At 60.5% G+C, this 57,671-nt stretch carries 43 protein-coding genes, 1 tRNA gene and 1 other RNA gene (1 of these 45 running past the window's edge); 14 read left to right on the top strand and 31 right to left on the bottom strand.

Translation table 11 applies throughout. The annotated features are described in order from the left end of the window. Positions 1-1,570 carry the 5' portion of a glutamine-hydrolyzing GMP synthase gene (guaA, locus tag DW151_RS06390; RefSeq protein ID WP_118334965.1) on the bottom strand. The gene continues 29 nt to the left of window position 1, outside the view, so only the first 1,570 of its 1,599 coding nucleotides appear in the window; its start codon is at positions 1,568-1,570; its stop codon lies beyond the left edge, outside the window. Positions 1,571-1,837: 267 nt separating this feature from the next. Here guaA and DW151_RS06385 point away from each other — a divergent pair, with 267 nt between their 5' ends. Further along, the gene (locus tag DW151_RS06385) at positions 1,838-2,851 is read left to right on the top strand and encodes an asparaginase (protein WP_118334963.1); all 1,014 of its coding nucleotides are present in this window, start codon (positions 1,838-1,840) and stop codon (positions 2,849-2,851) included. Between the two features lie 22 nt (positions 2,852-2,873). Here DW151_RS06385 and DW151_RS10915 read toward each other — a convergent pair whose 3' ends face one another. Further along, positions 2,874-3,092: a helix-turn-helix domain-containing protein gene (locus tag DW151_RS10915; protein ID WP_035136926.1), complete on the bottom strand. Its 219-nt coding sequence runs from the start codon at positions 3,090-3,092 to the stop codon at positions 2,874-2,876. Positions 3,093-3,168: 76 nt separating this feature from the next. Between DW151_RS10915 and DW151_RS06375 the strand changes: the two genes are divergently transcribed. Further along, the gene (locus tag DW151_RS06375) at positions 3,169-3,558 is read left to right on the top strand and encodes a hypothetical protein (RefSeq protein ID WP_117563606.1); all 390 of its coding nucleotides are present in this window, start codon (positions 3,169-3,171) and stop codon (positions 3,556-3,558) included. Positions 3,559-3,567: 9 nt separating this feature from the next. Here the strand turns inward: DW151_RS06375 and DW151_RS06370 are convergent, their stop codons facing one another. The 6 genes from DW151_RS06370 to DW151_RS06345 form a co-directional block, all read right to left on the bottom strand. After that, a complete protein-coding gene (locus tag DW151_RS06370) occupies positions 3,568-3,951 on the bottom strand; it encodes a DUF1648 domain-containing protein (RefSeq protein WP_117800541.1) in 384 nt (127 codons plus the stop codon). A gap of 11 nt (positions 3,952-3,962) precedes the next feature. Continuing rightward, positions 3,963-5,039, bottom strand: a complete 1,077-nt coding sequence (gene ychF, locus DW151_RS06365) for a redox-regulated ATPase YchF (RefSeq protein ID WP_035136922.1) — start codon at positions 5,037-5,039, stop codon at positions 3,963-3,965. A gap of 114 nt (positions 5,040-5,153) precedes the next feature. Beyond that, complete coding sequence (locus DW151_RS06360) at positions 5,154-6,407, bottom strand: 4Fe-4S binding protein (protein ID WP_118334962.1); 1,254 nt, start codon at positions 6,405-6,407, stop codon at positions 5,154-5,156. Positions 6,408-6,558: 151 nt separating this feature from the next. After that, positions 6,559-7,626, bottom strand: coding sequence for a glycerol dehydrogenase (locus DW151_RS06355; protein WP_118334960.1), 1,068 nt, complete (start codon positions 7,624-7,626; stop codon positions 6,559-6,561). A 113-nt stretch (positions 7,627-7,739) separates the two neighbouring features. Continuing rightward, entirely contained in the window at positions 7,740-8,840 is a 1,101-nt protein-coding gene (locus tag DW151_RS06350; protein WP_117563611.1) for a glycerol dehydrogenase, read from the bottom strand. Between the two features lie 83 nt (positions 8,841-8,923). Beyond that, complete coding sequence (locus DW151_RS06345) at positions 8,924-10,147, bottom strand: iron-containing alcohol dehydrogenase (RefSeq protein ID WP_089572776.1); 1,224 nt, start codon at positions 10,145-10,147, stop codon at positions 8,924-8,926. Between the two features lie 500 nt (positions 10,148-10,647). On the opposite strand from DW151_RS06345, the gene DW151_RS06340 reads away from it, so the two are divergent. The 4 genes from DW151_RS06340 (at position 10,648) to DW151_RS06320 (ending at position 15,167) form a co-directional block, all read left to right on the top strand. Then, on the top strand, positions 10,648-11,724 hold the full coding sequence (locus DW151_RS06340) for a hypothetical protein (RefSeq protein ID WP_117640114.1): 1,077 nt from the start codon (positions 10,648-10,650) through the stop codon (positions 11,722-11,724). Beyond that, positions 11,724-12,767: a hypothetical protein gene (locus DW151_RS06335; protein WP_117765281.1), complete on the top strand. Its 1,044-nt coding sequence runs from the start codon at positions 11,724-11,726 to the stop codon at positions 12,765-12,767. The genes DW151_RS06340 and DW151_RS06335 overlap by 1 nt, the downstream gene beginning before the upstream one ends. A gap of 45 nt (positions 12,768-12,812) precedes the next feature. Beyond that, positions 12,813-14,990 carry a MurT ligase domain-containing protein gene (locus DW151_RS10660; protein ID WP_199577654.1) on the top strand — a complete coding sequence of 726 codons (2,178 nt, stop codon included), beginning with the start codon at positions 12,813-12,815 and terminating at the stop codon, positions 14,988-14,990. Positions 14,991-15,090: 100 nt separating this feature from the next. After that, positions 15,091-15,167: transfer RNA gene (locus tag DW151_RS06320), tRNA-Glu, on the top strand. A 447-nt stretch (positions 15,168-15,614) separates the two neighbouring features. On the opposite strand, the gene DW151_RS06315 is transcribed toward DW151_RS06320, so the two are convergent. Further along, positions 15,615-17,702 (bottom strand): glutamine synthetase III, encoded by a 2,088-nt coding sequence (locus tag DW151_RS06315; RefSeq protein WP_118334959.1) that lies wholly within the window; start codon positions 17,700-17,702, stop codon positions 15,615-15,617. A 424-nt stretch (positions 17,703-18,126) separates the two neighbouring features. On the opposite strand from DW151_RS06315, the gene DW151_RS06310 reads away from it, so the two are divergent. From DW151_RS06310 to DW151_RS06285, 6 genes are all read left to right on the top strand, one after another. Then, positions 18,127-18,999 carry a methylenetetrahydrofolate reductase gene (locus tag DW151_RS06310; RefSeq protein ID WP_118334957.1) on the top strand — a complete coding sequence of 291 codons (873 nt, stop codon included), beginning with the start codon at positions 18,127-18,129 and terminating at the stop codon, positions 18,997-18,999. Then, positions 18,999-19,787: a hypothetical protein gene (locus DW151_RS06305; protein WP_117773112.1), complete on the top strand. Its 789-nt coding sequence runs from the start codon at positions 18,999-19,001 to the stop codon at positions 19,785-19,787. The genes DW151_RS06310 and DW151_RS06305 overlap by 1 nt, the downstream gene beginning before the upstream one ends. Positions 19,788-19,797: 10 nt before the next feature. Then, positions 19,798-22,356: a homocysteine S-methyltransferase family protein gene (locus DW151_RS06300; RefSeq protein ID WP_197032123.1), complete on the top strand. Its 2,559-nt coding sequence runs from the start codon at positions 19,798-19,800 to the stop codon at positions 22,354-22,356. A gap of 108 nt (positions 22,357-22,464) precedes the next feature. Further along, the gene (locus tag DW151_RS06295) at positions 22,465-23,829 is read left to right on the top strand and encodes a PFL family protein (RefSeq protein ID WP_035136908.1); all 1,365 of its coding nucleotides are present in this window, start codon (positions 22,465-22,467) and stop codon (positions 23,827-23,829) included. A gap of 258 nt (positions 23,830-24,087) precedes the next feature. Further along, the gene (locus tag DW151_RS06290; RefSeq protein WP_370448022.1) at positions 24,088-25,035 is read left to right on the top strand and encodes a methyltransferase domain-containing protein; all 948 of its coding nucleotides are present in this window, start codon (positions 24,088-24,090) and stop codon (positions 25,033-25,035) included. Between the two features lie 158 nt (positions 25,036-25,193). After that, positions 25,194-25,493, top strand: coding sequence for a YhbY family RNA-binding protein (locus DW151_RS06285; protein WP_006234690.1), 300 nt, complete (start codon positions 25,194-25,196; stop codon positions 25,491-25,493). Between the two features lie 69 nt (positions 25,494-25,562). On the opposite strand, the gene DW151_RS06280 is transcribed toward DW151_RS06285, so the two are convergent. The 8 genes from DW151_RS06280 to ssrA form a co-directional block, all read right to left on the bottom strand. Further along, positions 25,563-28,562, bottom strand: a complete 3,000-nt coding sequence (locus DW151_RS06280; RefSeq protein ID WP_117716777.1) for a BTAD domain-containing putative transcriptional regulator — start codon at positions 28,560-28,562, stop codon at positions 25,563-25,565. A 448-nt stretch (positions 28,563-29,010) separates the two neighbouring features. Continuing rightward, positions 29,011-29,739, bottom strand: coding sequence for a glucosamine-6-phosphate deaminase (gene nagB / locus DW151_RS06275; RefSeq protein ID WP_117716776.1), 729 nt, complete (start codon positions 29,737-29,739; stop codon positions 29,011-29,013). Between the two features lie 271 nt (positions 29,740-30,010). Next, entirely contained in the window at positions 30,011-30,478 is a 468-nt protein-coding gene (locus DW151_RS06270) for a PTS glucose transporter subunit IIA (protein WP_306421699.1), read from the bottom strand. 101 nt (positions 30,479-30,579) lie between these two features. After that, positions 30,580-31,917, bottom strand: a complete 1,338-nt coding sequence (gene glmM / locus DW151_RS06265; protein ID WP_006234694.1) for a phosphoglucosamine mutase — start codon at positions 31,915-31,917, stop codon at positions 30,580-30,582. Between the two features lie 123 nt (positions 31,918-32,040). Next, the gene (gene rpsI, locus DW151_RS06260; protein ID WP_022094634.1) at positions 32,041-32,436 is read right to left on the bottom strand and encodes a 30S ribosomal protein S9; all 396 of its coding nucleotides are present in this window, start codon (positions 32,434-32,436) and stop codon (positions 32,041-32,043) included. 2 nt (positions 32,437-32,438) lie between these two features. Continuing rightward, positions 32,439-32,882, bottom strand: a complete 444-nt coding sequence (gene rplM, locus DW151_RS06255) for a 50S ribosomal protein L13 (protein WP_022094635.1) — start codon at positions 32,880-32,882, stop codon at positions 32,439-32,441. A 157-nt stretch (positions 32,883-33,039) separates the two neighbouring features. Continuing rightward, a complete protein-coding gene (locus DW151_RS06250) occupies positions 33,040-33,918 on the bottom strand; it encodes a patatin family protein (RefSeq protein WP_117655235.1) in 879 nt (292 codons plus the stop codon). Between the two features lie 617 nt (positions 33,919-34,535). Further along, positions 34,536-34,899: a transfer-messenger RNA gene (gene ssrA / locus DW151_RS06245) on the bottom strand. 239 nt (positions 34,900-35,138) lie between these two features. Here ssrA and DW151_RS06240 point away from each other — a divergent pair. Then, positions 35,139-35,573, top strand: coding sequence for a hypothetical protein (locus DW151_RS06240; protein WP_118260204.1), 435 nt, complete (start codon positions 35,139-35,141; stop codon positions 35,571-35,573). Between the two features lie 58 nt (positions 35,574-35,631). On the opposite strand, the gene DW151_RS06235 is transcribed toward DW151_RS06240, so the two are convergent. The 5 genes from DW151_RS06235 to DW151_RS06215 all read right to left on the bottom strand — a co-directional run bounded on the left by DW151_RS06235 (position 35,632) and on the right by DW151_RS06215 (position 42,314). After that, on the bottom strand, positions 35,632-36,120 hold the full coding sequence (locus tag DW151_RS06235; RefSeq protein ID WP_158571670.1) for a PIN domain-containing protein: 489 nt from the start codon (positions 36,118-36,120) through the stop codon (positions 35,632-35,634). 74 nt (positions 36,121-36,194) lie between these two features. Next, entirely contained in the window at positions 36,195-38,210 is a 2,016-nt protein-coding gene (locus DW151_RS06230) for a heavy metal translocating P-type ATPase (protein ID WP_233543362.1), read from the bottom strand. A 78-nt stretch (positions 38,211-38,288) separates the two neighbouring features. Then, positions 38,289-38,534 (bottom strand): DUF6110 family protein, encoded by a 246-nt coding sequence (locus tag DW151_RS06225; RefSeq protein ID WP_117876745.1) that lies wholly within the window; start codon positions 38,532-38,534, stop codon positions 38,289-38,291. 195 nt (positions 38,535-38,729) lie between these two features. After that, the gene (locus DW151_RS06220; protein ID WP_118238410.1) at positions 38,730-40,487 is read right to left on the bottom strand and encodes an ABC transporter ATP-binding protein; all 1,758 of its coding nucleotides are present in this window, start codon (positions 40,485-40,487) and stop codon (positions 38,730-38,732) included. Next, the gene (locus DW151_RS06215) at positions 40,488-42,314 is read right to left on the bottom strand and encodes an ABC transporter ATP-binding protein (RefSeq protein ID WP_199579908.1); all 1,827 of its coding nucleotides are present in this window, start codon (positions 42,312-42,314) and stop codon (positions 40,488-40,490) included. A gap of 114 nt (positions 42,315-42,428) precedes the next feature. On the opposite strand from DW151_RS06215, the gene DW151_RS06210 reads away from it, so the two are divergent. After that, entirely contained in the window at positions 42,429-43,433 is a 1,005-nt protein-coding gene (locus DW151_RS06210; RefSeq protein ID WP_118334952.1) for an AraC family transcriptional regulator, read from the top strand. 353 nt (positions 43,434-43,786) lie between these two features. Here the strand turns inward: DW151_RS06210 and gatB are convergent, their stop codons facing one another. From gatB to DW151_RS06160, 9 genes are all read right to left on the bottom strand, one after another. Further along, on the bottom strand, positions 43,787-45,463 hold the full coding sequence (gene gatB / locus DW151_RS06205; protein WP_118334951.1) for an Asp-tRNA(Asn)/Glu-tRNA(Gln) amidotransferase subunit GatB: 1,677 nt from the start codon (positions 45,461-45,463) through the stop codon (positions 43,787-43,789). Next, positions 45,463-46,977, bottom strand: coding sequence for an Asp-tRNA(Asn)/Glu-tRNA(Gln) amidotransferase subunit GatA (gene gatA / locus DW151_RS06200; protein ID WP_118334949.1), 1,515 nt, complete (start codon positions 46,975-46,977; stop codon positions 45,463-45,465). Before gatA ends, gatB begins: the two co-directional genes overlap by 1 nt. After that, a complete protein-coding gene (gatC, locus tag DW151_RS06195) occupies positions 46,977-47,288 on the bottom strand; it encodes an Asp-tRNA(Asn)/Glu-tRNA(Gln) amidotransferase subunit GatC (RefSeq protein WP_055250987.1) in 312 nt (103 codons plus the stop codon). The genes gatA and gatC overlap by 1 nt, the downstream gene beginning before the upstream one ends. A 324-nt stretch (positions 47,289-47,612) precedes the next feature. Further along, positions 47,613-48,530: a class C sortase gene (locus tag DW151_RS06190; RefSeq protein WP_158571669.1), complete on the bottom strand. Its 918-nt coding sequence runs from the start codon at positions 48,528-48,530 to the stop codon at positions 47,613-47,615. A gap of 143 nt (positions 48,531-48,673) precedes the next feature. Continuing rightward, complete coding sequence (locus DW151_RS06185; protein ID WP_118334946.1) at positions 48,674-49,660, bottom strand: hypothetical protein; 987 nt, start codon at positions 49,658-49,660, stop codon at positions 48,674-48,676. Positions 49,661-50,173: 513 nt separating this feature from the next. Continuing rightward, on the bottom strand, positions 50,174-51,961 hold the full coding sequence (locus DW151_RS06175; RefSeq protein ID WP_158571668.1) for a SpaA isopeptide-forming pilin-related protein: 1,788 nt from the start codon (positions 51,959-51,961) through the stop codon (positions 50,174-50,176). Positions 51,962-52,075: 114 nt separating this feature from the next. Further along, positions 52,076-53,746, bottom strand: a complete 1,671-nt coding sequence (locus DW151_RS06170) for a SpaA isopeptide-forming pilin-related protein (protein WP_158571667.1) — start codon at positions 53,744-53,746, stop codon at positions 52,076-52,078. Further along, complete coding sequence (locus DW151_RS06165; RefSeq protein ID WP_118334940.1) at positions 53,739-56,777, bottom strand: Spy0128 family protein; 3,039 nt, start codon at positions 56,775-56,777, stop codon at positions 53,739-53,741. The genes DW151_RS06170 and DW151_RS06165 overlap by 8 nt, the downstream gene beginning before the upstream one ends. Before the next feature lie 172 nt (positions 56,778-56,949). After that, entirely contained in the window at positions 56,950-57,144 is a 195-nt protein-coding gene (locus tag DW151_RS06160) for a hypothetical protein (protein WP_118334938.1), read from the bottom strand. Between the last annotated feature and the right edge of the window lie 527 nt (positions 57,145-57,671).

The raw sequence follows: 57,671 nt of genomic DNA, 5'->3' as shown, positions 1-57,671 counted from the left end.
TGGACGTAATGTCGTAGCAGACGCGGTTGGCGCCAGGGACCTCGGCAACGATGCGGCCGGAGATGCGAGCCAGGACGTCGTAGGGCAGCTTGGCCCAGTCGGCGGTCATGGCATCGCTGGACTCGACGGCACGCAGGATGATCGGGCGCTGGTAAGTGCGCTCGTCACCCATAACGCCGACGGACTTGATGTCGGGCAGGACCGCAAAGTACTGCCAGCAGCTGTGCTCGGAGTTGCGCTCGCCGGTCTGCTCAAACAGGCGCTGGTTGTAGGCGTCGAGCTCCTCGCGCACGATAGCGTCGGCATTCTTGAGGATCTCGAGCTTCTCCTTGTCGACCGCACCGATGATGCGGATGGCCAGACCCGGGCCCGGGAAAGGCTGGCGGAACACGATGTGACCCGGCAGGCCCAGCGCCAGACCAAGCGCGCGGACCTCGTCCTTAAAGAAGTGATCAAGCGGCTCAATGAGGTCGAAGTGTACACCCTCGGGGAACGGGATCAGGTTGTGATGGCTCTTGATGGTGGCCGTCTTGCCGCCTGTCTTGCGAGCGCCGGACTCGATGATGTCGGGGTAGATGGTGCCCTGAGCCAGGTACTTGACCGGCTTGCCGTCGCACTCGAGCTGCTGCGCCACGGCGAAGAACTCTTTCCAGAACTGCGTACCGATGATGCGGCGCTTCTCCTCGGGCTCGGTCACGCCGGCCAGAAGCTCGGCATAGCGATCCTCGGCGTGGACGTGGATAAAGTCGACGTCAAACTGCTTGGTGAAGACCTCCTCCACCTGCTCGGGCTCGCCCTTGCGCAGCAGGCCGTGGTTGATGAACACGCAGGTCATCTGCTTGCCCACGGCACGGGCGCCCAGCGCAGCCACGACGGAGGAGTCGACGCCGCCGGACAGGGCCAGAATCACGCGGTCGTCGCCGACCTTCTCGCGGAACTCAGCCGTCATGGTCTCGACCAGGTTGTCCATGCTCCAGTTGGGCTCCAGGCCGCAGATCTCAAACAGGAAGTTGCTCAGCAGCTGCTGACCGTACTCGGAGTGCTTGACCTCGGGGTGGAACTGCGTGGTAAAGATCTTGCGCTCGATGCACTCCATGGCGGCAACCGGGCATACGTCGGTGCTGGCGGTAACGGTAAAGCCCTCGGGCACCTCGGACACGGCGTCGCGGTGGCTCATCCACACGGTCTGCTCCATGGGCGTGGAGTTAAAGAGCTTGGCGCCGGCCGTGCGCGTGATGGTGGCGCGACCGTACTCGCCCACCTCGGAGTGGCCGACCTTGCCGCCGAGCGTCACGGCCGTGATCTGATGGCCGTAGCAGAAGCCCAGGACGGGAAGGCCCAGGTCAAAGATGGCGGGGTCGATGGACGGAGCGTCCTCGGCGTACACGGAGGCCGGGCCGCCGGAAAGGATGAGCGCAGAGGCGTTCATCTCGCGAATCTCGTCGGCCGAGATGTCGCAGGGGACAATCTCGGAATACACGTTGAGGTCGCGGACGCGACGGGCAATGAGCTGACCGTACTGCGCACCAAAGTCGAGTACGAGGACCTTTGCGGAAGCCTTTTGATCCATGGTTCCCCCTCTTGTTGGCGGGGAGCCGGTGCCCACCCGCGCGAATGAACGAAATTAACTTCCATAGTGTACACGTTATATGGGGTTTCTCGTCCCTCGCAGCCATCAGCGCACGGCAAACGCACGACCTGGGCCCCTGTTTGACGACAATTGAAGTGTTACCAAACGTTACGGATGATGTAATACGTTTGAACATTGGACGCCCTGTGCCACAATACTGCCGAACGACTCCGCCTTTGCGGCGGCAAATACGATAGGAATACCAGCATGAAGCGCATCCTTCTCATCGCCACGGGCGGCACCATCGCATCAACCGAGGACGGCAATGGCCTCTCCCCCGCCCTGACCGGTGAGGAGCTCGCCCAGAGCGTCCCCGAGATCTCGGGTCTCTGCGAGCTCGACGTGGTGCAGCCCATGAACATCGACAGCACCAATATGCGCCCCAGCGACTGGATGCGCATCCGCGACGTCATCGTCGAGGGTTATGCCGACCACGACGGTTTCGTGATTCTGCACGGCACCGACACCATGAGCTACACCGCGGCAGCGCTTTCCTACCTGATTCAGGACAGCCCCAAGCCCATCGTACTCACCGGCTCGCAAAAGCCCATGGGCAACCCCTTTACCGACGCCAAGCTCAACTTGTACCAGAGCCTGCTCTATGCGCTCGACGAGCACTCGCACGACGTCTCGATCGTGTTTGGTGGCGTCGCCATTGCCGGCACGCGTGCCCGCAAGCAGCGCACCATGAGCTTTAACGCGTTCATCAGCGTCAACTATCCGCCCATTGCCTACATCCGCAACGACCGCATCGTGCGCAACGGGCTTCACGGCACGCATCAGGGCGAAAACCCGGTGCGTTTCTACGACAGCATCGACCCGCGCGTATTTGTACTCAAGCTTACGCCCGGCGTAAACCCGGGCATCCTCGAAGCCCTTGCCGATAGCTACGATGCTGTAATCCTGGAGACCTTTGGCATTGGCGGTATTCCCGAGTTTGGTGAGTCGGGCGAGTCGTTCCAAGAGGCAATTTTCCGCTGGGTCGATTCGGGCCGCACCGTCGTTATGACTACGCAGGTCCCCGAAGAGGGCCTCGATCTGGGCGTTTATGAGGTCGGCCGTGCTTACGCCGATCATCCGGGCATTCTGCGCGGCGACGATATGACAACCGAGACGCTCGTGGCCAAAACCATGTGGGCACTCGGCCAGTCACGCGATGCCGCCGAAATCCAGCGCCTGTTCTACAGCCAAGTCAACCACGACCGCATCCCGATGGCGTAATTCAGTTGTCGACGGGTATCCCCTATTCGATACCCTCGAGAAGCTCTGACACCGTCATGCCGAGTGCGGGCGCGATCTTAAATAGAACCTTGAGCGTGAAATTTGCCGTCCCATCTTCGATTCGGTCGAGGTAGGGTCGGCTGATTCCTGTCGCCACACAAAAATCAACCTTGGAGATACCAAGGTCCCTGCGTGTCTCTTCGACCCGCCTGCCAAGAATCTGTTTAGCACGTTCGTCCATGCAGACGAGTTTGAAATGGAGCCGAACATAAACGTAAACTATAGTTTACGTTTTGCCGAATACACAGGAGTTTTCTATGTCGGGTTCTTCGGTCCGCACGTACCGAGCCACGCTTCGCACAAACAGCGCACCGCCCAAGCTCGTCGTCGTTGAAGCAGAATGTCTTTCGCCCGATGAGCGCACAGCATTTGCATTGCTATCAAGTCGCGTAGCCGCCGTTCTGGTCCCTTGCCCGGCGCAAGGCGAACTTGCCATCCAATGCCAAGCGCACAGCTGCTCGCTCAATCAGGCTGCCGTAATCGCAACCAGCCAACGCGGTCTGCCCCTTCTCCTGGAAGCCGGTACCGCGCTCACCCTTCGCGGCGCCGGATACGAAAACGAGGCCGCCGCCGACATGGTCTTTAAACCACGATCGAGCGGCGGCCTCGCAGCAGCCATCGAATATGCTTGCAGGCTCGTTGCCTAAAGGCGCAAGCTAAAAGCCCAGGCCAAAGCCCATACCGGTAATCGCCGAATACATAAAGTAGACGTTGATTACGTTGAGAAACACACCCGTGATGCAGCCGTTTCGCAGGTAGCGCTCGCACACGATGCGCGCCATGGCGGCGGATTCCTCATTGTTCTTTGCCTGGCGTCCCGCCGTAAAGTACGTCGCCACGCTCAGCAGCAAGTTGAGCACCGGCAGCGCCAGCAACTCGTAGCTCTTGCCCCAGCGCGTCGCCTCGCCGGCAGCATTAAACTTTGTTGCTACCTCGGGACCAATGTTGGGGATAACACACGCTGCGACCACCAGCGGAATCACCGCAAGTACGAGCAGCGCAATACCCATGTAGCCAGCTTTTTTGCCATATTTAAACATATGCGTCGTCCTTATACGTTAAAGCGGAAGTGCACGACGTCGCCATCGGCCATGACATAGTCCTTGCCCTCAATACGCAGCTTGCCGGCAGCCTTGGCGCCCTGCTCGCCACCGAGCTCGATGTAGTCGTCGTAGCCAATGACCTCGGCCTTAATAAAGCCGCGCTCAAAGTCGGTGTGGATGACACCGGCAGCCTGCGGAGCGGTCGCACCCTGACGCACCGTCCAGGCCTTGACCTCCATCTCGCCAGCCGTAAAGAACGACTGCAGGCCGAGCAGCTTGTAGGCTGCCTGCGCGAGCACGTCCAGACCGGGCTGCTCCAGGCCCAGGCTCTCCAGGTAGTCGGCGGCGTCCTCGGGATCGAGCTCGGAAAGCTCGGCCTCGATCTTGGCGCAGATCGGCAGCGGCTTGACGCCGTCGATGGGCGCCAGGTCGTCGTTGAGCATATCCTCGTCCACGTTGGCCACATACAGGATGGGCTTCATGGTGAGCAGGAACAGACCCTTGGCGGCAGCACGCTCCTCGTCGGTCATCTCCATGGACGCGGCGCGCTTACCCTCGTTGAGCCAGGCGAGTAGGCGCTTGGCGACCTCGAACTTGGGCATGAGCTCCTTGTCGCGCTTGGCCTCCTTCTCGAGCTTGGGCAGTTGCTTCTCGAGCGTACCCATGTCGGCCAGGATGAGCTCGGTCATGATGGTGTCGGCGTCACCGGCGGGGTCGACGAACTCGCCGGTGCGGCCCACTTCGCGCATAACGTTGGGATCCTTAAAGTAGCGAACGACCTCGCAGATGGCGTCGGTCTCGCGGATGTTTGCCAAGAACTGGTTGCCCAGACCCTCGCCCTCGTTAGCGCCCTTCACCAGACCTGCGATGTCGACGAACTCGACCGTTGCCGGCACAATGCGGCCGGGGTTGACGATGTCGGCGAGCTTTTGCAGGCGGCTATCGGGCACGTCGACGATACCCACGTTGGGGTCGATCGTGGCAAACGGGTAGTTGGCGGCAAGGCCGGTCTTTTTGGTAAGCGCGGTGAACAGCGTCGACTTGCCTACGTTGGGCAGGCCCACGATACCGATGGAAAGGGACACGACAGCTCCTTTTGGTACAGGTACTTCAAACTGCATAAGTATAGCGCCGCCGTGGCATCTGGGCGAACCCGGACGCCACGGCGGCGCTAATGAAGCAGAGATAGGGGTCGCTGACTAGTCTGCGAGCTTTTCCACCTGATCGAGCATCTTATCGAGCTTGGCCTTTGCCTCGGCCTTGACCTTCTCGGCCTCCTCGTGAGCCTTCGCCTTCTGGGCAGCCTTTTCCTCGGCCTCGGGGTCGACGACAACCAGATTGGACGCGTCGTGTTGAACCAGCTTGAGCGCATGCTCGGGACAAACCTTGACACAGGCGCCACAGCCTAAACAATACGTGGACTCCAGTGCAAAGCGGCCGCTTCCCACCAAATCGCAGGCGGACGTGGGGCACGCGTTAACGCACTCGCCGCACGACGTGCACTTGTCAAAATCGCATTCCGGCGTGCTCACCTGCATGTTCTGGGCAAGCTCGGGGTGGTTTTGCAGCGTCGAGAGCACCAGCTGTCGTCCATGCGTGAGCGAGCGGCGACGCTTGGTCGTCGTGGTGCCGCACATGGTGTTGAGCGTGCGCTCCAGCTGGGTGATCTGATGGCGATGGGCTTTGAGCTTCTGCGTCACCGAGGCCAGCGCCGCCGTCGCCGGGTTGAGCTTGGTCACCGTCAGGCCCGTGGTGCGGGCGATCTTTTCCATGTATTCCTTGCGCTCGTACTCGCGGCGCTTATGGCATTTGAGGCTCTTGGGGTCGACCTCCAGGCCCATACCCGTACCAGCCCATTCCTCGGCCTTCGCAATCGCCTCGCCCAGCATGTCCTCGCCACCGGTGTTGCGGCATTTATCGCACACGCCCAGCGGCAGATACACACTCACGTTGGGATAGTCGGCCAGCACCGAGAACCAGGTCTCGGCTGTAATATCGCCCACGCAGGCAACGACGACCTCGTTCTCGCGCGGCATGCGCTTAAGGGCGCGCGTGCAGGTAACGTAGGCGGTCTCGTGACTTGTAGCCGCCGAGACAATGTCGTCATACAGGTTTTTGGGCGCCAGGCGCGGCGAGATGATCGCCTCAGTCGGACAGGCAGCGGCGCACAGGCCACACTTGCGACAGGAATCGAGGATCTCGATGGCACCTTCCTCGACCTCGATGGCGCTGACCGGACACACGTCCATGCACGCGGTGCAGCCACTCTTTTCGTTTTTGCAGGTCAAGCACGGAATGGTGTTGCCGCGCGGACGCTCCTTGTAGTCGGCAGGATTCCACTGCGGCGCCGACGGATCGAGCGCATCGGTCACACCGCCAAGCGGGTTTTTAAGAAAGTCGAAACCCTTGCTGATCTCGATAATGTCATCAAACAGATCGTGTTCCTGCGCCATGCGCGGCCCCTCCCTGAGCAGTGCAAACAAGCAAGAGATAATAATACGCTATCGGTCCACACCTCGGGCAAATTTCACGCGGCGCATCTTTGCGGCAAATAGCCCATGGCCTATCGCCGCCTCGATTGCACAAGGTCAATCAAGCGCCAAACTATGCCTCGCGCATGAGCTGCACGAGCTTTTGCCTAGTCACCTTTGCCTGTTCGTTGGCCATGTTGCGCTCGTTCTTAAAAGTTGCGTCGGCAACGCTCAGCAAATCGGCATCGGTAATCTCACCAAGCCCCAGCTCCTCAAGCGTCGTCGGCAGACCGACGCGCTGGCAAAACTCGAGCACCTGATCAAGCTCGGGCGCACGCTCCAGGCGCAGCTGCACCACCAGACCAAATGCCACGGCCTCACCATGCATGGCCTTGCACTCGGGCAGGATCGTCAGACCGTTGGCGATGGCATGCGCCAACGCCAAGCCACCACTCTCAAAACCGACGCCCGAGAGCAGAATATTGCACTCGATCAGACGCTCAACCGCCGGCGATGTACGGCCCTTTTTGAGATCGCGCTTGGCAGCGACACCGCATTCCATGAGCGTGTCGTAGCAGGAACGTGCCGCGACCAGGGCCAAGTGCCCCGGCGCGCCACCGTGCTCGTTGGCGCCGTGCGCCGCGGCGCACGAACGCGCCTCGAAGTACGTTGCCAGCGCATCGCCCATACCAGCAACCGTCATACGCAGTGGGGCCGCCGCGACCACGTTGGTATCGACCACGACCAGGTCTGGATTCTTCTCGAGCATCAGGTAGCGGTCGAACGACCCATCCTCGTGATACAGCACCGAAATCGCGCTGCACGGACCGTCCATCGAAGCCGCCGTGGGGCATACGCACAACGGCAACTCGGCATAAAACGCTACTGCCTTGGCGATATCGAGCATCTTGCCGCCGCCAATACCCACCACCATGTCGCAATACTCGGCCCGGGCTTCCTTAGCCATTTTTACAACGGCCTCTTCCGTACACGGACCGTCATAAATCTTAAAGAACGGCTCACTCAGATCTTCATCCAGAAATCCATCGACGATCTGCCTGCACAGCCGATCCTCGGTGCCCTGGTCAAACAAGACATAGGCAGCGCAGCCCAACCATGACAAATACCTGCCCTGACGCGAAAGTTCGCCCGGCCCCTGAACATACCGGCCGGGACCGCCATAAACCATAGGAAGCGCCATACGAGAATCCGCCCTTCATCAAACAACGATTGGTGCAAAGTAACCTGCCCCCTTTGCACCATAGCAAAAAGGGGCAAAGCCATCTGCCGGCTTTGACCCTTCCTTACCTTAGTTTACTCATCCATGAGGTAGTAGTGACCCAGTGCGTCGGCACCCAGAATGGCGTTTGCGACCATCTCGGGCGTCACCTCAAACGGCATGTTGCACATGGTGTCATCGGGCGCGCAGGCGGCCTCGGCAACAATCATGGCCTGCTCGCGCGTAAGCTCGGCAACGCCAAGTTCCTTCATCGTGACCGGCAGGCCCAGCTCAATGCAGAAGCCCAAGACTTCCTCGAGTTTCTCAGTCGGAGCATCCTCGAGTACCAGCTGAACGATGGTGCCAAAGGCGACCTTCTCGCCGTGATACATGCCGTGGCACTCGGGCAGCATCGTCAGGCCATTGTGGATGGCATGAGCAGCAGCAAGGCCCGAGCTCTCAAAGCCAATACCGGAGAGCAGCGTGTTGGCCTCGATGATATGCTCGACGGCAGGCGTGAGCGCACCCTTCTCCAGCGCAACCTTGGCCTTGACGCCATCGGCCATGAGCGTCTCGTAGCAAAGCTTGGCGAGCGCCAGACCGGCCATGCCGCCCTTGCCGCCAGCGCAGGTGCCACCGTCGGCATCATGCGTCGCCTGGGCCTCAAAGTAGGTTGCGAGCGCATCGCCCATACCGGAAACCGTCAGGCGCACCGGGCTCGCCGCGATAACCGTCGTGTCCATAAGGACAATGTTGGGGTTTGCCTTAAGGAAGAGATACTTGTCGAACTGGCCGTCATCGGTATAGAGCACCGAAAGCGCCGAACACGGGGCATCGGTCGAAGCAATGGTGGGGCAAATGATAACCGGGGACTCCAGGTAATAGGCGACGGCCTTCGCGGTGTCGAGGATCTTGCCGCCACCGACGCCGACGATGATGTCGCAACCGTTGTCGCGAGCGAGCGCAACCAGGCGATCGACCTCGCCCTTGGAGCACTCACCGTTAAAGTCCTCAAACAGCAGCTCGGCCTTAGCCTCGGCAAAACCACCCTCGATCTTGGCACCGACGCGCTTCTTGCCCGAAGGCGTCACGATGACGAGGGCCTTAGCGCCGAGCGGCTCGACATAGGAGCCGAGCTTGGCGAGCTCGTCCGGACCCTGGATGTACTTGCTGGGGCTATTGAAAATTGCAGCCATAACTATCCCATTCTCTAAAAGAAAAAAGAAAGGGGCTCCGTACGGATACGTGCGGAGCCCCTCGTTACGATAACAAGAGTCGATTAGAAATCGATGTCGGTGTCGTAGTAGCAGGCCTTGAGGATCTTCTCGAAGTCGGCAGCCTTGGTCTCACGCGGGTTCTCGGGCGTGCAGGCGTCGGTCTCGGCGTTCGCAGCGATCTCGGGCAGCTTGGCGAGGAACTCCTCCTCGGAAACCATCTGCGGGTTCTCGGCGTCGACCTTCACGCCACCATTCGCGTAATCCTTGATGGACTGCGGAATGTTGAGCTGGTCATTGAGGTCGCGAATCTTCTGGACGAGCGCAGCGATGAGCTCCTCGTTGGTCTCGCCGGGAAGGTGCAGGATCTCCTTGGCCACGTAAGCGTAACGCTCAGCAGCACGCGGGTCCTTGGAGTTCCACTGGATAACCTTGCCCAGGTACATGGCGTTAGCGGCACCGTGGATGATGTGGCCGTTCTCGAAGGCAGCACCGGTCTTGTGAGCCATGGAGTGAACGATGCCGAGCAGGCCCGAGGAGAAGGCGATACCGGCGATGCACTGAGCCTCGTGCATGTGCTGACGGGCCTCATGGTCGCCAGCATAGGACTTGGGCAGCCACTCGACGATCTCGCGGATGCCGTGCAGGGCGTTGGCGTCGGTGAACATAGAGGCGCAGGTGGAAACGTAGGCCTCCATGCAGTGGGTCAGAGCATCCATGCCGGTGTGAGCGCACAGCTTGGCGGGCATGGTGTAGGTGAGCTCGGGGTCGACGATGGCGACATCAGGGGTGATGTTGAAGTCGGCCAGCGGGTACTTGATGCCCTTGGCGTAGTCGGTAATGACGGAGAACGCGGTGACCTCGGTAGCGGTGCCGGAGGTAGAGGAGATGGCGCAGAAATGAGCCTTCTGACGCAGCTCCGGGAAGCTGAACGGCTGGATGATGTTATCGAAGGACTCCTCGGGATACTCGTAGAAGACCCACATGGCCTTAGCGGCATCGATGGGCGAGCCGCCACCGATGGCGATAATCCAGTCGGGCTCGAACTCGCGCATGGCCTCGGCGCCCTTCATGACCGTCTCGATGGACGGGTCGGACTCGACGCCCTCGAACAGCTTGACCTCGAAACCGCCTTCCTTAAGGTCGTTCTCGACGTCCTGCAGGAACCCGCCGCGGCGCATAGAGCTGCCGCCAGAAACGATGATGGCCTTCTTGCCCTTGAGGTTCTTCACCTCGTGGCGAGCGCCCTCACCAAAGTACAGATCGCGAGGATTGGTAAAACGTCCCATACTGTGCCTCCTAAACAAGCCCCTCTTAGACTTGCGTATATAACGGAGCACCCGATTGGCTCCGTTAGGACCGTTTTGCGCGTTGCCGGCGATGACAATGCGCGATGTCTAAACGTCTCAACGCTCAGACAAACACTATTCTACCGTTCTGGTTGGTCAGTTATTCACCTAAAGCCGACAATGATGAAACGTTTTTTCTATCCCTGAAGACCCTTGTGGGGCATTCATACTCCCAAGCTGGGCAAACGTTTTATCAAGGTTGACCACATATCCCGGGCAGGACTGTGCCCCTCCAAAATGCGCCCCGTTCGCCGCCAAAAATCGACCGTTTGCGGCACCGTGATACCACTCAGTCGTCCAAGGTGCCGACATTTGTGCGACATCCGTCTTCGTGGTGCAAAGGTGCATGTCCAAGTGCGGCACCCCCGGTGTGCCACATGCGGGTAAACTAGAACTTTATATAGAGACATTTGAACCCTAACCGCAGCAAAGGAGGCCCCATGGCATTCGATCCCATTCAAGAGGATTGCCATCGCCTCGTTCTTGAGGCCTTGCGCCGCGACAATATCCCGCTCACCGACGGCCCCGCCGTCGAGCGTCTGATGGAGCAATTCACCCGCAACCCCGCGCCGCTCATCGTGCACGACCGCGACCGCGCCGGGCACCTCATTGCCAAGGTGGTCGAGGCTGTCGACTACCGCATCCCCTTTATCCCCGACGACGCCCAGGCAGAGCAAGAAGAAGCCGCAGCCGAGAACATGCTCCGCGAGGCAGCCGCGCTCGATCCGGCCAACTGGGATGCCCAGCGCATGCTGACGGCGCTCACCGCCGAATCCAACGAGGAATACGTACAGTACCTGGTGTCCAAGTGCGATGAAGTCGAACACGACCTGGCGCTCAAGATCGCCTCGGCTCAGGACCCCTACGAGCGTGAGGCCGCTGGCGACCTCACGCGCCGCCCCTATCTGCGCTGGCTTGCCGCCTTGGCATCGCGCGCCCTCATTAGCGGCCGCTATCGCATGTCGCTCGAAGCCGCAAATCGCAGCTTGGACTTTGCGCCCAACGACCCCGCTGGTGTCCGCCACACCGCGATGCTCGCCATGGCAAAGCTCGAATACCCCGCCGAGGAGCTCAAGCGCTTTCGCTCCGCTCACTCCGTGCCGTACCTCGCGAATACCCCGCTGCGCCGCCGTCCCAAGGATGCAGAGCGCGACTTGGACCCGTGGACGCTCATCGCACTGATGAGCGCAGCCTGGCGCGAGCTGGACTACGAGGGTGCCGAACACTACCTGCGTATCCTTGTGCGTTCGTGCCCCCACGCCGCCGAGGCGCTCTACTTCCAAACCGAGTTTCCCGATGGCGTCTATGCCCGCGTTAACGTGGGCGTGGGCTCGACCGACGAGCTTGTCCTTGCATTGTCCGAGGCGACGCCGGTACTGCAGGAGGGCCTGGGCGCTCCCGACAACGCCAGCTTTGCCGCCTGGATCGCCACCAACGACATCGTGCGTTCCCAGATCGACGAGCGCATACTGCGGGCGGCCGAGCAGGGCTTGCCGTTTAAGGGAGGAGACCTCTAATGGATCCGAGCGTCTACATCCCCGCCTACCTGGAGCGCACCTATCTGGCGTCGCACCCCGAGCTCACCGATGCAGCACGCGAGCTTGTCCATAACGACATTAGCGCGAATCCCCAAAAGTATGCGCAGTCCGAGCATGCTCAGGCGCTGCTGTCCTATGCCGGTGTTCATCGCCACCTGCTCGACGAGCTCCATCGCATCGAGGACATGGGCAGCGACGAGGAGTTTGAGCAGACGCGCAACCGCCTGTTCGACGATATGCGTGATGAGCTGCTCAAGATCGTCCGCATCGATGCGCTGGCCGTCGATGCCCAGCTGCTCGCCATCATTTTGGCGGACACGCCCGTCGACGCCTGCCTGGGCGACCTGATGAAGCTCGAGACGAGCACGGCCGACTACTTGCAACAGGGCGTGCCCGGGTTTGATATGGAGGTCCCGCACTACTGGGCCAATAATGTTTTGGCCGACGGTGTCACCGCAGCGGACCTTACCGTGAGCGAGCCGGCCCTTATCGGGTGGCTTCACACACTCGAGGCCATCTCGCAGCTGTGCATGGCGAGCGCTCGTTACCGCGCCGCTGCCAACTATGCTCGCCGCGTTCTTAAGGCGGAAGGCTATCCTACCCGGGCCGCCGGCACCGTGCTGCTCGCCCTCGCCCGCCTAGAAGACCAGGACGGCTTTTTTGCCCTGGCCCACCAGCTCGAGGAGCAGATGGGGGCAGACGCACTCGAAAACTCTCCTTGGTACCTGCTCGCCCGCACGATCTTGCTGTTCAAAACGAACAAGATGCGCCCGGCGACGCGCGCGCTGCGTGAGTTCGCTAACCGTTGCGAGGGCGGCGCGTTCTTCTTGCTGAACCCCATGTACCAGACGCCGTATCTTCCCTGCCGACCCGAGCCGCGCGACCCCTGGGACCTCTCGCACCAGGCGGTTTGGGAAGCCGACGGTATTATCTCGGACACCCCCGACTTTGCCCCCTGGGCCAACGCCTGCGAAGATGTATCGCAGCTTGCCCAGGAATTTGCGCGCCGCTACGGCTTTTAGCGACGCGATCGCCCCGACCATGTCATCTATGTTAGGAACGGCTTCATGAACCTCCGCTCATCTCTCGCCTGCACCTCGAGCGATATCGCCCGCTGGGGACTGCGCTCTGTCCTCAAACGCCAGGGTGGCGTGCTTCCCGGCCGCATCGCCATGAAGATCGACCCCGAGCTGCTAAGCGACCTCGCGAGCCTGGTCGACCGCAGCGTGGTGATCACCGGTACTAATGGCAAGACCACCACCTCCAACCTCATCGCCGACGCCGTTGCCGCCAGCGGCGCCACCGTGGTATGCAACCGCGCCGGCAACAACATGGAGCCGGGCGTGGTGGGCGCACTGCTCGAGGCGCGCAGCGGCCTCAAGCGAGCCGGCGGCGGCAAGCGCGTGGGCGTTTTTGAATGCGATGAGCTCTACACCGTGCGCGTCCTACCCAAGCTCAAGCCGACGTACTTCGTGCTGCTCAACCTGTTCCGCGACCAGCTAGACCGCTACGGCGAGATCGACCATACCCAAGACGTCATTGCCCATGCGTTGGAGCTCTCTCCGGCAACAACGCTCATCTACAACGCAGACGACCCGCTGTGTGCCGCGATCGCCGCACGCGTTCCCAACACGAGCATCGCCTTTGGCATCGACGGCGCCACGGGCACCGAGTCCGATCGCATTAGCGACTCGCGTTTTTGCTCGCAGTGCAACGCGCCGCTGGAGTATGACTACGTGCAATACGGCCAGCTCGGCGCCTACCATTGCCCCTCGTGCGGCTGGGCCCGCCCTGCGCTTGTCCGTCGCGTGACGGACGTTGAGCTTACCTACGACGGCTACGAATTTGACTTGGTCTTTGGACCCAATACCGACGCACCCGCAACGCACATCGCCACGCGCTACAACGGCCTGTACATGGTCTATAACGTCGCCGCCGCCTTCTTTGCGGCGCACGAGCTGGGCGTGGACGCGGCGCACCTGCAGCCCACGCTCGATGCCTACGTGCCTGCCGGCGGACGCATGGGCCGCTGGGATATTGCCGGTCGCACCGTCGAGGCAAACCTGGCCAAGAATCCCGTGGGCTTCGATCGCCAGATCCAGTCCATTAAAACGGCAGGCGGCAGGCTCTGCGCCTTCTTCCTAAACGATAACGATGCCGACGGCCACGATGTCTCGTGGATCTACGATGTCGACTTCGAGCGCATCGCCGACACGCCGGGTCTTGTCGCCTTTGCCGGAGGCACGCGTGCGCACGACATGCAGGTACGCCTCAAGTACGCCGGCATCGATGCCGCGATTATCTCGGACGTCGCGCAGGCGATCGGCGCCGTGGCAGACGAGGCCGCCGATGACACCTTCTACGCCGTCGCCAACTACACGGCCTTCCCGCCGTTAGTCAAGGAGCTCGACGGGCTTAAAGACGACGATGCAAGCTCGATTGTCTCCCACGCCGTAACGCGCGCCGATGGTAGCGCTGTCCCCACCGATATTGCGCCGGTCGAGCTTTCGCGCCCCCTGCGCATCGTCTACCTGTATCCCGATGCGCTCAACCTCTACGCCGACGGCGGCAACGTTATCGCGCTCGAACGCCGCTGCGCCTGGCGCGGCATTCCCGTGCGTGTGGACGAAGTCCACATGGGCGAGACGCTCGACCTGACCGACGCCGACATCGTTATGATGGGCGGCGGCTCCGATCGCGACCAGCTGGCCGTGGCACACGAACTGCTCGCTCAAAAAGACAAGGTCGCGGCCTATGTTGAGGACGGCGGCACACTGCTTGCTATCTGTGGCGGCTATCAGCTGCTCGGCCGTTCGTACTATATGGGCGAAGATCGCATCGAGGGCCTGGGCGTCATTGCCGCCGAAACCGTACGCGGCTCCGACCGCCTGATCGGCAACGTCGCCGTCAAGACCGACCTGTCACCCGAGCCCTTTGTGGGATTCGAGAACCACGGCGGCCGCACCTTGCTCGATGCAGAGGCCACGCCGCTCGGAACGTCTGTCGTCACAGGCACCGGCAACAACGGCGACGATGGCTTTGAGGGCATCATCTACAAGGGTGTCATCGGCACGTACCTGCACGGGCCGGCGCTCCCCAAGAACCCCGAGCTCGCCGACTGGCTCATCACCCACGCCCTCGAGCGCCGCGGCGATGCGCAGGCCACAGCCCTGCTGCCGCTCAAGCCCCTCGACGACACCTACGAGCGCACCGCTCACGACGCCGCCATGAAGCTCCTCCCCTAACGCCCCACCACCACAAAGGAGACAGGCACCTTTGTGGTGGTTTTCCAGTTTGCCAACGATATACGCGCCGGCAAAAAAGTCTGCTATACTCTTTCCCGCTGTCCCCATCGTCTAGCGGCCAAGGACGCCACCCTTTCAAGGTGGATATCGCGGGTTCGAATCCCGCTGGGGGCACCACAGAATCTGAGAAGCCCGTTACCAATTCGGTAGCGGGCTTTTTGCTACCCATACGCCGGGATTCGAACCCCGAAGGCATAAAATCACACTGTCATCCAAGGGCCCGTGGACAAAAAATAGCAAATATGAGTACTGTTACCAATTTAGTAACAGCGATTTCATGCCATCAGAAGGCGATTTGGACACAAGGCGTCCTACGGCGGAGGAATTGCAGGCATTTATCAGCTAAGTACTTGGACATATGTTGCGTAACACTGCATATTTTGCAAAAAGATAATGCTACAGGGCTTGTGACAGTACTCATATTTGACGTTTTTTGCCCACGACCCCTTATTGCGTGGGCGAATCAGTTGCAAAGCGGGATCCAAAGCGTCCTTCGCAAACAAAAACCGGAGCCCGCGCGATGCGGACCCCGGCTCAATACCGTGACGATATGTCAGTTACGTTCTACACGTAGAACAGGATGTCGTCGTAGGTCGGGACCGGCCAGTAGTCGGCAGCCACGATCTCCTCCATGGCATCCACGGCGGCACGCAGCGTATCCATAGCGGGAACAACCTCGTGCGCGTACACGTTGGCCTGCTCCTGGCCATCGAGGGTCTCGGCCTTCTGGTGTACGGCATCGAGAGCCTTGATGGAATCGTTGATGGCGGTGATGCCGTTGCAGAGCTTGTTGAGCGTGTTCTGCTCGCACTGCATGGCAGCGTCAGCACCGGCGGCGCGGATTGTCTCCAGGCCCTTAGCGACCTTGGTGGCATAGGCGGTGATGACCGGGCGATAGGTACGACGTGCCTCGCGAATCATCGTGGTAGCCTCGATGTTCATGAGCTTGTTGTACTTCTCGAGCTTGCAGTCGTAGCGGCACTGGGCCTCGGCGCGGGTCAGAACGCCCGTCTCCTCAAAGAGCGCGATGGCCTTATCGGAAACAAAGGCAGGCAGAGCGTCGGCCGTGGTCTTGTTGTTGGCAAGGCCGCGCTTCTCGGCCTCGACGGGCCACTCGTCGGAGTAGCCGTCGCCGGAGAACAAGATGCGCTGGTGATCGGTCAGGACCTTTTTGCAGTACTCGAGCGCGGCGTCCTGGAACTTGTCCTCGGGCGTGCCCTCAAGTGCATCGGCAAAGGACTTGAGCGACTTGGCCACGGCGGCATCGAGCACCAGGTTGGAGTCGGAGACGTTCTGCTCGGAGCCGCAGGCACGGAACTCAAACTTGTTGCCGGTGAAGGCGAACGGGGAGGTGCGGTTGCGGTCGGTGTTATCCTGCATCAGCTTGGGCAGGGTGTCGGCGCCCAGGTCGAGCACGCCGCGCGTGGCGTGGACGGAAGCCTTGCCGTCGATGATCTTCTCGACGACCTCGGTAAGCTGGTCGCCCAGGAAGATGGACATAATCGCCGGAGGAGCCTCGTTGGCGCCCAGACGATGGTCGTTGCCGGCCGAGGCGACGGAAGCACGCAGGAGCTCTTGATAGTTATCGACGGCCTCGATCACCGCAGTGAGGAAGACGATGAACTGCAGGTTGTCGAGCGGGGTGTCGCCCGGATCGAGCAGATTCTCGGACTCGGTGCCAAGCGACCAGTTGTTGTGCTTGCCCGAACCGTTGATACCCTCGAACGGCTTCTCGTGCAGCAGGCAGACCAGATCGTGGCGGGAGGCGATGAGCTTCATCTTCTCCATCATGACCAGGTTCTGGTCGATGGCCTCGTTGACCTCGCCATAGACGGGGGCGAGCTCATGCTGGCAGGGGGCAACCTCGTTGTGCTTGGTCTTGGCGGGAATGCCGAGCGCCCACAGCTCGTTGTCCAGGTCCTTCATATAGGACGAGACGGTGGGGCGGATTGCGCCAAAGTAGTGCTCCTCGAGCTCCTGGCCCTTGCAGGGAGCGGCGCCAAAGAGCGTGCGGCCGGTGATGACCAGGTCCTTGCGCTTGCGGTAGGCGTCCTTCTTGATCAGGAAGTACTCCTGCTCGTCGCCTACGGAAGGAACGACCTTCTTGGGGCTCTTGCCAAACAATGCCAAAACGCGCTTGGACTCACGCGAGAGCGCGGTCATGGAGCGCAGCAGCGGGGTCTTCTTGTCCAGGGCCTCGCCCGTGTAGGAGCAGAAGGCCGTGGGGATGCACAGGACGTCGTCCTTGATAAAGGCGGGGCTGGTGGGATCCCAAGCGGTGTAGCCACGGGCCTCGAAGGTGGCACGCAGGCCGCCGTTGGGGAAGCTGGAGGCGTCCGGCTCGCCCTGGATGAGGTTCTTGCCCGTAAACTTGGTAATGGCGGTGCCGTCGTGGTTGGGCTCGAGGAAGCTGTCGTGCTTCTCGGAAGTGATGCCCGAAAGCGGCTGGAACCAGTGCGCATAGTGCGTAGCGCCCTTGGAGATGGCCCAGACCTTCATGGCGTGAGCGACGGCGTTGGCCACGTCCAGGTCGAGCGGCTCACCGTCCTCGAGGGTTGCAGCAAGGCGCTTCCAAATGTCCTTGGGGAGGTAGTCCTTCATGACTTCCTCAGAGAACACCATGGTTCCGAAGCGGTCAGTAAGTTCGGCCATACGGAACTCCCTTCGTATCGGCACCGCGTGAGAAGCGGTGTTGATTGCTAACGAACGAGTCCTAGCTTAGACTCGCCGTGTTTCCGCGACATTACCGTTATGTTGCTGTCGCGAAACCAATCAATGAGGTTACCGCATCGCGGCGGTGTTGCTGCCCTCAACAGCCAATCAACTGTATAAATTGCAGACCTCTCCCCATGGTTTAAGGATAGTCAACTTGGAACGGGGCTCTATTAACTGGTATTTCGCATCAGATACCATTCAATAGAGCCCCCATTCTACATTGACCGCTCTGTTATAGGAAATGCCGATAGCGAAGCATTTTCGATTGGTATCACCAAATAGCGAGTAAAACTCCATCGTGGCGCAGTGGTGCTGTAGAATCCTTACAACACATCGCACTAAGCATCTAAAGGAGCACGATATGCGCGTCGACGAGGTTTTTAAGCAGGCAGCATCCCAAGGCACCGCGCCCGTTTCGTTTGAGATGTTCCCGCCCAAGGGCGAGCTGACCCTCGACACGGCTCGCGAAGTGGCAGGCAATCTGTGCAATCTTTCGCCGAGTTTTGTCTCGGTCACCTGCTCGGCCGGCGGTTCGGGCAACGGCGCCGCCACCGCCCCCATCGCACATATGATTACGAGCGAATTCGATACGCCCTCGGTGGCACACCTCACCTGCGTTGGCCGCACGCATGCCGATATTGCCGCCAAGATCGACGAGTACCGCTCCGCCGGTGTAGAAAATGTGCTGGCCCTGCGCGGTGATCTTCCCGCCGGCGCGACCGAGGACGACAAGCCCGCCTCGGACTACGCCTACGCCCGCGACCTCATCCCCGAGCTCGTCGACGCCGGCTTTTGTGTGGGCGCCGCAGCCTACCCCGAGGGCCACATTGCCTGCGAGGACCTCAACGTCTCGGTCGAACACCTCAAGCAAAAACAGGACGCCGGCGCGAGCTTCTTTGTGACGCAGCTCTTCTTTGACAACGAGTGCTTCTACCGTTTCCGCGAGCTTGCCAACAAGGCAGGTATCACCGTGCCCATTACCGCGGGCATCATGCCGTTTATGGGCAAGTCGCAAATCAGCCGCATGGTCTTTATGTGCGGCGCGTCGCTGCCCTCCCCCGTCATCAAGATTCTCGCCAAGTACGAGAACGACCCCGAGAGCCTGCAGGCAGCCGGTGTAGATTATGCCGCCCGTCAGCTTTGCGACCTTAAGGAGCACGGCGCCGACGGTCTGCACCTGTACACTATGAATCGTCCTGCAATCGCCGCAACCATTATGGAGCGCCTGGGGTAATGGAAAAACCGCACATCGATACAACCGCTGTCGAAGTGCCGGCCGACCTTGCGTCGCCGGCGCTTTATCGTATCGATGATGCCCACCATCCCCGCGTCGATCGTGCCGAGATGCTGCGCTATCTGGGCTACAGCGGTCAGCAAATTGAGCCCGAGCTGTCGCAGCGTATTGAGCTTGTCGTTGAGCGTCTGGAGCTGGACATTGAACCCCGTGGCGTGCGACGCGTGTTTGCCGTCGATGCCACGGGCGTGGACGAGCAGGGCGAGCCCTGCATCCGCTTGGTCGGCGCCAACGTTGATCTGCGGGGTCGCGATATCTATCGACATCTCAAAGACGCCCGATTTGCCGCGCTCATGGCATGCACTCTCGGCATGGACGCCGAGCGTCGCCTGCGTACCACGGGAGCCCAGCAGCCCCTGGAGGGAGCCGTGCTCGACGCCGCATGCTCTGCCTATGTAGAAGCCGCCGTCGAGCAGATGGACCAGCAGGTTAAGGCTGCGGCCGCCGCACACGGACTCGCCGGTAACTGGCGCTTCAGTCCCGGCTACGGCGACTGCCCGCTTACGGCACAGCGCTCAATCGTGGACGCGCTCAACGCCACGCGGCTCATCGGGCTTACCGTCACGCCCACCAGCCTGCTCATGCCCACCAAGAGCGTGACCGCGGTGATCGGTCTGTTCGACGGCGAGGTCCACGACGCCCAGAGCCGCCCCACCTGCAATATCTGCCGCATGCGCGAGCACTGTCGCTTCCGCGCCGCCCACACCACCTGCTATTCCAGCCATTAGGAGCTCATTGATGTTTACTCCGCTTATCACTCATGATCTGGACGGTGCCGCGCTGGCGGCGCCCGTTGATGCCGCACGCCGCAATGGCGCCACGTACAAGACGCGCACAATCGACGACCTTCGCATTAAGGACGATCGCCTGCGCGCTGCCATCGAGGGCACGGGGCACCTGCTGTTCGACGGCGGCATGGGCACCATGCTGCAGGCCGCCGGCATGAAGGCAGGCGCCCTGCCCGAGCTGCTCAACTTTGAGGAGCCTCAGGTCATCACCGACATCCAGCGTCAGTACGTCGAGGCCGGCTGCGATGTGATCACCGCCAACACCTTTGGCGCCAACGCGCACAAGCTCGATGGCGCCGCCACCGTGGCAGATGTCTTTGCCGCCGCGGTCTCTTGCGCCAGCGCGGCCGGCGCCCACTACGTCGCCGGCGACATCGGCCCCATCGGCGCCCTGCTGCGCCCCCTGGGCACCCTCAGCTTTGACGAGGCCTACGACCTCTTTGCCGAGGAAGTGCGCGCCGGCGTCGATGCGGGCGTGGACCTCTTTATTATCGAGACCATGACCGACCTTGCCGAGATCAAGGCGGCCGTCCTCGCCTGCCGAGAGAACTCCGACCTGCCCGTCTTTGCCACCATGACCTTTGAGGAAGACGGTCGCACGTTCCTGGGCACGAGTCCCGAGGTGGCCGCCATCACGCTCGACGCCATCGGCGCCGACGTTCTGGGCATCAACTGCAGCCAGGGACCGGCCGAGCTCCGAGGGCTCGCCGCACGTATGCTCACCGTTACGGACAAACCCGTTATGGTGCAGGCCAATGCGGGACTGCCCCACGTGGACGACGACGGTAATACCGTCTTTGACATCCAGGCCCCCGAATACGCCAAAGCCGTCGCCGGCATGATTGAGGACGGCGTGAGCGTCGTGGGAGGCTGCTGCGGCACCACGCCGGCGCACATGGCCGCCTTGCGCACGCTTATCGATAACCACACGCCCAGTCCGCGCCACCGCAAGCCCAGCATGTCGGTCACAAGTGCCCAGACTGTGGTGGACCTTCCCTGCGACGGCCACAAGATTGCCGTCATCGGCGAGCGCATCAATCCCACCGGCAAAAAGCGCCTGCAGCAGGCCCTGCGCGACGGCGATCTGGACTACGTGGTGAGCCAGGGCATCAGCCAGCAGGAGCAGGGCGCCGACATCCTGGACGTCAACGTGGGCCTGCCCGAGATCGACGAGGTCAAGATTATCCAACAGGCCACCGAGCAGCTCCAGGGTTCCACGCTGCTGCCGTTGCAGATCGACTCCACCGACCCCGCAGCCGTCGAAGCCGCCGTGCGCCGCTACGCCGGCAAGCCCATCATCAACTCGGTCAATGGCAAGCAGCAGATCATGGATGAGATCTTTCCGTTGGTTGCCCACTACGGCACCAACGTCGTCGGCCTTACGCTCGACGAAGGCGGCATCCCCGATACCGCCGAGGCCCGCTTCGCCATCGCCGAGCGCATCGTGGCCGAGGCCGCCCGCTACGGCATTGGCCCGGACCGCATCCTCATCGACTGCCTGGTCATGACCGCCTCGACCAATCAACGCCAGGCCGAGCAGATCCTGCGCGCCATGTCCCTGTGCAAGGAGCGCCTGGGCGTCAAATGCGCGCTCGGCGTGTCGAACATCAGCTTTGGCCTGCCCGCTCGCCCGCTGCTGGGTTCGGTCTTTTTGGCCGCCGCTTTTGGCGCGGGTCTGGACGCCCCCATCATGAACCCGGGCTCCAAGCGCTTTATGGATACCGTCTACAGCTATCGCGTCCTGAGCGTTGAGGACGAGGGCTCGACCGGATACATCGAGCGCTATGCCGGCTGGACCGATCCGTATAAGATCGCCGCCAACCCGGCAGCAGCTCAGGCCGCATCGACCGACACCGTGCCCGCTGCCGGCACCGACGGCACCGACGGCAACGACGACCCGATTCGTCGCATGGTCGTCTCGGGCCGCAAAGGCGAGATCGCTGCCGAGACCGAGCGTCTGCTGGCAGACCACGACGCCATGGACCTCATCAACAATCACTTTATCCCCGCCCTCGACGAGGTTGGCGTCCTCTTTGACCAGGGCAAGTTCTTCTTGCCGCAGCTTATGGCCTCGGCCGAAGCCGCACGCGTGGGCTTCGACACCATCAAGCGCCTGATGCCCGCCGGCGAGATCGCCGACAAGGGCAAGATCTGCGTGGCCACCGTCAAGGGCGACATCCACGACATCGGTAAGAACATCGTCAAGATGCTGCTCGATAACTACGGCTATACCGTCTTTGACCTAGGCCGCGACGTCGACCCGCAAGAGGTGCTCAAGACCGTGCGGGAGCGTGACATCAAGCTCGTCGGCCTCTCGGCGCTTATGACCACCACGGTCGTCGCCATGGAAGAGACCATCAAGTTGCTCCATGCCGAGGTTCCGGGCGTCAAGATCATCGTAGGCGGCGCCGTGCTCACCCCCGAATACGCCAAGCAGATCGGCGCGGACTACTACGCCAAGGACGCCGCCGAAAGCGCTCGTATCGCCGAAGAGGTCTTTGGGCAGTAACACAACGGAAACAACCGAGCACCAAAACGTGCCGCATGCGCCACTTGGCACGTGCGGCACGTTAGAATGGAAAAGACTATGCTCGTTTTGGCAGATAGGAGCGCAAGGATGGCGATCACGCCCGCAGAAATCGCGGAAACCCGCGGCATGGTTGAGGAGCAGAACCTCGACATCAGGACCATCACCATGGGTGTTTCGCTCATGGGTTGCGGTGACGAGAACCTCGACCGCATGTGCACGAAGATCTACGACCACGTGACGCACACGGCTGAGCATCTGGTCGAGACCGCCGAGAACCTCGAGCGCGAGTACGGTATCCCCATCGTCAACAAGCGCGTTTCCGTCACCCCGGTGGCCCAGATCGCCGCGTGCTGCAAGGATGAGGACCTCACCCCCATCGCGCACGCCCTCGACCGCGCGGCCGAGACGCTCGGCATCGATTACCTGGGCGGCTTCTCCGCGCTCGTCCAGAAGGGCATCGGCGACGCCGACCGCCGCGTCATCCAGTCCATCCCCCAGGCGCTCGCCACCACGAGCCGCGTCTGCTCCAGCGTCAACGTCGCCAGCCTGCGCGCCGGCATCAATATGGACGCCGTGCTTATGGCCGCCCAGACCATCATCGATGCCGCTAAACTCACGGCCGACCAGGATTCCGTCGGCGCTTCCAAGTTTGTCTGCTTTGCTAACATGGTCGAGGACTCCCCGTTTATGGCGGGCGCCGTCCACGGCGGTGGCGAGGCCGACGCCGTCATCAACGTAGGCGTCTCGGGCCCCGGCGTTATGGCCGCAGCCCTGGAGACGCTGCCCGATTCCGCATCGATGATGGAAGTCGCCGAAAAGATTAAGCAGACCGCCTTTAAGATCACCCGTGCCGGCGAGCTCATGAGCCGCGAGGCCGCCCATCGTCTGGGTGTCGAGAAGGGCATTGTCGACCTGTCGCTGGCTCCCACGCCTGCCATCGGTGACTCCGTTGCCCGCATCCTCGAGATCATCGGCGTAGGCACCTGCGGTGGCCCCGGTACGACCTGCGCGCTCGCCATGCTCAACGATGCCGTCAAGAAGGGCGGCGTCATGGCCAGCTCCAGCGTGGGCGGCCTCTCGGGCGCCTTTATCCCCGTGTCCGAGGACGCCGGCATGATCGCCGCCGTCGAGGCCGGCGCGCTTTCGCTCGAGAAGCTCGAGGCTATGACCTGCGTGTGCTCCGTTGGCTTGGACATGATCGCCATCCCCGGCGACACCCCGGTCGAGACCATCGCCGGCATCATCGCCGACGAGATGGCCATCGGCGTCATCAACAACAAGACCACGGCCGTCCGCGTGATTCCTGCCATCGGCAAGGGCGTGGGCGACTGCGTCGAATACGGCGGTCTGTTCGGCCGTGCGCCCATCATGCCGGTGAACCCCAACGCCGGCACCGTGCTTGCCCACCGTGGTGGACGCTTCCCGGCACCGCTGAACTCGCTGAAGAACTAGCTGAGGGGGACTGGCGAGGAGCCCCGGGGAGGGCAAATATATAAGGTCGCCTGCCCGGACAGTCCTGACTCGCACGGAGAGCACATTAAGTGCTCTCCGGCTCGTGCGGAACTCGCGATCGACCTTATATATTTGCCCTCCCCGGGGCTCCCGCACAACGGGACCTCAGTTGGGTTCTATCCCGGTTGCAGTCGCTTCGCTCCTGCACCACTTGGCTGGTGCGGCGGTTTGGCGTTGGAACGGTTCTTTTTCTGATATATGCTGGTTGCGGCTCTTCTTTTGGGAGGAGTCGCTTTTTTGTTGCTAGGAGATTGGCCCGTGGTTGATGGGGACGCTCGCTCTGAGCTTCTTTCCGCTGATTGGAATGGCGAATGGATGCGCCTGCAGGCTGGTCGGCGGCGGGCTGATGATTCTTTTGAGTGGGATAAAAGGGCTCGGCATTTTCGGCCGCTTGAGACTGCTCCGTATGCCCGGGACTTTATTAAGCTGTTGGCGTTAAAGCCTGGTGAATCCGTGCTTGATATGGGGTGTGGAGCTGGGTCGATTGCTATTCCGCTTGCTCAGGCTGGGCATCCTGTGATTGCAGCCGACTTCTCCCCCGCTATGTTGGGCACCCTTGATGCCGGCATTGAGTATTACGGGCTCGAGGGGCGCATAACGCCGCTTGAGCTTGCTTGGGATGATGATTGGGATTTGGTTGGACCGGTCGCGAAAGCGGTAGATGCTGCCTTTGCCAGTCGCTCTGTCACCACGACCAACCTAAAAGATGCGCTTGCCAAGCTTGATCGAACGGCTCGTCGGCGTTGTGCTGTCACGATGGTCGCCAACTCCAGCCCGCGCTATGATCTGCACTTGATGAACGCTATCGGCGCCTCGGTTACCTGCAGTAATGGCTTTGTGTATGCTTTTAATATCCTCATTCAGATGGGTGCCCTGCCGCAGGTTACGTACTTTGAATCGCCTCGTCGCGATACCTTCGATAGCCCTGAGGCGGGCGTAGCAGATTTTTCCCGTATGCTCGAGCATGGCAACGAAGATAAGATCGACCGCCTGCGCGACTACATCGCCCAACACATGATTGAGAACCCCCATGCCGGTGAGCCGGGCTCCAAGGGCGTGCCGCAGGGGCGCTATATGCTCGATCATGTCCGCAAGGTTCGCTGGGCGTTTATTGCATGGGAGCCGGTCTCTGCGCCCAGTTCATAGCCTGTTCGCAGCCCGCACCGCCCACTCACTCGGCATCCGCATTCTTTTTGAACTGGGCAAACGCGCCCCACACCGCGCCGTTCCTGCGCTATCGTGGGACAGCTCACGTAGATTAAGGCCCCGTCGCGGGGCGCCCCATACATAGAAAGCGAGAACCCATGGCACTGACAGGAGCCCAGGTCAAGCAGCTTCGCAGCATGGCCCATCACCTCAACCCCGCCATCATCATCGGTAAGTCCGATGTCAACGAGGGCACCGTCGAGCAGACGGTCGCCTACCTGGAGAAGCACGAGCTCGTTAAGTGCTCCGTGCTCGATGGCTCCAGTCTTTCCGCCCGCGAGGCCGCCGAAGAGCTCGCCGAGCGTTGCCACGCCGAGGTCGTCCAGGTCATCGGCCGCAAGTTCTCGCTGTATCGCGAGTCCTCGCGCAAGGACATCGAGAAGATCAAGCTCGTCTAAGAGCCAATGATCCGGCGAGCCAACACATAGCAAGCTTACGGGTGCCCAAGTACTTCGGGCGCCCGTTTTTCATCGCTCGACCAGCACGCGATTGAGCCGCCCCTCCACCAAGCGCTCGTATAGATGCCGCGTCTCGGGCTCGGGTACGCCATTGACCTGTTCCCTCAGATGGTGCATATGCCCGCTGTACAGCTCGACGATATCGCGCCGCCGCCCCGCCGCACTGTAGACGCGCATGGCACAGCGCACCATATCCTCGCGCGCCGTTTCCTGCCGAAGCCCCGACTCCGCCAGCCAAATCGCCGACTGCAGATCGTTTTCTTCTAGAGCGGCATTTGCTCCCTTGATCATGCAATCGATGTACTTTGACTGCATAATGCGTCGCATGCGCAAAAAGTAGGTGGGATTACAGCCATTGGGAACATACAGCGGTCCGGCATAAAGCTGCTCAATCTTAAGGCACAGCTCAACTAAATGGGGCCCGCGCGCACCCGTGCGATTTCCCAAAACCTCGCGGCTTATCTGGTCAAACAGCCGTACATCGGTCTTGACGTAGTCGCCGTTGAGTCCGATGCATTCATTTTGGATGAGTACACACGACTTGCCATCCGGCGTCGGCCCCAAAGCCGACCGCAAGCGCGATATCGTCGAGTACAGGTTATTGCGGGCGCTATTGAACTCGGCATGGGGCCACAGCTCCATGGCCAGCGTCTCACGATCGACGAGCGCATCCATGCCCAGTGCAAGCCGCTCGGCAAGTGTCGCCGCCTTCTTGCGGCGCCACATTTTGTCCGTGATGGGAAACCCGTCGCGCTCGGCGCGAAACGCACCAAACATGCGAATCTCGATATGGTCGATGGTATCAACGGCTTCAACCTCGCCGGCCTGGAACAGGCGCTCGCCCTCCCCTTCCAAATCGTCGCGCAGCGAGTACCGCGACAGCTCGCGCACGGGAAGCTTCTTGCGTATCCTGGCCGCCGGCTCGCCCAGACAATGCATGGCAAGGCGCGCAAAGAGCCGATACGATGGCTCTAGAATCCCCGCACGATTCATGGACATCCAGGCCGCAAGATCGCTGTCTCGGCCCGCACAGGCCAAATGCAGCGCCACCATCCAGGCCTCCGCTCCACCAACCTGCGTCTGGCTTATATCGAGTAGCTCCGCTTCCTCGCGCACCGAAACCATCGAGGTGTTACGCAGATACGCCGCGCGCTCCAACAGCAATGCGTTATCGCGCATGTACGCAATCGACTCCTCGGCAAGTTTGAGCACTTGGACCGCACGGAACTTTGCATTAACCGGCCGTCCCTCTGCCAGCGACTGCCAGCCTTCTAGCAACAGGCCAAACAGCTGAATCTGGTTGTCGCGCATGCGCACGGCAAAACGATCGAGCTCGTTGAATGCCGCGTCGTCGGTTACCGGCAAGCCGGAAAGGAGCCGCCGTGCCGCCAACACCATGCGCACCCAGATAGCCATTGCCTTGAGCCCACGTACGTCGAGCGCCTCCCGCACCACCGTCATCTCGTCGTCGCGCTCGTCGGTTCCCGCAAACGACCCGTCAAAAAGCTCCACCAGCATGCTGTCGGCCCGTATAACAATCCCCGCGATGTCGAGCTCGCAGTCGTAGGCCTTGCTCGTTTTGAGCTGCTGTAGAACGCCGCCGTCATCTCCCCGCTCGGTCAGGCAGCGCTTGACCTCGATATGCGCGGACAACATATCGAGTGCGGTATGGGATGTCTCGATTTCTGGCACGGTCAGGTTCGTAGGAAGCCCAAGCCCGTTGTCCCCATAGCAAACAGCCGTCAGTGTCTGGGCCACCCTCCATGAAACAGGGTCTATTTCGCAGGCCGCCCGTTCGCCCCCGCGCTCGATGACCGATGCCATATAGCGAGCGAGCTTTGTATTGGACACGCTGACCGCTGCCAGATATACGCCAAGCGCCTCGGCAGGCGTTGGCTCTGGAGCCGGATCCTCGGCATCGATCGTGCCCAGCGCTGCTCGGCAGATATCGGCCCCGTGCCCCGTCAGAGCCAGATCGACCCCATACTGCCCAGCAAGTTCAAGGACCGCATCACGGTCCAAAAAAGCGTCCGCCAGGCCCATCGCCGCATCGCATCGGCCCGCCTTAAGCAAAATCCGGGCCGCCCTCGGAACAAGTTCGGGGCGAACCTCGGCCACCAACTTACGCAAGCGCAAGCGTCCGTTATCCTCCGTGCCCAGACACGTAAAACTCCGCTCGGCGGGGTCCAAGCCAAAGATCGGGTAGTCGCGTACGAAGTAGGACTGGTCGACCATCGATAGCCTCACCCCGCAAGCCTCGAGTTCTGCGATATTGCCCTCGCCCATCAAAATCATGAGACATGCCACGCAAAACAGTGCATTATTGTCGAGCGAAGCCAGGTCGACAAGTGCCGCGCCATATACGTTGACAATCTCGTTTTCGAGCAGACCGGCTACGTCGCCTTGGCCATACAGACCCGTCTGCAATGCCGAAACGAGCTCGGGCACGCCCTGCGTGAGCTGATAAAAGTCGAGCGATGTGCTGATCGAAAACGCCGATGCCCACGCCGAATACTCATAGGCATGCACCTTGAGCATCTGCGCATTGATCTTAACCGAATCGCCCAGCCCATGAATCAGTTGACGATTTGAAGGACGGCAGGAGATAAAGACCCCCACCCCCATAGCGCGCAGGCCGCGAATCCTGTCGATGAGGTCTTCGGTATCGTGCTGATCGAGGTTTGGCACATTATCAATCGCGATAAGGGAGTGCGGTTTGTCTTTGAGTTCTTCGGTAACCACCTCGAGCTGCATAAACACCTCGCGCCCAATGGCGCGATCGGCCTCGATAATCCGCACGGGGCCTCGCATCGGGTCGCATTTAACCTCATGGGTGTACTGCAGCAGCACCGAGGTCTTCCCAAACCCGTCGGGCGCATAAAGAACCACGATGCCGGCCTTTCGGCCCTTGGCTATAAGCTCATTCATCAAGCGTTCGCGGCGCACCATATAGCCTCCGCCCAGCGGCATCAGCTCGAGGCCGTCTATACTGCTCAAATCGTTTACCATGCCCGCTCCTCAACTCGACCGTATGGACACTGTAGCCGCAAGACCATACAAGCCGCGCTATGAATAGAGCGACCTTGTGTTTTAGATTGTCTTTTGGTACGCAAGCGGCAAGTTTTTGTACAGCGAGGGCCGATTGTTATTAATCCCCCGACTAATCGGTCTTTAAGCAGGTAAATGAGCTTGTCAGCTTGTCCCATCTAAGCGGCAGTGTAACGCAAATGAACAAGGTTCAGCTATGTCATTCAACTCGCCTAGCACCCGCTACCGTCTACGACCTTTTAGTGGCATTTTTGCATAGAATCTGATATGGAATGAATCAAGCTGTTGGGCATCCGGCATTCGTCAAGCTTGCGGCAAGATTTTGGTCAAGTGGACAGAAAGGGATAGCAAAAAGGCCCCCGCAAAGCGGAGGCCTTAGGCAAGGCTATGTCGAGGTGCAGGATTCGCGCTACTCGCAGAGCGAAAGGGCGGCCTCGTCGGCAACGACAACGCAGTTGGTGTGCAGCTGCAGGATCGAAGCCGGGCACTCGGGCGTAACCGGACCATAGCACATATCGTGCACGGCCTGAGCCTTGGCCTCGCCGTTGGCGACGACCAGGATCATGCGGGCATACATGATGGTCTGGGTACCCATGGTGTAGGCCTGACGGGGAACGTCGTCGATGCTGTCGAACAGGCGGCTGTTGGCCTGAATGGTGCTCTCGGTAAGGTCGACGCAGTGCGTGCCCTTGGAGAAGTGGTCATCGGGCTCGTTGAAGCCGATGTGGCCGTTGTTGCCAATGCCGAGCAGCTGCAGATCGGGATAGCCGGCGGCAGCGACGACCTTATCGTACTCAGAGCAGGCAGCGGCGGCGTCGGGGTTGGAACCGTCGGGCACATGCGTGTTGTTCAGGTCGATGTTGATGTGATCGAAGAAGTTCTCACGCATGAAGTAGTGATAGCTCTGGGGATCGTCGTGCGAAAGGCCGCGATACTCGTCCAAGTTGTAGGTGCTGACCTCGGCAAAGTCGACGTCACCCTTCTCGTACCAAGCAGCGAGCTGCTTGTAGGCACCGATCGGGGTGGAGCCGGTGGCAAGGCCCAGCACACAGTCGGGCTTGAGGATAACCTGCGCCGAAATGATATTGGCGGCCTTGCGGCTCATATCCTCGTAGTCTTTAGCTTTAATGATCTTCATTACGCGTCCTTTCTCGTACAAGAGAGGCAAGGCTCCCTTACAAGCACTTGCCCGCGGCCCGCGTCGGCCGCAACCAACGTGTGCGGCCACCAGGGCGAGGTCGCGTAATGTATGTGTCTCGTGTCTAACCGCGTCGAGGCCCCTGCCCGTCCACGGTGACCCAAAGCCTTTTAGCTTCGGACAAATCCCATCTTGCCACGGAGGGCGTCCTCTTTCAAGGGCGCCCTCCGTAAACGTGTTTGAATTGTAGGCTAATGGCCACGTGCACTTGCTAGCGCTCGCGAGCAACGATGAGCTGGTCCATCTCTTCGACATGCACGCCAACGGAGCCCTTGATGCTCGAGAACTCAACGGAGTTGCATACCAAGATGGGAACCGTCACATCGTAGCCCTCGGCAGCAATTGCCTCGCGATCGAACTCAATGAGTACATCGCCCTTATGGACGATGTCACCCACTTGTGCATGTACGGTAAAGTGCTTGCCCTCGAGCTGAACAGTGTCCAAACCAACGTGGATGAGCACGTCCAAGCCATCGACCGTGTTAAGCGCAACGGCGTGTCCCGTGGGAAAAATAGCCTCGACCTTGGCATCAGCCGGCGCGATCACGCGCGTTCCGGTGGGCTGAATCGCCACGCCCTGGCCCAAAAGGCCGGTAGCAAACGTCTGATCGTTTACCTCGGAGAGCGGAATGACGTCACCCGAGATGGGAGCATCCAACGTAAGGACTCGACCACGCATACCAAAAGACCTTAGGACTTTAGTGAACATGCTCCCCCTCGGACATACCGATCAACCAAAATAACCTTAACAGTTTACCACTTGGCACCCGTTTTTGACCATTAGGGAAGTTCGCGCTTGACAACCTCGACGATGTCGTCGACAACGCGCTGGGTCAGCTCGTGCGTCTCGGCCTCGGCCATCACGCGGACCAGCGGCTCGGTACCGCTCGGGCGCACCAGAATGCGGCCGCGGCCGTCAAGCTCCTTCTCGGCAGCAGCGACGGCATCCCAGATGGGCTGGCAATCGTCCAGACCAGCCTTGTTGTCGGAATGCACGTTGACGAGTACCTGCGGATACTTCTTCATGATGCCGGCAAGATCGGTGAGGGTACGACCGGTGCGCTTGAGCACGGCCAGCAGCTGCAGAGCCGTCACCAAGCCGTCACCGGTGGTGTTGTGCTCTAGGAAGATGATGTGGCCGGACTGTTCGCCGCCGATGACGGCGCCGTCCGCGAGCATGCGCTCAAGAACATAGCGGTCGCCCACGGCGGTCTGGACCATCTCGAAGCCCTGCTCCTTCATGGCAATGGAGAAGCCCAGGTTGCACATAACAGTCGAGACAATCTCGGAGTTGGCGAGTTTGCCGCGAGCGGCCAGGTCGGAGCCGCAGATGGCCAGGATGTAGTCGCCATCGATCTCGTTGCCCTCGCTGTCCACGAACAGCACGCGATCGGCGTCGCCATCGTGGGCCAGGCCGATATCGGCGTGGGTGCGCAGCACGAGCTCGCGCAGGGGCTCAAGGTGAGTGGAGCCGCACTCAACGTTAATGTCAGTGCCGCAGTAATCGGTGTTGATGGCATGGACCGTGGCACCCAGGCGCTGCAGCGCGGCGGGCGTAGTCTGGCAAGAAGCACCATGGCCGCAGTCGACGGCAACGACCAGGCCGTCGAGCCTCAGGCCATCAAGCGTATCGATGGCATGATCGACATATGCCTTGCGGGCATCCTTCATCTTGATAATGTGGCCCACGCCGGCACCGGTCGGCAGCGTGTCGGCAGCCATGGCCTCCTCGGACATGACCCAGGCGCTGATCTCTTCCTCGACAGCATCGGGAAGCTTCATGCCCTTGCGACTAAAGAACTTGATGCCGTTGAACTCCGGCGGATTGTGCGAAGCGGAGATGACGATGCCGCCGTCAAGCTCGTTTTGGACGGTGAGCAGTGCCACGGCCGGCGTAGGAATAACGCCGCAGCAGTGCGGGCGGCCGCCCTCGGCCATAATGCCGGCGGTCAGAGCACTCTCGAGCATAGTGCCCGAAAGACGCGTGTCGCGACCGATGCAGATGTCCGGACCAAGGAACTTGGTCGCCGCGCGACCCAGACGAAACGCGAGGTCACACGAGAGGTCGGCATTGGCGACGCCACGGACGCCGTCGGTACCGAAGATGTTCTGGGGCATAGGATCGCTCCTTCCCTAGCAGGCGATATGCAACCGCCCACCCTAGTCGAAAAAGAAAAGCGGGACCCGCCGAGGAATCGGCAGGCCCCGCTTGTACATTGTATCTCGAAAGGAGATAAAACCTTAGCGCTTGGAGAACTGGGGAGCGCGGCGGGCCTTCTTGAGGCCGTACTTCTTGCGCTCGACCACGCGAGCATCGCGCGTAAGGAAACCGGCCTTCTTGAGGTCAGCACGGTAGTCGCCAGCGTTCAGAAGAGCGCGAGCGATGCCCAGGCGCAGAGCGCCGGACTGACCGGAGATGCCGCCGCCATCGCACAGAGCGATAACGTCGAACTGACCGGCGGTGTCGGTCACCTTGAAGGGAGCAAGGGCGTTCTCAACGAGCTGATGACGGCCGAAATACTGCTCGGCGTCACGCTTGTTGATGGTCACCTTGCCGGTGCCGGGGACGAGACGGACGCGGGCGACGGCGTTCTTACGACGGCCGGTACCCTGGTAGACAACGGTGTTCTCAGCCATCTTTAAGCCTCCAGCTCAATCTTCGTGGGGTTCTGGGCAGCATGCGGATGCTCGGCACCAGCGTAGACCTTAAGCTTGGTCATCTGGGCACGGCCGAGGGTGGTCTTGGGCAGCATGCCGCGAACGGCGCGCTCGATGACCTTCTCCGGGTGCTTCTCCATAGCCTGGCGGAAGCTCTCAGCCTTGAGACCGCCGTTGTAGCCGCTGTGGCGATAATAGGTCTTCGTGTCGGCCTTGTTACCGGTAAGCTGGACCTTATCGGCGTTGATGACGACAACGAAGTCGCCGCAGTCGCTGTTGGGCGTGAACTGAGGCTTGTTCTTACCGCGCAGGATCATTGCGATCTGGGTGGCAAGACGGCCCAGGACAGCACCATCGGCGTCGACGAGAACCCAGTTGCGCTGGACCTCGCCCTGCTTGGCGTAGTGAGTCGATTTCGAAATCACTTAGACTCCTCCATGTACAGTACGTGTTGTTACAGAGATTCACGGGGCTCTGCAAGTAACCCGTCCATATTACCCCGCTCGCCGTACGAGTCAACAGGTATTTTGGCTCCGACCAGAGTTTCTGCACATGTCATCCACGAGCCGTGACGTTGCAGCGCTAGCGCTCAACAAACTCCTGGATCTCCGCGAGCAAACGCTTTGCCTCCTGGCGACCCTGAATATACAGATCGAGCAGCTTTACTGGATCATGCTCGACATGGCCGACCTCGACCGGCTTTTGCGGAGCGACGACCAACGCGCGGCCATCGCGCTCATACTTCCACAGGTGCATGCGCTGGAGGTTATAGCGGTCGTGGCGCGTCTCGATAGCCTCGAGCAGATAGGGGTAGTCAGCATAACGGGCGCGCGCCGCCGGCAAAAACTCGTAGGGCTTTTTCTCATACGAGCGGTCCTGGGTGACGATGACGACCGCACGGTCGAAGCCCGCCTCCTCGAGCACATGCTCGATAGGAACCGAATCGGCCACGCCGCCGTCGACGTATTTGTGCCCGTCAATCTCGACCGGCGGCGTCACCAGCGGCAGCGACGTCGAGGCGCGCACGGCGTCGAGGTCGAGCACGGCGCTTTTGACCGGCAGGTAGGCAGCGGTTCCAAACAGCATGTCCGTCGCGACGGCGTACATCTCGATAGGGCTGGCGTCGAACGTCTCGTTATCAAAAGGATCCAGGCGGTCCTGGACGTCGTTGAAGATAAAGTCGTAACCCACGATGGAACCCGTGGACGCAAACGACGCGGCGCCCATGTAGCGGCTGTCGTTGCAGAAGGTCAAATTGACTCGGTTGGTGCGGCCGATCTGGTGCGACTTGTAGTTGACGCCGTTGAGCGCACCGGCCGAGACGCCGTACACCGCCGGAATTTCGACACCGGCCTCCATGAGAACGTCGAGCACGCCGGCGGTAAACTGCCCACGAAAACTGCCACCCTCCAAGACGAGCGCGACCTTGCCGGCGTTCTTTGCCTTATCTTCTGCAGTCATATTGACCTCCTGCGATTGCGTTTTGGCTTTCTTCTACCCAGTTTTGGAATGGAGGGCGCGCAGGTTTTTCGAGGCGGCAGGTGCAGCGGAAAGTGCGTCCCAGTTTGAGGCGGGATTACGGGATGCGCTTTCCGCTTGGACCGCCGTTGGGAAAGCGCGTCCCGTTCTGAGCGCGGATTCCGGGATGCGCTTTCCGTTTGATGTGTCATCCGGAAACTACGTCCCAGTCTGAGCGCGGATTCCGGGATGGGCTTTCCGCCTGGGCTGCCATTGGGAAAGCGCGTCCCACTCTGCGTCACTGAGGCGTTTTCTTTACGCCCGCGCCCTGCATAGAGTTCGATTCTCCGCGGGTGGGGGAATCCGTTGGTGCTGGGCATGGCTAGCTGAAATACCATCGGCAGCACATCTGTTTTGGGTTGGGGCTTTGCGCGGAGAATCCGCGTGTTTGCTTCGCGAACACGCACCGGCTTCGGCCGCCTGCCGGCGTCCTCGCCCGCGGGCTAAAAACGCTTACGCGTTTTCTTTACGCTCGCGCCCTGCACAGAGTTCGATTCTCCGCGGTACGGGCTAGAAATGAAAAGGCAGGTAGATACGAATATCTACCTGCCTGTAACTATTGGTGGAGGCGCGGAGAATCGAACTCCGGTCCACGAAAGCCCCCTGATTGGCATCTCCAAGCTCAGTCGCTGGTTTAGTCTCGGACGCTTTGCGCGCAGCGACACGCTCGCGGCATCCCAACCGGTTCGATCTTAGCCCACGCCATACCGATTACGTGCGCAGGAGCATTCCCCTAAGATGACGTCGCGCCGGTGTCGGGGAAATCACCGGGTTGACGCGCCGCTATAAATTAAGCAGCGAGAGCCATAGGCTCGAAAGAAGAGTTGTTGTCAATTCAATTTGACGGTACCCCTGTTTAACGAGGCGAGGAGACCTCGGCTTGCTTCCTCTCTCAGAGCTATCGTGTCGAAACCAGTCGCCCCCGGATGTCGGGAAAGTCTGGATGGTATCGGGCCTGCAAACACCCGATAACCGTCGACTTTTCAAGGAACACGCGGGGTGAACCCCGCTCGTGGATAGCTATCTTACCACGTTCTAAAGGCAGACAGCTGTTCTATGCACGAGCTGTGAAGACGCCAATGTGCGCCGCACTTCGCACTTTTGCTACCGATCGCGTCACGTATATTTTCGCCAAGCAGAATTGACCCGTCGAAAGGACCGTTATGGATACCAAGCAGCAACTCGTCAATGCCCTCGCAGGCCTGGGCTCAACCATTACCGAAGCTATGGATGTCATCGAGGGCTTTGTCCCCTGCGGACATCCCGCCCTCACGGTATCGAACGCACTCGTCGCGCTGGACGCTGCCGATGATGCAGCTCTTGCCCAGCAGCTTGAGACCGTCGAGGGCTTTATCGACCACGTGAGCGAGAACCGTGGCGTGACCGCCTACCACGGCATCGAGGTCGAGCTCGCGGGTCCCAAAGCCGATCTGCTCGCAGCAATCCGCGAGGTAGGTGCCCTCATGCAGACCGCAGGCGTCAAGAACACCCAGGTCAACGAGTGGGTCTACCGCAGCCTGGCAGCACTCGACAGCTCCGACGAAAAGGCAGCCGAACAGCTCGCAGAAAGTCCCGCCATTAAGGCCGAGCTTTTGTAAATAGCAGGCGCGGGTCCCTTGGCGCATCGTCGTCCAAGAGGCCCGCAAACAGTTCGCGTCAACCGATAGCCGCGCCGCCGCGTTCGGCCAAAGCCAGAATCGGCATCATTTGACGAGGTGTCTTTGCTGCAAGATCGGCATGTTCGAGCAGCTTGCGATCGTTAGTTACCAAGTAATCGACCTGCGCGCGCTTGCACGCGGCGAGCACCAAGTTGTCTTCGTAATCGCGATGGAGCGCTAAGTATTTGTCGGCCAGCCAAAGGTCCGACGCATCTGCGCCCACGGCCGTGGCGTTTTCGGTCATGTTCCGAACAAACGCCAGCGCCGCATCGCCAATTGCACGGGCAGACGCCTCGTCGAGCGCTCCCCCACTGGCAAGAACGCTTCGCTTCAGCTCGTGTTGGACAACGTACAGCACGTCCTTGACGATATGCACCGGAAAGAACAGCAATGCCCCCGTCTCCGTCGCCTGTCCAATAAACGCACGCGCGGCAAGCGACTCGGCATGGTCGACGCAAAACGAATCAACCCATACGTTGGCATCCAAACGCAAAAGGCCTGCGCCCAGACGACACAAATGCCGTCTGGGCGCAGGCCAGATAACGTGGGCGAACACGTCTGCTAACGCAGGTAAGCCTTCGCGTTGCTCAGACTGTAGGCAATCGTCGAGCCGTTGTGCAGCAGCGACGACGCCTGCGGGGTAATCGCGCCGGTAATGCCCAGCGCCAGGAGCGCTGAGTTGGTGAGCATCACCTTAGAATAGGAGCTCGTCAGACGATCAACGAGGCCCTGGCTCATGCGGCGCAGGCGCACGATTGCGGCCAGATCCGTATCGGTCAGGATGATATCGGCGACCTCCTTGGCGATGTCGCTTCCGCCACCCATCGCCAGGCCCACGTCGGCCAAACCGAGCGCCGGCGAATCGTTGACTCCGTCGCCCACCATGGCAACGTGGCGCCCCTCGCCCTTAATTCGCTCTACATACGCGTACTTGTCCTCGGGCAGCAGCTCGGCCTTAAACTCGTCGACGCCCGCCTCGCGCGCGATGCGCTCGGCCGTGCGCTCGGAGTCACCCGTGAGCATGACCACGTGCTTGACGCCCAGCGCATGCAGGTCGGCGATGGCCTCACGGACCCCGGGCTTGAGCGGATCCTCGATGCCGAGCACGCCGACGACCTTGCCATCGACCGCCAGATACAGCGGCGACAGGCCCTGCATCTGGAGCTCGATTTGCTCCTTAATGTCGGACTCGAGCTGCGCGCCCTCATCCTCGAATACAAAGTGCGCGGAACCGATGATGGCGCGACGCCCCTCAATGGACGAAGCGATGCCGTGCGCCACGATGTACTCGACGGCGGCATGGCGCTCGCGGTGCTCGAGCCCGCGCTCGCGGGCGGCGTTGACCACGGCACGCGCCACCGGATGCGGAAAATGCTCCTCCAAGCAAGCGGAAAGGCGCAGGACCTCGTCCTCGCTCCAGCCATCGGTGGTGAGCACGCAGGCAAGACGCGGCTGTGCCTCGGTAAGCGTGCCAGTCTTATCAAACACAATGGTGTCGGCCTTGGCAAACGACTCAAAGTACTTCGCGCCCTTGACCATGACGCCCATCTTGGCAGCATCGCTCATAGCGGTCATGACGGCAACGGAACCCGTAAGCTTGAGTGCGCACGAGTAGTCGACCATCAGCGCCGCCGAGGTCTTGATGAGGCTACGGGTGGTAAGCGCAACCAGGCCCGCGAGCAGGAAGTTCCACGGAACGATCTTGTTGGCGAGGTCCTCCATATGCGACTGGCCCTCGGATTTGAGCGAGTCGGCCGTCTGCACGAGCGAGACGATCGAGCGCAGTTTGGTCTGCGCCGTGTTGGCGCGCACGCGCACCAAGATGCTGCCGTCCTCCACGACGGTTCCGGCGAACACGTCGTCGCCCACGCTGCGCTCAACGGCCAGCGGCTCGCCGGTCAGGGTCGCCTGGTTGACCATAGCGCTCCCCTGCTCGACAACACCGTCGATGCAAATGGACATGCCAGTGCGCACGGCTACCAAGTCGCCGGGCTCAAGCTCGGTGGCGGCAACGCTTACCTCGGTGTCACCGACCACTTTTTGCGCCTTATCGGGCACGTCGAGCAGCGAGTTGATGAGCTCGTTTTCGCTCATGGCGCGGGTGTAGTCCTCGAGCAGCTCGCCCACGTTGAGCAGGAACATCGTCTGGCCCGCGGTGTCGACATCACGTTTGACAAACGAGATACCGATGGCCGAAGCGTCGAGCACGGGAACGGTCAGGCGCGGCCGCGCGAGCTCATGAAGGGCAGCGCGCAAAAATGCCATGTAACCGGCCACGACAAACACCGCACGCAGAGGCGTCGGCAAGAACCAGCGGCGCGCGTAGTGGGCACCGATAAGTGTGGCAAGGTCCATGACGAGCTTGTGCTTGCGTGGCTCAAGCTGCATCACGTAGCCTGTCTTTGCGTCGGCAATGGCCTGAGCGTCGAGCGCACCGACGGCGGCCAGCACGGCCGCGCGACGCTGCTCGTCGTATTCGAGCGCCATCTGGCCAATACGGCCATATACGCGCACCTTGTGCACGCCGTCGATGTCGCCGCCAAGCTTAAGAAGTGCATCGAGATCGCTCTCTGGCACAGGACCCGCCAATTGAAGACGGGTCCTGCCGGGGATCTCGCTAATAATCGAGAATCTCATAGTTTGTGCCTGGGAGCGTTACTCGGCTGCCTCGTCAGCAGCGGCCTCGCTCTGGGTGATGTAAGCAGCCTCGGCAACCATGTCGTCGACCTCGGCTTTGGCCTGCTCGACCATGTCCTGGTAGCCGTTCTTGATGCGCATGCCGCACGCGATACCCTGCACGCAGGCATTCTTTACCGGAGCGCTGGTGAGCAGCTTGATGCCGGCCGTACCGAGCAGAAAACCGCCACCGACAAGCAGGGTGTTAAACGTCGACTTCTTCATGTTGCTTCTCCCTTTTGCCGCATTGGACGCGGCATGGTGCCTCAGCACCCGAGTAAACAAGTTTGCTCGAGCACGCTTTTGAAATATCTCAATTTTATCTAACTATCTAGGTCAGCCATGGCTAACCTTTTGAAAATTAACGATGCGGAGTAACCGATTGTCAATGTGACAAAGGGACTGTCCCTTTGCCCCTTCTTACAACTGCCAGGTAGCTGCTTCCTTTTGCAGCGCCACCATGCGGGCGAATTCTCCACCTGCCGCCTTGAGTTGCGCCGGAGCGCCCTGCTCGGCTACCACGCCATCCTTGAGCACAACGATCTTGTCGGCATTTTCCACCGTGCGCATACGGTGGGCAATCACGATAACCGTCTTGCCTGCAAGCAGGCGGGAGAGCGCCTGCTGCACCACGGTCTCGTTCTCCACATCCAAGCTCGCCGTCGCTTCGTCCAGCAACACGATCGGCGCGTCTTTGAGCAGCGCACGGGCGATGGAGATACGCTGGCGCTCACCACCGGAGAGCTTGGAGCCGTTCTCGCCAATCATAGTGTCATATCCCTGCGGCATGCGGCTTACGAACTCGTCGCAGTTGGCGGCACGCGCGGCGGCAAGCACTTCCTCATCGGTGGCATCGCGACGGCCAAGACGAATGTTTCCCATCACCGTATCGTCAAAGAGCAGCACATCTTGGAACACAATGGCGTAGTCGCGCAGCAGCACCTCGGGGTCCACGTTCGCAACATCCACGCCACCCACGGTGACCGTGCCTTCGGTGGCGTCCCAAAAGCGCGCGGCCAGGCGGCTCACCGTGGACTTACCGGAGCCCGAAGGACCGACCAGCGCCGTGACCTCGCCCTCCTTGGCGGTAAAGCTCACGTCGGTCAAGACCTTCTCGCCGGCACGGCCGTCCTCGCCCGCACCATAGCTAAATGCCACGTGATCGAACACCACGTCATGGCCCACGGGCTCAAACTTCTCGCTGCCCCGCGCTATGGGCTCCTCCATGATGGAGCGCATGCGCTTGGCCGACGACTCGGCGGCAAACAGCTCGGTCATCAGCATCAGCGCCTGATCAAAGGGCGCATAGATGCGGCTCACCATAAGCAGGAAGGCAAACATCACCAAAAAGTCGACCTGGCCGGAGGCGACCATCGCGGCGCCCGTGACCAACGTAGTGGCAATCCCCAGGCGCAGGATGGCAAAAGCGGAATTGACCAAAAGCCCGCTAGCGAGCTCGCCTGTGGTGGTCTCGCGCTCCTCGGCGTCGATGACGGCATTGAGTCCCTCGAGATAATGGGCCTCCTGGTTGGTAGCGCGAATCTCGCGCACACAGTCGAGTGTCTCCTGGATGGCCTCGGTGACCTTGACCTTCTCGGCACGCACGCGGTCGAACACCGGGGCCATGGGGCCGCGCGTTAGATACAGCACTGCAAAGGCCACGGGCACGCTCCAGAACGCCGCTATCGCCAGCTGCCAGCAAAAGAACAGCGATGATATGAACACGATGGCGCTTGCGATGATGGCGCCCCAGAGCTCTCCCAGCACATGACTGTAAGCATGCTCCATGGTCTGAACGTCGCCCATGATGGTCTCGGTCAAATCGGCCAGATCACGACGACCAAAAAACGACAGCGGCAGTTTGCGCAAGCGCTCGGCGATCTCCATGCGCTGTTTGCCGCACTCCTCGTAAAAGATGCAGTACGTGTAATAGTACTGCTGCCAATTAGAGGCAAAGAGCAGCGCAAAAAAGATAACAAGACCACCCACAATGGGCAGTGCGCCCGGCAGATCGGCCCCGCTGGCAAGATGCTCGACAAAACCGGCCATGACCAGGAACAATAAGCCCATGCCGGCCATGGTAATGAGATTGGTGAGCGTGGTCCAGAAAATGCCGCGTTTTACGCCGGCGACGCCTTTATCGGATAGGAAATACTTCTTTTGGAATGAGGCGAACATTTAGGCCTCGCCTCCCTTCGTGACGGCGGCATCCGCGGTCGCTGCAGTGATTTTCCAGCTCGCGGCCTGTTCGTATTCAGCCCACATCTTGGCGTATAGACCCTTTTGGGACAGCAGCTCGGCATGGGTGCCGGCCTCCTGCACGCTACCTTGGTTGAGCACCACGATCTTGTCGGCCCCCACCACGGTCGAAAGCCGGTGCGCGATCATAATGACCGTGCGACCCGCCGCCAGCTTGCTAAAGGCGCGCTGGATGAGCGCCTCGTTCTCGGGGTCGGCAAACGCCGTGGCCTCATCGAGCACCACGATAGGCGCGTCTTTAAGGATCGCGCGGGCGAGTGCCACGCGCTGGACCTCGCCGCCCGAAAGATATGCTCCGCCGGGGCCGAGCATGGTATTGATGCCCTGTGGAAGCTTGGCCACGATATCGTCGCACTGGGCCGCGGAGAGGGCCGCGCGCACTTCGTCGTCAGTGGCCGTGGGCTTGGAGGCGCGCACGTTGTCGGCAAGTGTTTGTCGGAACAGCTGGTTGGTCTGAAACACGAAGGCAACCTGGTCCATAAGCTCGTGCGGGTCCATGTCGCGAACGTCCACACCGCCTACGAGCACTCGACCCGAAGAAACATCCCAAAAACGCGGGATCAGGCTGGCGCAGGTTGACTTACCGCCGCCCGAGGGACCCACCAGGGCGAGGGTGCTACCCGCGGAAACGTTAAAGCTCACATGGCTAACGGCAGGTGCTTCGGCACCCTCGTACGTAAAGCTCACGTCCTCAAATCGCACGTCGCCGCCGGCAGGGTGCTTGGGTTGCGCGGGCACGGAGAGCCGCTTGGAATCCATGACGCTTCGAATTCGAGCCAGCGAATCGGCACTCATCTGAGAGGCCTCGCCCACAAACATGAGCTTGGTCATGGCCGTCGGTACCACGGCCGAAAATATCGCGTAAAACGTGAAGTTGGCCATAAAATGCGCGAAGTCCTTCTCGCCCGGCGCCAACAGCAACGCCACGGGCAACAGGAATGTCACAAGACCATTGAGCGCGGTAAGGTTGAGTACCTGCGGACCTCGGCAAAACGTGCCCGCATAGCTTTGTGCCATGTCGGCGTATTCGGCGATCGCGTCGTGGAACGCCTTAAAGGAATAGACCGTCTGCTGAAACACCTTGACCACGGGAATGCCGCGTACGTATTCGGTACCGGTCTTGTTCATCTTGACCAGCGCGCCCATGTAGGCCTTCATGAACTCGGCGCCCTTGCCGCTCATCATGGTGGCCATGGCGCCAAGCGAAACGGCGACCGAGATAAGGCATGCCGCGCCCAAGCGCCAATCGAGGGCGAAAAGCAGCACGAGCAGACCTGCGACCATGGCGGTGGCGCCGGCGATATCGGGTAGCATGTGCGCGAGCAGGGTCTCGGTGGAGGCGGCGCATCCGTCTACGATACGGCGCAGCTCACCGGTGGCGTGTGTGTCAAAGTAGCCAAGCGGCAGCTTAAGCAGGTGCTCGCTCGTAGTCTTGCGGATATTGGACGCGCAGCGAAACGCAGACAGGTGCGTGCACATGAGCCCCACGAAATAGACCACGATGCTTGCCAGCGCAAACCCCACGGCCCACCAGCCATACGTCGCGATGTCGCAGGCTTCGCTCCAGTTAGGTGCCACGGCGATCAGATCGCGCGCGACAAGCCAAATGCACACGTACGGGCCAAAGCTCAGCAGCTGCGAGAGCGCCGAGAGAGCCATGCCCAAATACGTTAGGAATTTGCGGTCGCCGGCATATGCAAGCAGCTCGCCGATACCGCCGCCTTCCCTTTTTGACCCCTTTGCCATGAGATTCCCTTCTAACGGCTTGAGAGTTAACCGTAATGAACTTATCATTGATGTGTTAGCCATGGCTCACAATCGAGCCAGGCGTGGACGTTTCTGCAAAGGAAAGGGACGCTTTTGCAAATACGGCGGGCAGCGACCGACATAACCGAGCTCTATGCACCGCAGTTTGAGCAGTTTGGCCTGGAGCTTACCGGCAAGGGCGCCGTCTTTACCGGCGAGGTGGCAAACGATCGGGCGCACGGACGCGCATGGATCATGCCCCTCTCCCCTGCCTGCATCGTCATGGAGCATTACATTACCCCGACGCACGATATGTACCTGGCCGAATACACACCCGAACCGTACGCGTGCGTGAGCGAGGTCAGCGCGCCCACGCTCATGTGCATGCCCGAAGCCGGCATAACGCCTGCGAACCTTAAACCCCTGCATGGACCGTGGCCGAACAGCGCGGTGTGCAGCTTTATCCAAGATAGCTGCGGCGAGGAGCTAAGTCCGCTGTTTGCAGGGCAGCTTTATCACTCGCGCTCGGTGCTCTTTTTGCCCGGGTATTTTGACGAGCTGGAGCATCGGTATCCCACTGAGTTCGTAGGAGTCTTTGAAGCGTTTGCCGAGTCATGGCACGAGGAGGCGACGTCTGCCATCTGCCACACGCTGCGCCGGATTAACGAGGACCGCGCCCGCACCGTAGGCGGACACGTCTATATGCAAGGCATCGTGGAGACCATGGTCGCGGAGCTCGCCTGTTCGCGCGCGGCCCACAAGCAGGCGCGGCGGGCGGCAGACACACGCGCCAGCATAACCATTGCCGAAGAAGCAACGGCAATGATTGAGCGCGCGCTCGACAAAGGCAGACGTGTGGGTATCAACGAGGTAGCCGAGAGGCTCTACACAAGCCGCTCCAAGCTATGCGCCACCTTTAAGGCCCAAACCGGCGAGTCCCTGGGTGCCTACATTCGCAGACGCCGTATGGAGCGAGCACAGGACCTTTTGGCCGATAGCTCGCTCACGATAGCGCAGGTCGCAGAGCGTCTAGGCTACCCTCAGCAGGCCGCCTTCGCCCAAGCCTTCAAGCAACACACCGGCACCACCCCCACCGCTTGGCGCTCCCAACATATATAAAGAATGAAGGCACCAACGGCGCCCTCATTCACCAAATTCCATTCAGCCTACCTGACCCGAACGGCCGAGTCGTTACGGAACCGAGGGGCCGGGCGCAGGGCCTTGCCTCTCAATGAGTTCCCTTCAAAACAATGGGCGTGCCGACGGCACGCCCATTCACTCTATTCCATTCAGCCCCGCCTGACCCGAACGGCCGAGTCGTCTGGCCGGGGAAGCCCCGAGTCGCCGGGGTGTTTGCTCCAAATGAGTTCCGCATGCAAAGAAGGCCACTAAACGTGGCCTTCGTCTTGCATAGGACTGTTTGAAATTTGGAGGAAATACCCCGGCGACTCGGGGCTTCCCCGGCCTCGCAGCTACGAGAGCGACGTTCTCAGCAACTCGTTGAAGAGCTTCGGGTTGCCCTTGCCGCGGCTTGCCTTCATGCACTGGCCCACCAAAAAGCCGATGACCTTCTGGTTGCCGTCACGATACTGCTGCGCCTGATCGGCACAGTTAGCCAGTACCTCGTCCACAATCGGCTGCAGCGCGCCGGCGTCGCTCACCTGGCGCATACCGCGCTCGTCGACGATCTTGTTGGGGTCGTCGCCGGTCTGGGCCATGGCCTCAAAGACCTCGTGCGCCTGGTTGGAGCTGATGGCATCGGTCGCCAGCAGCTTGGCCAGCGCCGCCACTTGATCCGGCGCGATGCCGGACTCGGCCAGCGACACACCCGCGCCCTTAAGGTAGGCGATCATCTCGTTCACCAGCAAGTTTGCGACCGTCTGGGCCTCCTTGCCGGCCATACCGGCAGCAGCGGCCTCAAAGAACTCAGCAAACTCCGGGTCGCCGGCGATCTGCTCGGCATCGGCCGCCTTAATGCCAAAATCGGCCTCAAAACGGGCGCGCTTGGCATCGGGCAGCTCGGGAATCTCGCCACGGCAGCGGTCGATGAACTCATCGTCCAGGTCGAACGGCGCCAGGTCGGGATCGGGGAACAGGCGATAGTCGTCGGCCGTCTCCTTCACACGCATGACCACGGTGCGCTTGCGGCTGGGCTCCCAGTGACGGGTCTCCTGGTAGATAATGCCGCCCTCCTCGAGCACCTCGGCCTGGCGGCAGATCTCGTAGGCAAGGCCGTCGTGCAGGCTCTTAAACGAGTTGAGGTTCTTGAGCTCGGTCTTGGTGCCCAGCCTGGTCTCGCCGCGGCGGCGCAGCGACACGTTGCCGTCGCAGCGCATGGAACCCTTCTCCATGGAGCAGTCCGAAATGCCCAGCGTCACAAAAATGCGACGGAGCTTTTCCATAAACAGGCGAGCCTCCTCGGGCGTGCGCAGATCGGGCTCAGTCACGAGCTCAATCAAAGGCGTTCCGCAGCGGTTGTAGTCGACGAGCGACTCGGCCGCGGCGGTAATGCGGCCCTCGGCGCCACCCACGTGGACCATCTTGGCGGCGTCCTCCTCCATGTGGATGCGCAGGATGCGAATGGGCACCGTGTAGGAACCGTCCTCGCGACGCTCGGGCATCTGCAAGTTGGACGCATCATAGCTGGCCAGGTGACCGGCGCGCTGGTTGCCCTCGCGCATGGTCGACGTCATGGACGTGGACAGGCCCTCGGCGTTGGCCGAGGCGCTCGCCAGGCTCTGGGCCTCGGCCTCGCCAAACGCGCAGTCGGGGCGCTCGGCGGCACCGCGACCGGTCACATCCAGATCAAGGTGACCGTACATGGCAAAGGCGACCGGACCCTGCGTGGTCTGGAAGTTCTTGGCCATATCGGGATAGAAGTAGTGCTTGCGGTAGAACATCGAGTGGCGCTGGATCTCGCAGTTGGTGGCGAGACCGGCCTTGACGATGCTCTCGATGGCGCGCTTATTGGGCACCGGCAGGGCGCCGGGCAGGCCCAGACACACCGGACACACGTTGGCGTTGGGCTCGTCATCGTGGCTAAGCTTGCAGTTGCAGAACATCTTGGTATCGAGTGCGGTGAGCTCGGTGTGGATTTCCAGGCCGATCACGGCCTCCCAATCCTGCAGGACCTCGGAAAGCTCCTTCATTACAGCTCGCCTCCCTTCCCGGCAAAATCGGGCGCGACGGAAAGCACGGGCGCGCCCGTGGCGGCATCGGCAAAGCCGCGCTCCAGGGCGCGGGCAAACGTGAGCAGCTGACGGTCCTTAAACGCCGGGCCCACCAGCTGGGCAGAAACGGGCAGCTGAGTATCCTCGCCCAGGCCCAGCGGCACCGAGATACCGCCGTTGCCGCAAATGTTGAGCGAAATGGTGTACAGGTCGGAGAGGTACATCTGCGTGGGATCGCTGATCTCACCAAACTTAAAGGCCGTGCGCGGCGAGGCGGGCATGAGGATGGTGTCCACCTTGGCATACGCGGCGTCGTAGTCCTGTGTGATGAGCGTGCGGGCCTTTTGCGCAGCGTAGTAGTACTTGTCGTACACGCCCGAGCTCAGCAGGTAGGCGCCGAGCATCTGACGGCGCTTGGCCTCGGCGCCAAAGCCGTGGGCGCGCGACAGCGAGCTCTGGTCGGACAGGTTGGCGCAGCCCTCCTCCTGGTAGCCGTAGCGAATGCCGTCGAAGCGGGCCAGGTTGGAGAACGCCTCGGCCGGGCCGATGACGTAGTAGGCGGCAATGGCGGCGTCCAGGTGCGGCAGGTCGACCTCGACCAGCTCGGCGCCCTGGTCCTGCAGCTCCTGGGCGGCGCGTTGAACAGCGGCCTTGACCTCGGGCGTCAGGCCCTCGGCCTCCATAAACGCGGGGATGATGCCCACGCGCTTGCCCTCGATGCTGTCGTTGAGATGCTCGGTAAAGTCGACGGCGCAGTCCTGGCTGGTGCAGTCGTACGAATCGTGGCCCGCACCGGTGAGCGCGTTCATGGCAAGCGCGACGTCCTCGACCGTGCGGCCAAAGGGGCCCACCTGGTCGAGCGACGAGCCAAAGGCAACCACGCCGTAACGGCTCACAGCGCCATACGTGGGCTTAAAGCCCACCACGCCACACAGCGACGCCGGCTGGCGAATGGAGCCGCCGGTGTCCGAGCCCAGCGAGAGCGCGACCTCGCCCGCGGCGACAGCGGCAGCGGAGCCACCCGAGGAGCCGCCGGGCACGCGCTCGGTATCCCAGGGGTTGTTGGTACGGTGGAACGCCGAGCTCTCGGTGGAGCTGCCAAAGGCAAACTCGTCCATGTTGGCCTTGCCCATGGGCAGGCAGCCGGCATCGAGCATGCGCTGAACGCAGGTGGCGGTGTAGACGCTCTGGTAGTCCTCGAGCATGCGGGAAGCACAGGTGGTGCGCGTGCCCACGAGGTTCATGTTGTCCTTGATGGCCAGCGGCACGCCCGCGAGCGGGGGCAGCGGCTTGCCTGCGGCACGGTCGGCATCCACGCGCGCAGCGGCCTCGAGCGCGAGCTCGGGCGCCACCTGCAGGAATGCCTGGACCCCGCCCTCGCGCGCCTCGATGGCGGCAAGGGAGGCCTGGGCCACCTCGGTAGCGGTAAAGTCGCCGGCGGCAACGCCCGCGGCGATCTGGGCGGCGGTAAGGGAATCGAAGCTCTGCGCCATTACTCGCTCTCCCCCTCTCCCAAAATGGACGGCACGCGGAAGTAGCGGTCGCGCGCGCTGCCGGCGTTTTCGAGCGCGACGTCGAGCGGCAAATCGCGCTCGGGCTCGCGCAGGTCATCGCCCATCACGTTGGACAGGCTTCCGATGGGATGGAACGTGGGCTCCACGTCGGGCAAGTCATATTGCAAGACGGGCTCGAGCATCTGGACGGCGTCGTTCATGTAGGACGTCATCTGGGTGAGCTCGTCATCGGTCAGTGCGATCTTTGCGTACTCGGCGATGCCGCGCACGTCTTTCTCGCTGAGTGCCATAGGCGCTCCCTTCCGCATAACAGATAAACCGCTCTAGTATACAAGCCAACGCCGCTTGGAGCAGGTGCTTTACCCAAATGCAGCGAAAACGTAACGAGGGCGGCGGTTGGCAGGCGGCGGGCTGACGGTTCTGCAGCGAAACCGCACCGTCCGTAGCGAAAACCCTCCCGCCCGAAACAAAGACCGTCTACGCCACAACGAAAACCATCACAACATTCGACGCTTTTCGCCAAAATCGCGATTTTCATCGAATGTTGTGATGGTTTGAAAGCCCCGACCACCACAAAAATGCCTGTCCCCATTGCGGTGGTTCTGGAGAATGTCTTATGCCGAGGCCTTGGCCTTGCGGCGTTTGCGGACCGCGTGGATCACGATGTCCAGCAGCAACAGCACAATGGCTATGACCACGATGAGGACGGCAAACTCGCGCTTGCCCCAGTGGCGGCCGGCCAGCGACTTTTGCTTGTCGACGTCCTTCTTGTTGTACTTGGTGCGCACGCAATGCACCAGCAGGCGATGGTCGTTCACGCCGTAGGGCGTGCAGGTGACGAGCGTCACTTTGTCGGCACCGGGCTCGATAGTCAGCGACTCCATCTCCTCGGGCAGCACCACCTCGGAGTCCACCATCTTATAGGCGAGCGTCTTGTTCATGGTGTGCAGCAGCACCAGGTCGCCGGGCTCCAGCGAGTGGATGTCGTCGAACATGCTCAGGTTGCGCATACCCGAGTGCGCGGTGAGCACGCAATGCGTCGAGGTGCCGCCCACCGGCAGGCTCGTGCCCTCCAGGTGGCCGACGCCCGCCATAAGGACTTCTTCGCTCGTGCCGTGGTAGATGGGCATACTAACGTCGATGGAGGGGATCTCGACCCAGCTCATCATGGGGTCGCGGTCAAAGATGAGCTGCTGAGCGTAGGGCTCGATCTGGTCGGCGGGAAGCTCGGTGGCCTCGCCCGCCAGCTGCTCGTTATAGGAGCGCGCCTGGAGCAGGATGCGCTCGCGCTCCTCGGCAGATAGCGCGTCCACGGTGCTGGACACGGTGCTGATCTGGTTGAACACGCCCGAGGCCTCGAGCCGGTCCAAGATCCACGGCCAGGTCATAAGGCCCACGCCAATAAGGATGATGACGATGGTGATGAGCCGGTCGGCCCAGCGCGGCAGTCGCTTGCGACGGCGCTTGGGCTTTGGTTGAGGTTTGGGCTGAGGGCTTGAGCCGCCGTTGTCCGCGGCGTTATTGCTCTTCATATGTTTGGCGCCCTGCACCATCGCCGGTCACTCCTTTACAGCTCAAGTTGTCTAAACAAATAATAGCCGATTAGCGAGCTCATGCGCCGGACAACGCAGCTAGGACCGAAACACCGCCTACGGTCCGAATTCTTGGAGACCTTCTACAGCGCTTCTTGCCATGGATAATCCTTTCCAAACATGCGATCGACTTCGAGCTGAATTCGCTCATCGTCGATTGCCGCCAAAGATAGCGCAAGCGAAATGTCGTCGACACGGGAGGAGCCGGCAAACACGGGTGCATAGCGCCACACTTGAATCATCGCCGTTTCGTTATCCGGCAACTCCCCGTCTGCGACTTCGAGGTCGCTCAGTTGACGCCATGCACTTCTTAAGACGGCCTTTTGTTCCATGCCCGGCGCAGCGAGCATCGAACGCGCAGCGAGCATCGAACGCGCAGCGAGCGCCGTCTCCCCGGCGTCAACAAGATAGTCGATCTGCGGCGTCTTCCTTGCAAAAAAGACCTTCGAGACAGGCGAGGAGAGCTCTGCCATGTGCTCACTGAGCAAAAGATCAACGGCAACAGGGAACACGACGACACGTCGCTCGCGACGCTCGCGCCTCGCGAGTCCCCTGTCAACAAGCTCGGTTATGGCCTCACTCGCGCGGCTTGCCGAGATCCCAAGTGCACGACAAAGGTCATAGGGACGATATAGCTCCTGGGCTGCTCCCCAGATTGCGGCAGCCTGCGCGTTGGGTGACATCTTGGTCGCGTGGTTGCGAAACCGGGCACCGCCCCTCTCCGTGCAGGCTGTGCCCATAAATGGAAGAAAAGCCTGTCTGCCGGGGCAAACAAACGGAATCCCTTGTGCGACCAATGCTTTGCGCTGACGTGCATCGGCATCAGGAAACGAAACGACAACAGGAGTCTCCGCGCGCAAGGCTAGCTGACTATAGACTCTCTTAGCCTCGGGAAGCCCGACGCCAGTAGGCAGACTTGCAAGCAAAAACGAAAAACCGTTTGCGTCAACAGCGCGGACCTCAATCGTCCGCAGATGCAGCGGCAAGCGTGCGGATCCAGGCCAAGTTTTGGTCTTGGCGGAAAGGCCTAGTGCTTCTTGTAAATAGATTAGCGCTTCGTTCATTTCCATTGTTTTCGTTCGATTCCAGTTCATATTGGAATTATACATAATTTTCGGAATTAAAGAGATACCGTTCGTGCCTAAGCCTACATTTGAGTTTTCAAAATGTCCTGAATCGGCGGGGCGATTCGGGATACAATACCAATAGAAAACGACGCACCCCGCGTAAATGTTTGGGAGCGTGGGCGGCCTAGTTTTCAGCTTTTGTTAAATGCCCGGGATCCGACCCCCGGGCATTCTTATTTGCGCTTGTTGCGGCGCAAATGCCGTCCACCGTCCGCACCGCGCGTGCGCCTACGGACCCTAAACCGAACCTCATACGAGTCAAGAAACGCGATGACGGATGAGTCCGCATCGGACGGTGGAGGCTGCCTGTGTTGTCCAAAAAGAACGGGGCAGACTCCAGTGCGGAGTCTGCCCCGAAAAGAGAATGGCAAAGCAAGAACGTGGATGGACGAGAAAAGTGTCCGCAAGTCTCATGGCCATCACATCCCACCTGCCAAAGGGATGGGTGAGTGAGCCTTACTCCTGCTCGGACTCCTCAGCCTGCTTACGGCTGCGGATGAGGTGCGCCACGCCGATGCACAGCACCGCGCCACCAGCGATCCAAGTGAAGGTCACACCGTTGAGACCGGTCAGCGGGAGGCCGACGGACTTGGTATTGCCGACGTTGATGGTGATCTCACCGGTGGCGGCGTTGGTGCCGGCGCCTTCCGTGCCGTTCAGTTTGTTGTCACCGGCAGTGTCGTCAAGCGTACCGAAGGCGATGTCGTTGCGGCCCTTGTCGTACTCGGAAACCTCCGCCTTAAGCTCCGTCACCTTCATGGTCACGGCGTCATACGTCGGGGTGATCTTGAAGGTGAAGGGTTTGGCCTTGGTGTAGGAGTCGCCGGGGGCCTTGACCTCGGTCACCTTGTAGGAGCCGGCGTCGAGGCCGGAGACGGGGATCTTGCCGTCTTTGTCGGACGTGAACGTCACGTAGTCAGGCAGGTGGTTGACGTCGGCAACGGTCACGAGCTGGCCCGCGACGACGCCCGCGGTGGGGTCGTCCTTCGAGGCGATATACTGGTCTTGAGTGTTCGAATCAGCGGACTGGATGGTGAAGACGGCGCCCGCAAGGCCCCTCTCGGTGCCCTGGTCGACCTTGTTGAGGTTGAGCTTGAACGCGAAGTCGGCGACGGTATCCTCGATCGTCTCGCCCGTGCCCTCGGCATACGGGTTGTTGGAGTACTCGAGCTTGACGGTGTTGGGGTTACCGCCCTTGTTGCCGTCGGTTGCATTGCCAATCACGGCGTTGCCGTTGAGCTTTGCCTTGTAGAAGACAACGATCTTGGTGTCGGCGGTCACGCTCGCGACGTCCTTGAGGCCCTTCTTGCCGTCTCCGGTCTTGAACTCGACCGTCAGCGTGTTGTTGTTGCTAGCATCAGCATCCGTCACGGTATAATTGCTCGACTCAATCTCGCTGTAAGTCTCGCCGTTCAGCGCGTACACCTTAACCGAGCCTTTGACATAGTCAAGGCCATTGGAAAGCCCGTCGGTGAACTTGTAAGCATACGTGCCAAAGGTAGCGTAGTTGCTGGCGATCGTGCCGGTAAGCTTGTAGTTAACTTCCTGGCCGATCTGGGAATCGGCGACATCATTCCATTTGTTGGAGCCCTTGATGTCGGTGGCATCGGCGGCGTCGGCATCGTCGAGGACCTTCTTCTCGACAGTAGGCACGCCCTTCTTTGGCGTAACGGTCGTCGCGTTCACGCCGTCGATCACGGCGTAGACGGGAGAGGTGGACACATCGGTCGACTTGTCAGCAGGCTTACCGGGAGTAGCGGTGAGGAAGAGCCAGTAGCCGGCGCCGAGTCCGGAAAGGGATGCACTGCCCTCGCTCGTCACCTTCCAGGTGGTGCTGTTCTTCAGGCCATCGGCAATTAGACTGAGAACGTTGTCGCTAGCAACCTTCGAATCGGTCCCGGTAACTTCAGATTTGGTGCTAAGCCAATCGGCAGCATCCTGTGCGTTCTCGCTTTTGTAGGATGCATCCTTTTTCTTGATGGCGTTTACGACAGCAGTTTGGGCATCGGAGCTGGCCCATTCGATGCTACTCACCGTCGTATTCCCACCGGTCGTCGTGACCTTTGCCTTGAAGATCTGGATACCCTTATAGGTCGTGGACGCAGCGTAATCGGCGTCCTCGAACGTGACGGTCGACCCCGTACCCTCAGCAAACGCCATGGTCACGGGCGCCATCACGCCGCCGAAGCTCAGCGCTGCTGTGAGGCCAGCGGTTACTGCCAGGCGTGCGATGTTCTTGCTCATGCTCATCTTCTTTTCCTCCGTTTTCCGTTTGATTCTCATTCGATCGGTCATCATCTGTCTGTGTCTTAGCATCTACTTCGCTACGTCTCGCCCCGCTCTCTGTGGGGCTGCCAGCTACTCTTTATGGCTGCCACCTCCCCGCTTGACCAGGAGCGCGACCACGACGAGCGCGGCTCCGGCGACCGCTGCGGCGGCCGCGGCGTACATTGCCATATCGCCAGTCGAGGGCATAAAGCCTCCGGTGGTAATGCTAGGGGGTGTGCCGGTGGGCGTGTTGATGAGCGACGCCTCCAGGCTGCCCGTCGACCCGTCCGCGCTGTCGGCGCGCAGGGGCGACTCGGCCGTGATGGTGAGCTTGGGCTTGGCGGCGGCCACCTGGTCGACGTCCAGGCCCTCGGCCTTGACCGTCACGCCGCGCATGCCCTCAAAGGCGGCGTAGCCCTTGGGCGCCTTGAGCTCGCGGACCTCCAGCTTGCCCGAGTCCACGCCCGAGACGGTCACGCGGCCGTCCTCGCCCGTGGTGACGGTGGCCTTGCCTTGCGCGTCCCACGTGCCGTCGGCCGCCAGCGTGCGACCGCGGTCGTCGGCGATGCTCAGGACCGCCCCGGACAGCGGCTTGTCGCCGTCGCTGCCGCGCTTGGTGAGTGCGAGATCCCAGGTGTAGGCGCACGCGTCGTCGCTCGGCGTGCGGGTGAAGCCGGCGTCGCCGGACTGGTCGGCAAAGGGAGAGCGCGGGTAGCGCAGGTAGACCTCGTTGGGGTTGCCCTTCGCGATGCCGTGGTTGCATGCGCTGTTGAGCGGCGCGTTGTACACGGCGACCACGCGGGCGCCCGCGGTAAAGGCGTCGGCCCCGCCGAGCGCGGCGATCAGGTCGCCGGTGCGCACGGTGAAGGTCTTGCCGTCCGCCGCTACCTTGGTGGCGCACTGGGCCGTGATATCGGTCCAGCCCTTCGCGGGCTCGGAGCCGGCGCGCCCGTCCTTACCGCTCGAGACGGCGTCGAAGGTGCCATCCGCGCCCGCCGCCACGTATACATGCATGCTCGCGGCCACCTTGGAGGGGTCGAGCCCCGCGCTCATGGTGTCGACGAACCGCACCGCGTAGGTGTCGTAGGCCGTGAGCCCCGCCGGGACCGTGGCAGAGAGGCGCCAGTACAGGTCGTCGGCGACCGTGGCGTCGGCGGCCTTCTGCCATGCGGCGGTGCTGTCCTCCAGCACGTGCTTGGCCACCTTGGGGGTCGCGGCCTTGGGCTTGACGGTGACGGCGCTGCCGCCCACCAGGGCCATGATCGGCGCGGTGCCGGCCTCGCCCTGGGCGATGGCGTCGTCGTCGGCGACGATGAGCCAGTAGCCGCAGGGCAGCTCGGCCGCCGTGCCCGCGTTGAGGGCCGCGAGCTCGGCGCCAGAGCTCTGGAGGGAACGAGCGAGCTGCGCGCTCAGCGCGCTCGTAAGGTGGGAATCGGTGTTGAGCCACTCGGCAGCTTCCTGCGCGGTGGTCTGGGAATTGGGCATGCCGGCGCTGTGCAGCACAGGCAGCGCGGCGTCGCGCACGGCGTCGCTTGCCCAGGCGAGGTCGGTGGCGATCTTGGCGTCGCTGTCGCCGTCGACGACGTTGGCGCTAAAGATCTGGTAGGCGTCGTAGCTGCGCGCCACGGTGCCGCTCACCGTGATGGAACCGGTCGAGGTCGGCGCGGCCTGCGCGGATGCGGGGAACACAACCGCGCAGGTGCCGATCAGGAGGGTAAGCAGCGCAAACAAGATCGGGAAGGAGCAAACTTTCTTATTCACGACGCTTACCTCCCTTCGCATTCGCCTTGCGACGAATGTGCATCCAGGCCGCAGCAGCGCAAAGCACCACCGCGCCGGCAAGGTACGTCAGAGTGACGCCCGACATACCAGAAAGGGGCAAAGAGGTGGAGTAGGTGTTGGTGAAGGTGGGGGTGGAACTTTCAGTGAGTTCGCGGCCCGTGTCGTTGGTCACTGGCTTGCCATCACGATCCTGAATCTGCTTGTAGGTCGCAGTGACGTCGATATGGTGGTTAGAGTCGTCAGTCGCGTTAACCGTAATCTGATAGACCGACTTGTCGTATGTGTAGTTCGTAAACGGCGTGGTCGGCTGCTGCTCGCGAACGTAATAAGTAAAGGTATTGCTTGCACCGCGGCCCGTGGAGTCGGACGCGAGTTTTTCGAGATCTTTTAGTTCGTACTTAATCTCGTCGAAGCTTAAGGTCTGGGACTTACCAGCGTCGGTCTTGGTCGACTTATTCTGAACGATCTCCGTGAACTCTTTGTCGGTCGCAAGTTGAAGCGTAAACTCCTTCATCTCGCCACCCTTAACGACCTTAGTCGCCTTAGGAGTCCAGGAGCCGCTGGAGGTGTACGGAGTGTACTTGTTGGTGAAGGTCTTACCCTTGCCGGGGTCGACAATCGAATAATAGCCCTCAGTAGCATCTCGTTCCACAACAACGTTCTGGGAGTCAGTTTCGCCCTTGGAATGCTCGACCGCGCTCACGTCTTTGATCTCGTAGTTATGGATTTTGAGATCTATGGTCTTGTTCGGATCGTCCCGAGTCGGAACAGACATGAGCACAGTCGAATGGTCCTCGACCGTCACCACAATCTCGTACACGGCCGGGTCGTACGTGATGTCGGAATCAGTGCCAGCATTTTCAACCAAATAGTATGTAATCGGGCCAGCCGTACTGTTCGCTGCAAACTGCTCACCAAGGTTAAACGTGATGTTGCCGTTTGCATTATTATTTGCAGTTCCTACCTCAGTGCAAGCGTCGCGATTGAATGTCCCCTTAGCGAAAGGATCATCCGAACCCTTGCGGTAGACCATAAAGGAGAACTCCCCATCTTTGAGGTCGCGGCCGGACAGCGTTTTAGACGCCTTCAGCTTAAGGCTCGGGTAGACGTACGTATCCGCAGGCTGACCCAAGTACAGATCGCCATTCGACATGATGCCGCCACCATGGTTCCAGGAATAATTGCCGGTAATGAACGTTGTCGCTTTACTCTGCGCAGTAGTTGCAGCGGGGTCTCCAGCTTGAACTCCCGAGCTCAGACCGATGCTCTTATATACCTGCACGCCACCGTTGGCGGGGATAGTAATGGCTTGCGCAAGCTCTTTACTTCCCGAGTATTCGGCATCACCGCCACCGAGCATTTTGCCAATCACCGCCGCGATTGGCTCTTTGTTCTCTTTCGCCGCAAGAAAGAAATCAGCATGACCGTTGTTGCGAAATTTATCGCTGCAGTACGCGTCATAGTCTTGGTTTTTTTCGTGTCCGCCACCAGATAGGTGAGGGGTGCCGTTGTTGCCTTTTTCATAACTTTCATAGCTTTGTTCTCTTTCGGCAGAAGTATTCCCGAAAATCGCCGTGCCGTCGGTGCCTGTCACCAAGGTCTTACCCGTCGGGCAAACCGCAACGCCACCACCGTAGCCACCGGCTGTATTGCTACTTATATAGGAGTTATAGACAAATAGCCTACCCGCATCAGATGCGGTCTCATTAGAGCCCTGGACGAAGATGCCGCCTCCGCCCCAGTCAAAGCGAGACATGCAGTGGTTATTAGTGATGTAGACTGGACTAGAATTTGGCGGAACTTTTATTTCCGCGTCAACCTTCTGGCCCACTCGGATGCCGGCACCTTCAGATTTGTAGCTCACGTTAGAGGCAATAATTCCTCTCGTAATTTTGAGCCATGCCATATCCTTGCGAGAACCGCCTCGCCCTTGATCGGTAACGTAAACGCCGCCACCGGCTTCTTCAGAATAATTGCCAGTAATCTGGCCACCGGAAATGGTGACATGGGCGCCTTCTTTGGCAGCAAGCCCAGCGCCGCCATGACAACCCCAGCCATCCTTACTGCAGAATTTGACATAGCGATTGTTCGTAATGTAACCGCCGGAAACAGTAACGCTGCCGCCTTCGGCCATGAGGCCGCCACCAAATCCGTCAATGTTATTAAGCGTGCTGTTACCGGAGATTACGCCACCGGTCACTGTGACTGCAGACCCATTGGCATATACACCGCCGCCACTAGGAGCGCGGTTGCCGGCAATTACGCCGTCAGAAATGCTAAGAGGCGAATTGTAGACAGATATTCCTGCGCCGGCACCATTGTTCCGACAATAACCTCCACAAACGTAACCACCGTTCATATTGACGGTCGACTTATTCTCCGCGTACACCAGGCTTCGGACATGGGAGTCTTTCTCTTGTGTGAGCACGCCGTTCTCAAGACTGAAATGACCGCCGTTGATGTAGATGAGCTTCAGGTTTTCATTGCCACCGCATGCCACGATGGCGCCTTTAATCTCGACTCTATGTTCGAAAAGCGTCTCGGTTGTCTTGGTTGTGTCTGTTGCACTCGGGGACGATTGGGTCACATAGTAGGTAAGGTTAGACGGAATGCCATCGGCGTCGTAACCCAACTTTGCTTCTTTACCATAATTGTTGCGATCTAAAATCTGGCCCTGATCATCTAGCAGCTTGCCGTCGTCGACTTTTTCACTCGTTTTCTCAGGATCAGAATCGTTAACCGTATCCTTAATTGTAAGTGTCGCGCCACCGGTGATGTTAAACAGGGGCTGGCTCTGATTCGTATATTTAATCTTGTGACCGTTTAGATTTAGTGTGATATTGCTGCCGCTCTTATCGAGTTGGATTGTTGAGCCGCACTCAACATCCATCGTAAGGTCAAAGCTGGCTGTTCCATTCTCTCCAACGGCCTTGAGTTTGCTATCCAGGTCATTAGCACTAGTTATCTCATTAGCTGCCGTTTCGGTTTGCCCGCCTTCTGCAGCTGCCATTACGGCGTCGTCATTCGACGAGCCACCATCTTCGACCTGCAGCTCGCCCTCGAGCTGATCCTCAGCCTGATTCTGCTCAACGTCATTTGAAGAGCCAGTCTCGCCACCCTCGCCGTCGTCGCTAATCTGGTTTTCGGTATCCCCATTGTTGGTGTTTTCTACATCAGTAGACTCACTTGAGGAACCCCCCCCCCATCACAGTTCCCTCGGCAGAAACCGTCTGGGCATCGTTGGCAATGGCCTGCGAGATCGGGGGCATGACGAGCGACAGTACCAGGCTCAACACGGAGGCTCCGCACAAAACGCCTGCCAGTACACGGCGCGTCGCTTTATTACTCTGCTTAGATTTGTCTGAATTCGCTTTCATCGATGTCTCCTCCCCAAGAGACCGCGATCTTGCTCTTTCCCTATCAAGCTTGGACGCGCAACCGATATTTGCGCGCGCTTAGTAATGGTATTGTACTTCTTGTTTAAACATCTATGTGCTAGATTCTGACATTATTGTAGCAGTAATCCAGCGCTCTTGACATTTGCTCAAATTGACTGTTTTTTATTTACCTTAAATAAAACTAAATTGCTGGTAATTTAGCTATTGCTATTTTTTTATTCGCCAGCGTATTATTTGTACAACATTTAACTCAAATGCAATAATGCTGTGAACGGTGGGCATTTAGCGGTGAGCGGTAGCACTAGCTTATATTACAGGCTACCTCATTAGCAATCTGCGCGGATGTCGCGCCGCTAATTAATGATGTTCGCATATCTATATACACGAAACTAGAAGAATCTCGGCATCATAGGCAAAACCACCCAAACACTTGGCCGCGCTTAGGCAACCACCACAAACGTACCCGTGAACTGCCTCCCATTTCTTGGACATCGGGAAATGGGAGG

The organism is Collinsella sp. AM13-34, assembly GCF_003473055.1.
Classification (GTDB): domain Bacteria; phylum Actinomycetota; class Coriobacteriia; order Coriobacteriales; family Coriobacteriaceae; genus Collinsella.
This window is presented reverse-complemented; position numbering and strand designations above follow the sequence as displayed.

Coding starts and splice junctions, on each gene's coding strand:
- DW151_RS06385 (WP_118334963.1), top strand. CDS start 1,838: ATGAAGCGCATCCTTCTCATCGCCACGGGCGGCACCATCGCATCAACC.
- DW151_RS06310 (WP_118334957.1), top strand. CDS start 18,127: ATGCGCGTCGACGAGGTTTTTAAGCAGGCAGCATCCCAAGGCACCGCG.
- DW151_RS06225 (WP_117876745.1), bottom strand. CDS start 38,534: ATGAAGAAGTCGACGTTTAACACCCTGCTTGTCGGTGGCGGTTTTCTG.
- DW151_RS06300 (WP_197032123.1), top strand. CDS start 19,798: ATGTTTACTCCGCTTATCACTCATGATCTGGACGGTGCCGCGCTGGCG.
- DW151_RS06160 (WP_118334938.1), bottom strand. CDS start 57,144: ATGAAAGCGAATTCAGACAAATCTAAGCAGAGTAATAAAGCGACGCGC.
- DW151_RS06175 (WP_158571668.1), bottom strand. CDS start 51,961: ATGAGCAAGAACATCGCACGCCTGGCAGTAACCGCTGGCCTCACAGCA.
- gatA (WP_118334949.1), bottom strand. CDS start 46,977: ATGGCGCAGAGCTTCGATTCCCTTACCGCCGCCCAGATCGCCGCGGGC.
- glmM (WP_006234694.1), bottom strand. CDS start 31,917: ATGCCCCAGAACATCTTCGGTACCGACGGCGTCCGTGGCGTCGCCAAT.
- DW151_RS06270 (WP_306421699.1), bottom strand. CDS start 30,478: ATGCGTGGTCGAGTCCTTACGTTGGATGCTCCCATCTCGGGTGACGTC.
- DW151_RS10660 (WP_199577654.1), top strand. CDS start 12,813: ATGAACCTCCGCTCATCTCTCGCCTGCACCTCGAGCGATATCGCCCGC.
- DW151_RS06295 (WP_035136908.1), top strand. CDS start 22,465: ATGGCGATCACGCCCGCAGAAATCGCGGAAACCCGCGGCATGGTTGAG.
- DW151_RS06280 (WP_117716777.1), bottom strand. CDS start 28,562: ATGGTAAACGATTTGAGCAGTATAGACGGCCTCGAGCTGATGCCGCTG.
- DW151_RS06250 (WP_117655235.1), bottom strand. CDS start 33,918: ATGACTGCAGAAGATAAGGCAAAGAACGCCGGCAAGGTCGCGCTCGTC.
- DW151_RS10915 (WP_035136926.1), bottom strand. CDS start 3,092: ATGGACGAACGTGCTAAACAGATTCTTGGCAGGCGGGTCGAAGAGACA.
- DW151_RS06285 (WP_006234690.1), top strand. CDS start 25,194: ATGGCACTGACAGGAGCCCAGGTCAAGCAGCTTCGCAGCATGGCCCAT.
- DW151_RS06370 (WP_117800541.1), bottom strand. CDS start 3,951: ATGTTTAAATATGGCAAAAAAGCTGGCTACATGGGTATTGCGCTGCTC.
- DW151_RS06290 (WP_370448022.1), top strand. CDS start 24,088: ATGCTGGTTGCGGCTCTTCTTTTGGGAGGAGTCGCTTTTTTGTTGCTA.
- DW151_RS06240 (WP_118260204.1), top strand. CDS start 35,139: ATGGATACCAAGCAGCAACTCGTCAATGCCCTCGCAGGCCTGGGCTCA.
- DW151_RS06315 (WP_118334959.1), bottom strand. CDS start 17,702: ATGGCCGAACTTACTGACCGCTTCGGAACCATGGTGTTCTCTGAGGAA.
- DW151_RS06305 (WP_117773112.1), top strand. CDS start 18,999: ATGGAAAAACCGCACATCGATACAACCGCTGTCGAAGTGCCGGCCGAC.
- DW151_RS06340 (WP_117640114.1), top strand. CDS start 10,648: ATGGCATTCGATCCCATTCAAGAGGATTGCCATCGCCTCGTTCTTGAG.
- DW151_RS06190 (WP_158571669.1), bottom strand. CDS start 48,530: ATGAAGAGCAATAACGCCGCGGACAACGGCGGCTCAAGCCCTCAGCCC.
- DW151_RS06360 (WP_118334962.1), bottom strand. CDS start 6,407: ATGGCGCAGGAACACGATCTGTTTGATGACATTATCGAGATCAGCAAG.
- DW151_RS06375 (WP_117563606.1), top strand. CDS start 3,169: ATGTCGGGTTCTTCGGTCCGCACGTACCGAGCCACGCTTCGCACAAAC.
- nagB (WP_117716776.1), bottom strand. CDS start 29,739: ATGAAGATCATTAAAGCTAAAGACTACGAGGATATGAGCCGCAAGGCC.
- DW151_RS06220 (WP_118238410.1), bottom strand. CDS start 40,487: ATGTTCGCCTCATTCCAAAAGAAGTATTTCCTATCCGATAAAGGCGTC.
- DW151_RS06165 (WP_118334940.1), bottom strand. CDS start 56,777: ATGGCAGCTGCAGAAGGCGGGCAAACCGAAACGGCAGCTAATGAGATA.
- DW151_RS06350 (WP_117563611.1), bottom strand. CDS start 8,840: ATGGCTGCAATTTTCAATAGCCCCAGCAAGTACATCCAGGGTCCGGAC.
- gatB (WP_118334951.1), bottom strand. CDS start 45,463: ATGAAGGAGCTTTCCGAGGTCCTGCAGGATTGGGAGGCCGTGATCGGC.
- DW151_RS06335 (WP_117765281.1), top strand. CDS start 11,724: ATGGATCCGAGCGTCTACATCCCCGCCTACCTGGAGCGCACCTATCTG.
- DW151_RS06355 (WP_118334960.1), bottom strand. CDS start 7,626: ATGGCGCTTCCTATGGTTTATGGCGGTCCCGGCCGGTATGTTCAGGGG.
- DW151_RS06185 (WP_118334946.1), bottom strand. CDS start 49,660: ATGGAAATGAACGAAGCGCTAATCTATTTACAAGAAGCACTAGGCCTT.
- gatC (WP_055250987.1), bottom strand. CDS start 47,288: ATGGCACTCAGCGAGAAAGACGTGCGCGGCATCGCCGAGTACGCAAAG.
- rpsI (WP_022094634.1), bottom strand. CDS start 32,436: ATGGCTGAGAACACCGTTGTCTACCAGGGTACCGGCCGTCGTAAGAAC.
- DW151_RS06215 (WP_199579908.1), bottom strand. CDS start 42,314: ATGGCAAAGGGGTCAAAAAGGGAAGGCGGCGGTATCGGCGAGCTGCTT.
- DW151_RS06345 (WP_089572776.1), bottom strand. CDS start 10,147: ATGGGACGTTTTACCAATCCTCGCGATCTGTACTTTGGTGAGGGCGCT.